We start from the raw sequence: 54,177 nt of genomic DNA, 5'->3' as shown, positions 1-54,177 counted from the left end.
GGGTCGCGGTGATGTATGCCGGGCGCGTCGCCGAGATCGGCCCGGTGCGGGCGGTGGTGAAGGCGCCGAAGCACCCCTATTCGGCCGGGCTGATGGCCTCCATCCCGCCGCTCGATCGCAAGGTGGCGCATCTCTCGGGCATCGAGGGCGCCATGCCGCGGCTCTCGGCCATCCCGCCGGGCTGCGCCTTCAACCCGCGCTGCCCGCATGTCTTCGACCGCTGCCGTCATGAGCGCCCGGAGCTGATCGAGACCGGCAGCACGCGCGCCGCCTGCTGGCTCTACGATCCCGCCTCGGAGAAGCAGGCGCCGGAGCTGCTGCGGCATGGCTGAGGGCAGGGAGGCGCCGCGCCCCGCGGCAACGGTCATGCTCGCGGTCGAGGACCTGGCGCGGCATTTCGACGTCTCCCGGCCGCTGCTGCAGCGGCTGCTGGCCGGGGAGGGGCGGCGCAGCCTGAAGGCGGTCGACGGCGTCTCCTTCGAGATCCCGCGCGGCACCACCCTCTCCCTCGTCGGCGAGAGCGGCTGCGGCAAGTCCACCGTCGCCCGGCTGGTGGTCGGCCTCTACCCGCCCTCGCGCGGCGGCATCCGCTTCGACGGCCTGCCGCTCGAGCAGGCGCGCGCCGATGCGGCGCAGCGGCGCCGGATGCAGATGATCTTCCAGGACCCCTATGCCTCGCTCAACCCGCGCTGGCGGGTGCTCGACATCATCGCCGAGCCGATCCGCGCCTTCGGCCTGGTCTCCGGGGCGGCGGCGCAGCGGGCGCGGGTGGCGGAGCTGCTGACCCAGGTCGGCCTCTCGCCGCTGGATGGCGAGAAATTCCCGCACGAGTTCAGCGGCGGCCAGCGCCAGCGCATCTCCATCGCCCGCGCCCTGTCCTCGCATCCCGAATTCCTGGTCTGCGACGAGCCGACCAGCGCCCTCGACGTCTCGGTTCAGGCGCAGATCCTGAACCTGATGAAGGACCTGCAGGCGCGGCTCGGCCTGACCTATCTCTTCATCAGCCACAACCTCGCCGTGGTGCGGCAGGTCTCCGACCAGATCGGCGTGATGTATCTCGGCCGGCTGGTCGAACTGGCGGAGGCCGAGACGCTCTTCACCGCGCCGCGCCACCCCTATACCCGCGCCCTGATGGAGGCGATCCCGGACCTGGAGATGACCGGGCGCCAGCGCATCCCGGTCGGCGGCGAGGTGCCAAGCCCGATCGACCCGCCCCCCGGCTGCCCCTTCCATCCCCGCTGCCCGCTGGTCGCGGATCGTTGCCGGCGGGAGATGCCGCTGCTGCTGCCGCCGCGCAGCCAGGTGGGCACGGTGGTGGCCTGCCATGCCGTCGAGGAGGGGCGGGACCCGCCCCCGGCCCCCGCCGGCGGCGATCAGCGGATCGGCACGACCGCCACGGCATTGTAGGGCGAGCCGTCGACCAGCTTGGTCGACCAGGCCATGTAGACGACGACGTTGCGCTCCTCGTCGAGGAAGCGGTGCACCCGCGTCTCCTTGAAGAAGAGGCTGGTCGAGCTTTCGTAGACCCGCTCGCCCTTCTCGCTCCGGCGCGCCGCCTCGCTCAGCACCACCGGGCCGGTCGGGGTGCAGGAGAGGGCGAAGCGCGCCGGGTCCTCGGCCAGGCCGACCATGCCCTTGACGCCGCCGGTCCGGGCCTGGGCGATGTAGCAGGAGATGCCGGCGACCTTCGGGTCGTCGAAGCGCTCGATGACGATCTGGTGGCTGCGGGTGAGGCCGAGATTGGTCAGCGCCGTGTTCACATGGCCGATCTCCTTGGTCTCCTGCGCCCGCGCCGCCATGGCGCTGCCGAGCAGCAGGGTGGCGGCCAGGGTGAGGCGAGGGGCGAGGCGCGCGGCGCGCGCGGCCGAATGGCGGCGAGTGGTCATCGAGATCCTCCAGGGTCGGTGCAGCGCGCGGCGCCCCGGCCGCGTGCCCGGCAACGGGAAAAGCGCCAGCGCCCGCTCCGTTCAAGCAGGTGGGCGGGAAATCTCCCGAAGGGCACGCTTCGTGCCTATTCCGCCAGCACCGCCCCGTCGCGCCGCGGATCGGCGCCGCCCTCGAGCGTGACGCCCGCCGCGCCGCGCCGGATGCGGATGGCGTGCAGGCCGCTCGTCATCGAGCGGATCGCAATGGGGAAGCCACGCGCCTGCAGCGCCGGGGCGAGCTCGGCCGCCGCCGTCTCCGCTTCAAGTTCGAGCGTCGCATTGGCGGCGCCGATGCGCGGCAGGGCCACCGCCTCCTGCGGCGCCATGTCCCAGTCCAGCATCGCGACCAAGGCCTGCACCACATGGCCGATGATCCGCGTCCCGCCCGCCGAGCCGAGCACCGCGACCGGCTCGCCCGCCCGGTCGAAGACGATGGTCGGCGACATGGAGGAGCGCGGCCGCTTCCCCGGCCCGACACGGTTGGCGACCGGCCGCCCGTCCTGCTCCGGCAGGAAGGAGAAATCCGTCAGCTCGTTGTTGAGCAGCATGCCGCGCGCCATGCGGCGGGCGCCGAAGACATCCTCGATCGTCGTCGTCATCGCCACGGCATTGCCCGCCGCGTCGAGGATGGAGAGATGGCTGGTGCCGTGCTCCGGCTGCGGCGGCTGGCTGGCGAGCGGCGCGCCGCCGCCCCAGGGCGGGTTGCCCGGCTTCGGCAGGCCGGCGCGGTCGCGGTCGAGGAGCTGCGCCCGTAGCAGCAGATAGGCCGGGTCGAGCAGCCCGCGCAGCGGCACCGGCACCTGGTCGGCATCGGCGAGGTAGAGGTTGCGGTCGGCGAAGGCGATGCGGCCGGCCTCGCCGAGCAGATGCGCCGCATCCAGCGCGCGAATCGGCGAATCGGCGCGCCCCGGCGCCAACGAGGCCATGTCCTGATGCGCCAGGATGGTCATCGCCTGCAGCACCGTGACGCCGCCCGAGGAGGGCGGCGGAAAGCCGCAGATGGTCCAGATGCGATAGGGGCCGCAGACCGGGCTGCGCTCCCGCGGCGCATAGCCCTCAAGATCGGCGACCGTCATCAGCCCGGGATTGGGCTCGGCCTGCACCGCGGCGGCGATGTCCTCCGCGATCGGGCCGCGATGCAGGGCATCCGCCCCTGCATCGGCCACCGCCCGCAGGGTCGCGGCCAGGTCCGGGTTGCGCAGCGCCGCGCCCTCGGCGAGCGGCCGGCCCTCCGGCAGGAAGACCGCGCGCGCCGCCGGATCGCGCTCCAGACGCCCGGCCTCGGCGGCGATCAGGCCAGCGAGGCGCGGCGAGACCGGCACCCCGGCCTCGGCCGCCGCGATGGCCGGGGCGAAGAGCTGCGGCCAGGGCAGGCGTCCGAGGGCGCGATGCGCCGCCTCCAGCATGCGCATGGCGCCGGGCACGCCGACGGCGCGGCCGCCCAGCGCCGCCTCGTGGAAGCCCATCGGCCGGCCGTCGCGGAGGAAGAGGTCGGGGCCCGCCGCGGCGGGCGCGGTCTCCCGCCCGTCCCAGGCGGAGAGGTGGCGCCGGCCGGCATCCCAGTGCAGCAGCAGCGCGCCGCCGCCGAGACCCGAGGCCTGCGGCTCGGCCACCGCCAGCATGGCCTGGGCGGCGATGGCGGCGTCGAGCGCCGTGCCGCCGGCGCGCAGCATCGCCATCCCGGCCTCGGCGGCCAGCGGATGCGCCGCCGCCACCATCTGCCGCTGCGCCCGGGCAGGCGCAGCGGCGAGCAGGGCGAGGAGCGCGAGCAGGACCAGGCGGATCATCGCGCTTCCCTCGGCGGCCGGGCGGATGGGCGGATCCTGCTGTAGAGCATCCCGCGCCGGGCCTGGCCAGATGGCGGCGGGGCCTCAGGCCATCAGCCCTCGGCGCGGCGCCGCGTCTCGCCCGCGCCGGCCGTCACCCGCGCCCCGCCGCGGTGCCGGAAGGCGAGGGCCTCGGCCACATGCGCCCGCTGCACCGTCGCGCTGCCGGCGAGATCGGCGATGGTGCGGGCCACCCGCAGCGTGCGGGTGAAGCCGCGCGCCGAGAGCCGCAGCCGCTCCGCCGCCTGCTCGGCGAGCAGGCGGGCCGGGGCCTCGGCCTGCAGGCCGTGCTCCAGCGCGCTGCCCTCCGCGGCGGCGTTGCAGCGCGGCCCCTCGGCGCCGTAGCGGGCGCGCTGGCGCTCCCGCGCCGCGGCGATCCGCGCCGCCACCACGGAGGTCGTCTCGCCGGGCGAGGCGCGGGAGAGCTCGGCCGGCGGCACCGGCACCACCTCGATCGCCAGGTCCATCCGGTCGAGCAGCGGGCCGGAGAGGCGCTGCTGGTAGTCCTCGCCGCAGCGCGGGGCGCGGCCGCATTCGCGCGGCGCATCGCCGAGATAGCCGCAGCGGCAGGGATTCATCGCCGCGATGCATTGGAAGCGCGCCGGATAGGTGACGTGATGGTTGGCGCGGCTGATCGTGGCGCGCCCCGTCTCCATCGGCTGGCGCAGGGCTTCCAGCGCCGGACGGGGGAATTCCGGCCATTCGTCGAGGAACAGCACGCCGTGATGCGCCAGGCTGATCTCGCCCGGCCGCGCCCGGTTGCCGCCGCCGATGAGCGCCGCCTGGCTGGCGCTGTGATGCGGCTCGCGGAAGGGCGGGCGGGTGACCAGCCTTCCCTCCCGCAGCATCCCGGCGATGGAGTGGACGAGGCTGACCTCCAGCGCCTCGGCCGGGCTGAGATCCGGGAGCAACCCTGGCAGCCGCGCCGCCAGCATCGACTTGCCGGCGCCGGGTGGGCCGATCATCAGCAGGTTGTGCCCGCCCGCGGCGGCGATCTCGAGCGCCCGCTTGGCGCTTTCCTGCCCCTTCACCTCGGAGAGGCAGGGCCCCTGCCAGGGCGTGGCATCGGCGCGCGGCGGCTCGGGCGGGGTCAGCACCTGGGCGCCGCGGAAATGGTTCATCAGCGCCAGCAGGTCGGGCGCCGCCAGCACCTCGATCCGCCCGGCCCAGGCCGCCTCGCCGCCCTGCGGCGCCGGGCAGATCAGGCCGAGCTCGCGGGCGGAGGCGCCGAGCGCCGCCGGCAGCACGCCGGCCACCGGGTTGATGCCGCCATCCAGCGCCAGCTCGCCGAGGGCGGCATAGCCCGCCAGCTCCTCGCGCGGCAGCACGTCCATGGCGGCGAGGACGGCCAGCGCGATGGGCAGGTCGAGATGGCTGCCCTCCTTGGCGATATCGGCCGGCGCCAGGTTCACCAGCACCCGCTTCGGCGGCAGGGAGAGGCCGAGCCCGGCCAGGGCGGCGCGCACCCGCTCCCGGCTCTCGGCCACCGCCTTGTCGGCCAGGCCCACCACCAGGAAGGCCGGCAGCCCGGTGGCGATCTGCACCTGCACCTCGACCGGCATGGCCTCGATGCCGGCGAAGGCGAAACTGGCGACGCGCGCAATCGTCATGACAGCGGAACATGACGATGAACGCGATCAATGGCAAGCGATCAAGCAACCCTGACGCGAAGCGCGCCGGGCCAGCTCCTTAGCGTGCCACCGCCTCCGCCTGGCGCAGCAGCCGCAGGAAGTTGCCCGACCAGAGCAGGCCGAGCTCGCGCCGGCCATAGCCGCGCCGGAGCAGCGCCGCGCTCAGCCCCGGGCTCTCGGCGGCGTTCTGCCAGCCCTCGACGCCGCCGCCGCCATCGAAGTCGGAGGACAGGCCGACATGCTCGATGCCGATCCGCGTCACCGCATGGTCGACATGATCGGCCATCGCCTCGACGCCGGCCGGGTTCTTCACCCCCTCCGGTACCCGCTGCAGGAAGGCGGGGACGGCGGTGATCTGGGCCAGGCCGCCGACCCGCCGCAGCATGTCGAGCTGTTCGTCGTCGATGCCGCGCGGATGGTCGCAGAGCGCCCGGCAGGCGGTGTGGGTGGCGACGATCGGGGTCGCCGAGAGCTCCGCCGCCTGCATCATGCCGCGCTTCGAGACATGGCTGACATCGACCAGCATGCCGGCCGCGTTCAGCGCCGAGACGGCCTCGCGCCCGAGCGGCGAGAGGCCGCCATGCTCCTCCGGCGCGTCGCCGAGCGGCTGGCGCGGCCGGGCGCTGTCGGCGAGATCGTTGTGACCGTCATGGGTTAGCGTCAGGTAGCAGGCGCCGAGCGCCTTCCAGCGCCGGATGGCGCCGAGGTCATGGCCCATCGCATAGCCGTTCTCGACCGCCGAGAGCACCGCCTGCGCCCCGGCGGCGAAGCAGGCTTCCAGCTCGGCGGCGGTCGCGCAGAAGCGCCGCGCCGCGCCATCGGCCCGGTCGCGGATGTGCCGCAGCATCGCCTCCGCCCGCTCCGCCGCCGCGGCGTGGCCCGCCGCGTCGCGCTTGCCCTGCGGCACATAGGCGATGAAGACGACCGCGTTCAGCCCGCCGCGCGCCATCTTCGGGAAATCGACGCGCATCGTGCCCTCGGCCAGCGGATCGGGCGGCTCCGGCCAGCGGATGTCGACATGGGTGTCGAGGCAGAGCGTGGCGGCATGGATCGCCGCGGCCTCCTCGCTCACCGCTCGCTCCAGCCTGTAAGGAAACGTTGCAGCAGGCTGCCGAGCAGATCGACGTTGTAGCCGCCCTCCTGGATGATGGCGGAGGGCAGGCCGAGCCCGCCGATCGCCGCGCCGGCCCGGGCGAAGCCGTCGGCGGTGACCGAGAGGGCGTTCAGCGGCTCGTGCTCGCTGGCATCGAAGCCGAGCGAGACGACCAGCGCCTCGGCGCCGAAGTCGCGCGCCGCCTGCACGCCGCGCGCCACCGCCTCCAGCCAGGGCCCGTCGCCGCCGCCGATGGCCAGCGGCATGTTGAGGTTGCGCCCCTCGCCAGGGCCGGCGCCCCGCTCGCCGGCATGGCCGACATACCAGGGATAGTAGCGCGAGGGGTCGCCATGCACCGAGACGGTGAGCACCTCGCCGCGCTCCCAGAAGATGCCCTGGGTGCCGTTGCCATGATGGCTGTCGATGTCGAGGGTGGCGACGCGGCGGGCGCCGGCCTTCAGCAGCGCCTCGACCGCGAGGGCGGCGTTGTTGACGTAGCAATGCCCGCCGGCGCGCGCGGCATAGGCATGGTGGCCGGGCGGTCGGCAGAGCGCATAGGCGCTGCGCCCCGCGGCCGCCTCGGCGGCGGCGGCGAGGGCGACGCCTGCGGCCGAGAGGCAGGCCTCCCAGGTGCCGGGGCCGATCGGGCAGGCGGTGTCGGCGGTGTACCAGCCGGCATCGCCGATCACATGGCCGCCGGCCCGGGCGCCGTTGGCGAGCATCTCGGGCGAGGGATGCGCATTCGCCACCACCTCCGGCCCGGCCTCCGGCAGCCCGGCCCAGGCGGCGGCGGCGGTCGCCAGGAACTCGATATAGTCCGGCGTGTGGACGGCGGCGAGCGCGGCCGGCTCGGGCGGGGCGGCGATCTCGGGCGCGATGCCGAGCGCCTGCAGCCCGGCGAGCAGCGAGGCCGCGCGCTCGGGCACCTCAAAATTCGGGCGGACCGTGCCGCGCATGAGGAAGAAGCGCGGCGTGTGCCGGGCCTGGTCGGGATGATGGAAGGCGCGCATGGCGGGGAGGCTAGCAGCGCGCGCAGGCATGTCCATGCGCCGACCGGCCTCCCGCATGGCTGGACAGCCGCCGGGCTCTGGAGTGGAGTCCCGCCTGCCAACACGGAGCCGGCATGATCCTGCCACCCGATCCCGGCGCCCGCTGCGCGCCCCCGGCCTCGGCCGGACCGCGCGCGCCGCGCCGCCATCCCGTCCTCGTCCCGCTCGCCCTGCTGCCGCTGATCGGCTGCAGCATCGCGCCGCCCGCCGCCGAGCCCGATCCGATCGCCGCGGTGCAGCGCCGCGACGGCGAGATCCTGTTGCCGGACCCGGCGCATCTCGCCGGCTGCGTCTCGCAGCAGGTGCCTCTGACCGAGGTGGTGCTGCGGCGCGACGGCGCCATGGTGCAGCCGGTGCCCGGCGCCGCGGCTCCCGCCGGCCCGCCGGACTACGCGCTCGTGATCGAGCAGCGGCCGCGGGCGCCGATGGCCTGGCACCTGCTGCTCGCCCGGACCGGGCCGGTGCCCGAGGCGGCGGCGCAGGGCCTCGACCAGGCGCTCGGCGACTGCATCACCCGGCTGGGGAAGGTCGGATGACCGGGCCCGTCGCGCACAACCTGCCGCTCTCGGGCGAGAGGCTCTGGGACAGCCTGATGCAGATGGCGAGGATCGGCGCCACGCCGAAGGGCGGCAACAACCGCCAGACCCTGACCGATGCCGATGCCGAGGGCCGCGCCCTGCTGCAATGCTGGGGCGAGGCCTGCGGGCTGACGCTCACCGTCGACCGGCTCGGCAACATGGTCTTCCGGCGCGAGGGGCGCGATCCCTCGCGCCCGCCGGTCGCCATCGGCAGCCATCTCGACACCCAGCCGACGGGCGGCAAGTTCGACGGCGTGCTCGGCGTCCTGGCCGGACTCGAGCTGATGCGGGCGCTGCACGAGGCGGGCGCGGAGACCGAGGCGCCGCTGCTGCTCGTCAACTGGACCAATGAGGAGGGCGCCCGCTTCTCCCCGCCGATGCTGGGCAGCGGCGCCGCCATGGGCCTCTTCACCGAGGCGGAGGTGCTGGCGAAGCGCGCGCAGGACGGCGCCGTCTTCGGCGAGGAGCTGCGCCGCATCGGCTGGCAGGGTAGCGCCGATCCCGCCGCGCTGCAGCAGGTCGGCGCCTATCTTGAGCTGCATATCGAGCAGGGCCGGCTGCTCGAGGATGCGGGCCTCGATGTCGGCATCGTCACCCATGCGCTGGCGCAGCACTGGTTCGAGGTGGTGGTCGAGGGGGAGGATGCGCATGGTGGCTCGCCCATGGCCGGGCGGCGGGACGCGATGATGGCGGCGGCGCCGCTGATCGCCGCGGTGGAGGAGATCGCGCTCGCCACGGTTTCGCCCGCCGGCGAGCCCGGCCGCGGCACGGTCGGCGTGGTCGAGGTGCATCCCTCCTCGCGCAACGTCGCGCCGGGCCGCGTCTTCTTCAGCGTCGATTTCCGCCACAGCGACCCCGAGGCGCTGGCCCGGATGGGCGAGGCGCTGACAGCGCGCGCGGCGGAGATCGCCCTGGCGCGCAAGGTCACGGCCACCGTCACGCCCTTCTGGTACTCGCCGCACACGCCCTTCGACCCGGCGCTGGTGGCGCGGGCGCGCGAGGCCGCCATCGCCCGCGGCCTCGCCTGGCAGGAGATGCCGACCGCGATCGGCCACGACGCGGTCTACATGGCGCGCAAGGTGCCGACGGTGATGGTCTTCTGCCCCTGCCATGGCGGGCTCAGCCACAACGAGGCGGAGAGCATCACGCCGGATTGGGCGACGGCCGGCATGCAGGTGCTGGCGGATGCGGCGCTGGCCACAGCGGGCCTCGTCCGCCGCTGACCCCGGCGCCGGCCATGCAGCGCCGGCCGGGAGCGTGATCGAGACAGAAGGCGTGCCCCCCCCCGCCGGCAGGCGGAGCGGGCCATCGCGGCGCGCCCAGCCAGGGACAGACAGGATGCGCATCGCCATCGGCGGTTTCCAGCATGAGAGCCATTCCTTCGCGCCGCTGCCGACCGGCTGGGGCGAGTTCCTGCGGCCGGGCGGCTTTCCCGGCCTGCAGCGCCCGGCGACCCTGATCGAGACGCTGCGCCCGACCTCGGTGCCCTGCGCCGGCGCCATGGAGGCGCTGGAGGCGTCCGGGGCCGAGCTGGTGCCGCTCACCTGGTGCTTCGCCAACCCGGCCGGGCCGGTCAGCGCCGAGGCCTTCGAGCGCATCGCGGCGCTGCTGCTCGCCGCGCTCTCCGATGCGCTGGAGGCAGGGCCGCTGGATGGCGTCTATCTCGAGCTGCACGGCGCCATGGTGGCGGTCGGCTACGACGATGCCGAGGGCGAGCTGCTGCGGCGCCTGCGCGCCGTGGTCGGGCCGGAGCTGCCGGTGACGGTGAGCCTCGACCCGCATGCCAACATGACGCGGGAGATGGTGGCGCTCGCCGATACGCTGGTGCCCTACCGCACCTACCCGCATGTGGACATGAAGCCGGCCGGGGCGCAGGCGGCGCGGCTGCTGCTCGAGCGCATCCGCCGCGGCCGGCCCTGGGCGCGGGCCTTCGCCGAGATCGACTACCTGATCCCGCTCACCGCGCAATGCACCCTGGTACCGCCGATGGCGACCGCCTTCGCTGAGCGGGAGCGGCTGGCGGCGCGGCCCGGCATCGCCGAGCTCGCCTTCTGCTTCGGCTTTCCCTATGCCGATTTCCCCGGCTGCGGCGCGGCCATCGCGGCTTATGCCGACAGCGCCGAGGCGGCCGAGGCCGCGGTCGCCGGCCTGCGCGACTGGTTCGCCGCGCATGAGCCGGATTTCGCCGGCGGCGTGGCGACGGCCGAGGCTGGCGTCGCAGAGGCGATCCGCCTCTCGCGCGGCGCGACGCGGCCCGTGGTCCTCGCCGACACGCAGGACAATCCCGGCGGCGGCGGCCATGGCGACACCACCGGCCTGCTGGCCGAGCTGATCCGCCAGGGGGCCGAGGGCGCCGTGCTCGGGCTGATCAACGATGCCGAGAGCGCCGCCGCCTGCCATGCGGCGGGGCTGGGCGCCACCCTGCCGCTCTCGCTCGGCGGCCGGAGCGACGGCGCGCCGCTCGCGGTGACGGCGGTAGTGGAGGCGCTGACCGACGGGCGCTTCACCGCGACCGGGCCGATGTCGCGCGGCAATCCGGCCGATCTCGGCCCGACGGCTCTGATCCGCGTCGCGCCGGGGGTGCGGGTGATCGTGGTGACGCGGAAGACGCAGGCGCTCGACCAAGCGCTCTTCACCCATATCGGCATCGAGCCGGCGGCGCAGAAGATCGTCGCGCTGAAGTCGAGCGTGCATTTCCGGGCGCATTTCCAGCCGATCGCCGAGCAGGTGATCGTGGTGGCGGCGCCCGGCCCGGTGGTGGCCGATCCCGCCGTGCTGCCCTTCACCCGGCTGCGTCCCGGTCTGCGGCTGCGGCCGGGCGCCAATCGCTGAGGCTGCCTGACCCCTGAAGCGCCTGTCAGAACCGTCGCTGCCCGCTGCCCTGCCGCGGCTTCGCCGCGGCAGGCGGTGACGGTTCTTGGACAGGGGGGGCCTTCAGGGCCCCCGCAATGCCGCGACGCGGCTTCGTGGGGAGGTGTAGAGCGTGATCGCTTGAGGCGGACTCACCGAACAGCGTGACTCACGCGATCAAGCAACGGCCTGGACCATGATCCGCGACCCTGTGTGAGCGGATCATGGTCTAGCCGGCGCGCCGCTGCACCGCCTCGGCCTGGCCGATCAGCGTATCGCCCTCGGGGCCGGTGAGGCGGCCGTCGAGTTCGCGCACCGTGCCGCGCCGCGCATCGCACCACTCCTCCCGCTCGGTCTTGCGGGTGCGGTTGTCGAAGCGTGGCGGCGCCATGCCGCGGAGGAAGGCGTCGCGGGCCGTGGTGCCGCCCTGCGACTGCTTCCAGGCGATCGCCGCCACCTCGATCCGCGCCGCGCGGTCCTGCGCCGTCTGGGAGAGCGGGACGCTGCAGAGATGCGCCGCGCGGACCAGCATGCCGATGCCCGAGGCGCGCGCCGTGAAGGCCTCGGCATCCGGCTCGGGTGCCGCCGGCAGGCCGAACCCGGCGCAGGCGGCGAGCAGCGGCAGGGCGGCGGCGGGCAGCCAGCGGCGGCGGCGGCGGCCGGGCTGCGGATCGGGGTGCCGATGCATCATGCCGCCGTCGCCGCCTTCGCCATGAGGGCCCGCACCGCCTCCGGTCGCGGCAGCGGCGCCACCGCGCCATAGCCGGTCGTGGCCAGCGCCGCGCAGGCATTGGCATAGCGCGCCGCGGCGAGGGCGTCGTCGCCGGCCAGCAGCCGGGCCAGCAAGGCGCCGGCGAAGGCGTCCCCGGCGCCGGTCGCATCCACCGCCGCCACCCGGTGCGGCGGGATGCGGATGCGCTCCGCCCCCGGGCGCGCGAGCAGGACCCCCTCCTTGCCCAGCTTCAGCAGCACCAACGGGCAGCCGAGGCCGAGATAGAAATCGGCGATCGCCTCCGGCTCGGTCAGCCCGGTCAGCGCCGTGGCGTCGTCGAGCGAGGGCAGGGCGATGTCGGCCTGGGCGATGGCGGCGTGGATCACCGCCGCGGCGCGCGCCGCGGGCCAGAGCGAGGCGCGCAGGTTGGTGTCGTAGGAGAGCTTCACCCCGGCCGATTTGGCGACGGCGATGGCGTGGAAGACGGCGTCGCAGGCGCTGGTTGAGATCGCCTGGCTGATGCCGGAGACGTGCAGGATGCGGGCCTGGCGGATCGCCGCCTCCGGCACGTCGCGCGGGGCGTAGCGGCTGGCGGCGCTGTTGCTGCGGTAGAAGGTGAAGGCGTGGCCGCGCGCATCGTGCGTCACGACATAGAGGCCGGTCGGCGCCTCCGGATCGCGGCGGACGGTCGCGGCATCCACGCCCTCGGCCGCCCAGAGCCGCTCGAAGCTCTCGCCCGGCCGGTCCTGGCCGATGGCCGTGACATAGCCGACGCTGGCCCCCTGCCGGGCGGCGCAGATCGCGGCATTGCTGGTGTCGCCGCCATGCCCCTCGAGATAGAGCACCCGGCCGTCCGGCCCGGGCGGCTGGGCGTTGAGTTCCAGCATGGGCTCGCCCATGCAGAGCAGGTCCGGCATGGCGGTCAGGCCTGCATCAGGCCGAGCGCCTCGCGCGCCGCCCGCTGGATCGCCGCCTTGTCTCCGGCGGCGATGCGCGCCTCGTCCACCAGCTTGCCGCCGATGCCGACGAAGGCGGCGCCGGCCGCGAGATAGTCCGGCGCGTTCCGGGCATCGACGCCGCCGGTCGGGCAGAACACCGCCTGCGGGAAGACCGCGCGCAGCGCCTTCACGTGCCCCGGCCCGCCGGCCGAGCTCGCCGGGAAGATCTTCACCACATCGGCGCCGGCGGCGAGCGCGGCGCGGATCTCTGTCGGCGTCATCGCGCCGGGCATGGCGCAGGCGCCGCCGGCGCGGGCGATGGCGATCACCGCCGGATCGGTCCAGGGGGTGACGAGGAAGCGCGCCCCGGCCTGCAGGCAGGCCTCGGCCGCCCGGGCATCCGGCACGGTGCCGGCGCCGACCAGCAGGCCGGGTTCGGCCGCCATCTCGCGGATCAGCGGCAGGGCGTCGGGGATGGTCAGGGTGATCTCGAGGATCGACATCCCCGCCTCGCGCAGCCAGGCGCAGGCGGTCGCGGCGAGCTGCGCCGTCGAGGTGCGGATCACGGGCACCACGCGGGCCCGGCGCAGGTCGGGGATCAGCGGATGGGTCATGGCGTGCCTCCCTGCCGTCCATCCTGCGGCCAAGCGCGGTGCGGAGCCAGGGGGGGCCGCCGGCACCGCCCGCGACGGGCGGCTCAGCCCGCCGGGCCGCCGAGCCAGGCCGTCGCCTGGCGCTCGAGCTGGCGCGCCTCGGCGCCGGCCGCCTCGGCCGCCCCGGCGGCGGCGGCCAGCTCGGAGCGGTAGCGGCCGACCGACTGGTCGAGCCCATCGATGCTGCCGGCGACGTCCCGCAGCGCGGCGCGCCAGGCGGCGATCTCGGCATCCTGCGTCTGCAGCGCCGCCTCGAGCGAGCGCAGGGCGAGTCGCAGGCGGTCCTCCGCCCGGGCCGGGAAGGCCAGGATGCAGGCCTCGGTCATGCGGGCCTCGGTCATGCGGCGGCTCCTTCCGGGACTGTCTCAAAAACCATGACGAATGTCATAACGATCTTGGGCCGATGCCGAAGCCACAAGCCCGTCAGCCGGCCCTGCCGGCCGATCAAGCGGATGCGCGCGCCGGCCGCCGCGGCGACAGCGCATCGCAGTCCGGTCGGGACGGAGACGCGCTGTAGCTTCTTGATTTCGGAGCAGATTCACGCCTCCGGGCCTCCCGGCCCTCCGACGATCTGCTCTATCGCCCCGGGGAGGGGCGGCGTAGAAGCCGGGCGGAAGCGGGGCATCGATGGGCGTCTGGTTCGAGATCGGGATCATCCTGCTGCTGGTCGTGCTGAACGGCGCCTTCGCGCTGAGCGAGCTGGCGATCGTCTCGGCCCGCCGGGTGCGGCTGATCGCGATGCAGCGCCGTGGCAGCCCGGGCGCCGCGGCGGCCCTCGCCTTGGCCGAGGACCCGCAGCGCTTCCTGCCGACGGTGCAGATCGGCATCAGCCTGGTCGGCATCCTCGCCGGCGTCTTCGGCGGCGCGCAGCTCGCCGGGCCGCTCGGCGAGGCGCTGCGGGAAATCCCGGGCATCGCCCCCTTCGCCAACGAGGCCGGCTTCGCCCTGGTGGTGGTCGCCATCGCCTATGCCAACCTGATCCTCGGCGAGCTGGTGCCGAAGCAGCTCGCGCTCCGCGACCCGGAGCGCTACGCCGTCGCCGTGGCGCGGCCGATGGCCTTCCTCGCCCGCGTCACCGGGCCGATCGTCTGGGTGCTCTCGCGGTCCTCCGCGCTGGTCCTCCGCCTGTTCGGCGCGCACCGGCCGCAGGAGCAGTCGGTGACCGAGGAGGAGGTCAAGGCCGTCGTCGCCGAGGGCGCCGAGGCGGGCGCCCTTGAGCATGAGGAGCGCCACATGATCGAGCGGGTGCTGCGGCTGGCCGACAAGCCGGTGCGGGCGCTGATGACCCCGCGCAACGACGTCGCCTGGATCGACCGCCACGCCTCGCCCGAGGATATCCGCGCGGCGCTGCGGACGCAGGACGTGAACCGCTTCGTCGTCGCCGACCGGCGGATCGACAACGTGGTCGGCGTGGTGGCGGCGAAGGACCTGCTGGACCAGACGCTGGACGGCGCGCCGCTCTCCATCGCCCGGGCGCAGCGCCAGGCCCTGGTGCTGCCCGACAGCCTGCCGGCGATCGACGCGCTGGAGCGCATGCGGCACGACCCGGTCGGCATCGCGCTGGTGCTCGACGAATACGGCAGCTTCGAGGGGGTGGTGACCACCGCCGACCTGCTGGAGGCGATCGTCGGCGAGCTCGGCCCGCAGGAGGAGCCGGTGCAGCCGGGCGAGACGGTGACGCGCGCCGATGGCAGCCTGCTGCTCGACGGCATGATGCCGAGCGACGAGCTCCGGGCGCAGCTCGACCTGCCGGAGCTGCCCTATCACGGCACCTATCACACGGTGGCGGGGCTGATGCTGGCGCTGCTGCGGCGGGTGCCGCGGGAGGGCGACCGGATCGTCTGGGCGGGCTGGCGCTTCGAGATCCTCGACATGGATGGCCGCCGGGTGGACAAGGTCCTGGCCAGCCGCGACGAGGCGGCGCCCGTCGCCTGAGCCGCGGCCGATCCCGAAGTCGTTGTTTGATCGCGCGATCCACGCCTTCGGTGAGTCCGCCTCAGGATCGCGCTCTACCGCTGCCCGCTGCGGGCGATGGGCGCGACGAACTGCGCCTCGGTGTCCCAGGGGAAGAGGATCCAGGTGTCCTGGCTCACCTCGGTGATGAAGGTGTCGACCAGCGGCCGGCCCTTCGGCTTGGCATAGACCGTGGCGAAATGCGCCTTGGGCAGCAGCGCCCGCACCACCCGCGCCGTGGTGCCGGTATCGACCAGGTCGTCCACGATCAGCCAGCCCTCGCCGGCCTCGGCGATGGCCGCGGCCGGCGGCTTCACCACCGCCGGCTGGCCGCGCTGCTCCTCGTTGTAGGTGACGACCGAGACCGTCTCGATCAGCCGCGCCTCCAGCTCGCGGGCGACGATCGCCGCCGGGATCAGCCCGCCGCGGGTGATGGCGACGATGCCGCGGAAGGGGCCGCGCTCGATCAGCCGCCAGGCCAGCGCCTTGCTGTCGCGGTGCAGCTGGTCCCAGCTCACCGTGTAGTAGCGCTCGGCCATCCTAGAACATCCTGCCGCCGTCGGGGACCTTGAGGTCGGGGCGGATGAGCACCACCGCGCCGTTCTCGTCCGGCAGGCCGAGCACCAGCACCTCGCTGAGGAAGGACCCGATCCGGCGCGGCGGCAGGTTCACCACGCCGAGCACCTGCCGGCCGATGAGCCGGTCGCAGGCATAGTGCACGGTGATCTGGGCCGAGGACTGCTTCACGCCGAGCGGCGCGCCGAAATCCACCCAGAGCTGGTAGGCGGGCTTGCGCGCCTCGGGGAAGGGCCGGGCATCGACGATGGTGCCGACCCGGATCTCGACCTGCTCGAAGGCGTCAATGCCGATCGTGTCCGCCATGATGGCGGCATAGACCTTCGGCCCCGTCCAGGGAAGGGCCTCGGCGCCAGAGGTCGGGTTGCCGGCGGCGCGGGTGCGTGCGAGAGGATTGCGCCCGGCAGGGCGGCCGTCGCGGCCTCCCGGCGCCGGGACCCAGTGCACCGGGGTCCCCGGGCGCAGCGAATGGACGATCCGATGAAGCGCGATTTCCACGCCCCCGGCCGCAGCGCCGTCTACGGCACCGCCGGCATGGCCGCGACCTCCATGCCGATCGCGACCTTCACCGCGCTCGAGGTGCTGCGGGGCGGCGGCAACGCGCTCGACGCCGCCATCGCCGCCGCCGCCGTGCTGGCGGTGGTGGAGCCGCAGAGCACCGGCATCGGCGGCGACTGCTTCTGCCTCTATGCCCCGGCCGGCAGCGGCAAGGTCGTCGCCATCAACGGCAGCGGCCGGGCGCCGGCCGCCGCGACGCCCGAGGCGCTGCGGGCGGCGGGCACCGACCGGCTGGTCAACACCTCGCCGCATGTGGTGACCATCCCCGGCGCCGTCTCGGCCTGGGAGCTGCTGAACCGCACCCATGGCCGCAAGCCGCTCGGCGAGCTGCTGCAGCCGGCGATCCGCTGCGCCGAGGAGGGCTGGCCGGTGCATGCCCGCGTCGCGCTCGACTGGCGCGACGCCGCCGGCAAGCTGCGCGGCAACCCGGCCTCGGCCCGGCATTTCCTGGTCGATGGCGAGGCGCCCGGCATCGGCCACCGCTTCCGGCAGCCGGCGCTCGGCCGGACGCTCCGCGCCATCGCGGCGAAGGGCGCGCGCGCCTTCTACGAGGGCGAGATCGCGGCCGACATGGTGGCGAGCCTGCGGGCCCTCGGCGGGTTGCACACCGAGGAGGATTTCCACCGCGGCCTGACCGGCGCCGAATTCGTCGAGCCGATCAAGGCCTCCTGGCGCGGCCTGGAGGTCTATCAGTGCCCGCCGAACGGCAGCGGCCTGCACGTGCTGCAGATCCTCGGCATCCTCGGCGGGATGGAGACGCCGGAGCAGGGGCCGCTCAGCGCCGAGCGCTACCACCGGCATATCGAGGCGGCGCGCCTCGTCTACCGCGACCGCGACGCCTTCCTCGCCGATCCGGCGCAGGTCGATGTGCCGGTGGCGCGGCTGACCGACCCGGCCTACCTGGCGCGGCTGCGCGGCCTGATCCGCGACGACCGGGCGATGCCGGAGATGCCGCCGGCCGGCGAGTCCGACTGGGCCCGGCACAAGGACACGGTCTATCTCTGCGTGGTGGACGGGGAGGGCAATGCCTGCTCCTTCATCAACAGCCTGTTCCAGAGCTTCGGCTCCGGCATCCTGGCCGAGGGCTCGGGGGTGATGCTGCACAATCGCGGCTTCGGCTTCCGGCTGCAGGAGGGGCACCCAAACTGCATCGCCCCCAACAAGCGGCCGATGCACACCATCATCCCCGGCATGGTGATGAAGAATGGCGAGGCGATCATGCCCTATGGCGTGATGGGCGGGCATTTCCAGCCCATGGGCCAGACCCTCTTCCTCGCCAACCATTTCGAGTTCGGCCTCGACGTGCAGGAGGCGCTGGACTGCCCGCGCCTCTTCCCCGCCCCCGGCGCCGGCCCGGTCGAGGTGGAGCGTGGCGTGCCGGGCGCGGTGATCGACCGGCTCGCGCGGCTCGGCCATCCGGTGCAACTGGTGGAGAAGCCGCATGGCGGCGGCCAGGCGATCCTGATCGACCGCAAGGCGGGGGTGCTGATCGGCGGCAGCGATCCGCGCAAGGATGGCTGCGCCCTCGGCTTCTGAGGCCGCCATGCCGCTGCGGGCGATCCGGGCCGACATCACCAGCCTCGCGGTGGATGCCATCGTCAACGCCGCCAATGCCGGGCTGCGCGGCGGCGGCGGGGTGGATGGCGCGATCCATCGCGCCGCCGGGCCCGAGCTGCTCGCCGCCTGCCGCGCCCTCGGCGGCTGCCCGACCGGCGAGGCGCGCCTCACCCCTGCCTTCCGCCTGCCGGCCCGCTGGGTGATCCATGCGGTCGGACCGGTCTGGCAGGGCGGTGGGGCGGGAGAGCCGGCGCTGCTCGCCGGCTGCTACCGCGCGGCCCTCGCCCTGCTGCGCGAGGCGGGCGGGCGGTCCATCGCCTTCCCGGCCATCTCGACCGGCGTCTACCGCTTCCCGCCCGACCGCGCCGCCGGCATCGCCGTCGCCACGGTGCGGGAGGAGCTCGCCCGCCACGGCGAGGCGGATGTCACCTTCGCCTGCTTCGACGCGGCGACCCTCTCCCTCTACGACAAGGAACTCGCGGCATGACCGAGGCCTGCGATCTCAGCGCCATCGCGGCGCGCCGCCTGATCGGGCGCAAGGCGCTCTCCCCGGTCGAGCTGCTGGAGAGCTGCCTGGCGCGGATCGAGGCGGTGAACCCGGCGGTGAACGCCATGGTGGCGATGGACGTCCCGGTGGCGCGGACAGCGGCGCGGGAGGCCGAGGAGGCGGTGATGCGGGGCGAGGATCTCGGCCTGCTGCACGGGCTGCCGGTCGGGATCAAGGACCTGGAGGAAACGGCCGGGCTGCGCACCACCTATGGCAGCCCGATCTTCGCCGATCAGGTGCCGGCGCGGGATTGCGGCATGGTGGCCAATCTGCGTCGCGCCGGGGCCGTCGTCATCGGCAAGACCAACACGCCGGAATTCGGCGCCGGCGCCAATACCCGCAACGCGGTGCATGGCGCGACCGGCAATCCCTTCGACCCCCGGCTCTCGGCCGCCGGCTCCTCCGGCGGCTCGGCCGTGGCGCTGGCGACCGGCATGGCGCCGCTCTGCTCCGGCTCCGACATGGGCGGCTCGCTGCGCAACCCGGCGGCCTTCTGCGGCATCCTCGGCTTCCGCCCGAGCGCCGGGCTGGTGCCTGCCGAGAAGCGGCCGCATGGCTGGTCCAATCTCGGCGTGCTCGGCCCGATGGCGCGCAACGTGCCGGATGCGGCGCTGATGCTCGCCGCCATGGCCTCGGACGATGCGAGCGACCCGCTCGCCTACACGCTGCATGCCCGGCCGGTGCGCGGCGAGCCGGCGCTGTTCCATCCGGTGCGGCAGATCGACCTCGCCTCGCTCCGTCTCGCCTGGTCGGAGGATTTCGGCGAGGCGCCGGTCGAGGGCGTGGTGCGCGAGGCCTTCCGGCGCGTCGTCCCCGCCGCCGCGGGGCTGTTCCGCGAGGCTGTCGCGGCGCATCCGGATTGCCGCGGCGCCGACGAGGCCTTCCAGGTGCTGCGGGCCGGCGTCTTCCTCGGCGCGCATCTCGAGAAGGTGCGGACCCGGCCGGCGGATGTCGGGCCGAATGTCCGCGTCAATGTCGAGGAAGGGCTGGGCTACAGCCTCGAGGACCATGCCCGCGCCGCCTCGGCGCAGACGCGGATCTATCGCGGCTTCCAGGACTTCTTCGCCCGGCACGACGTGCTGATCACCCCGGCCATCACCGTCAGCCCGCGCGACTGGCGCGAACTCTACCCGGCCGAGATCGACGGCCAGCCGACGCGCAGCTACGTGCACTGGCTGGCGCTCGCCTATTACGTGACGCTGACCGGGCATCCGGCGGTCTGCCTGCCGGTCGGGCGCGACGCCAAGGGCCTGCCCTTCGGGCTGCAGATCGTCGGGCCGCGCGGCGGCGATGCCTTCGTGCTCGGCGTCGCCGCGGCGCTGGAGGAGGCCTTCGCCACCGATCCGGCGCTGGCCCGGCCGGTGCCGGACCTGGCGGCGCTGCGCGCGGCGCCGCCGATCAGCACCCGGGACGGGTTCCTCGGCTTCGACTGAGGCGCCTCACCAGCCCCGGTAATAGCCGGGGCTACCGTAATAGCCTGGACTTCCGTAATAGCCGGGACTTCCGTAATGGCCGCGCGGCGCGCCGCCGTAATAGCCGGTGCGGTAGCCGCCCGGCCCGCGATAGGAGCGCGGGCGCGGGTTGTCCGAGGCGGCGCCGGCGATCAGCGCCGCAGCGGTGCCGACGCCGGCACCGAGCAGCAGCGTGTTCCCCCAATTGGTCGAGCCGTCGGGGTTCTGGCAGGCGCCCAGCAGCAGGGCGATGGACAGGGCCGTGGCCCCCAGCAGGCGGGTCGGCATGGGCAGGGTCTCCTCTCGGGAGGATCCTGAACGCGCCGGGGGGCAGGGCCTGGGCGAGGATGCGGCGGGACCGGGGCAGGCGCGGCGGAAGGATGGCATGCCCAGGCGGTGGTCCGGCCGCCATCCGGACACCTCGGACGGGCCCCGTCGCGCCGCGGTCAGCCGCGGCCGCCGGAGAAGGCGTTGAAGGTCTGCAGGGTGTAGGTGTCCTTCACGCCGGGGATGGTCTGCAGCGTCTCGACCACGAAGAGGCCGATATCCTGATCCGCCTCGAGGTAGAATTTCCCCATCAGGTCATACTGGCCCGAGATGGAATGCATTTCCGACAGCGCCTCGACCGTATCGGCCATCTCGCGCGCCACGCGATAGGCCTGGCCCATGTCGCATTTGATCATCACGAATATCGCGCGCATGCGCCGTGCTCCCGTACCGGGTTCAGGGCTGGCGAGCCTGCACCGGGACGCGCCGGCGGGGAAGCGCCCCGCTGCCCCTCGTCTATTGCACGTCTGATCGGCAGATTTACCGCTGTTTCGCGGTTCGCTTGCGTGCAATTCGCCCGGCAGCAGATGCGGCAGAGCCGGAACCGGCCGCCGCATCATGGTTTCCGGGTTCCGCATGATGTTCGATCACCCCGCCACCGAGGCGCCGGCCGCCGTTGCGACCGATCCCGCCATCCGCCTGACCGGGCTGCGCCGCCGCTTCCCCGGCGCGCCGGCGCCGGCCCTCGACGGCGTTTCGCTGGAAGTGGCGGCGGGCGAGGTCTTCGGCATCGTCGGCCGGTCAGGGGCCGGCAAGTCCACCCTGATCCGCTGCGTGAACCTGCTCGAGCGTCCCGATGCCGGCCGGGTCGAGGTGCTCGGCCGCGACCTGACCGCCGTGGACGAGGCTGGGCTGCGCGCCGCCCGGCGCGGCATCGGCATGGTCTTCCAGCATTTCAACCTGCTCGCCTCGCGCAGCGTCGCCGGCAACATCGCCTTCCCGCTTGAGGTCGCGGGCCTGCCGCGGGCGGAGCGGGAAGCGCGGGTGGCCGAGTTGCTGCCGCTGGTCGGGCTGCAGGCGAAGCGTGACGCCTATCCGGCGCAGCTCTCGGGCGGCCAGAAGCAGCGCGTCGGCATCGCCCGCGCCCTGGCCTCGCGTCCCGCCATCCTGCTCTGCGATGAGGCGACCTCGGCGCTCGACCCCGAGACGACGGCCGAGATCCTCGGCCTGCTGCGCGAGCTGCGGGCACGGCTGCGGCTGACCGTGCTGCTCATCACCCACGAGATGGCGGTGGTGAAGGCGCTCTGCGACCGCGTGGCGGTGCTGGAGGCGGGGCGTGTGATCGAGCAGGGCCGCGTCTTCGAGGTCTTCACCCGGCCGCAGGCCCCGACCACGCGGCGCTTCGTCGCCGAGGTGATCGGCAATGCGGTGCCGCCCGGGACGCTGGCCGCGCTGCCGCCGCCCGGGCCCGGGGAGGTGCGCCGGCTGCTGCGCGTGCTCTTCGCCGGGCCGCACAGCACGCGGGCGGTGATCAGCGAGGCCTCGCGCCGCTTCGGCCTCGACCTCAACATCCTGGCGGGCCGGATCGACGCCATCGGCGCCGAGCCCTTCGGCATCATGGCGCTCGCCGCCTATGGCGCGCCGGCGGCGGTGACGGCGGCGACCGGCTGGATGCAGGGCCTCGGCCTCACGGTCGAGCCGCTGCCCGAGGGGGAGGGCTGAGCCATGCTGCCCTGGTTGTCGCCCATGCTGCAGGACCTGCTGGTCGAGGCCGCCTGGCAGACCCTGTTCATGGTCGGGGCCGCGGCCGGGATCGCCGTGCTGCTCGGCCTGCCGCTGGCGCTGCTGCTGCAGGCGACGGCGCCGGGCGGCCTCGCTCCCAGCCCGGCGGTGAACCGGCCGCTCGGCCTCGTCGTGAACGCGGTGCGCTCGGTGCCCTTCATCATCCTGATGGTGGCGATCGTGCCCTTCACCCGGCTGGTCGCCGGCACCTCCATCGGCACCGGCGCGGCGGTGGTGCCGCTGGCCCTGGCCGCCACCGCCTTCATCGTCCGCTTGTTCGAGAATGCGCTGCGCGAGGTGGATCGCGGCGTCGTCGAGGCGGCGCGCGCCATGGGCGCGACGCGGCTGCAGATCATCGCCAAGGTGCTGGTGCCGGAGGCGCTGCCGGGGCTGCTCGCCGCCGTCACCGTCACCCTGGTCTCGCTGGTCGGCTATTCCGCCATGGCCGGCGCGGTCGGCGGCGGCGGGCTCGGCGATCTCGGCATCCGCTTCGGCTACCAGCGCTTCATGCCCGAGGTGATGGCGACCGTCGTGCTGATCCTCATCCTCTTCGTCCAGGGCCTGCAATCCCTGGGCGACTGGCTGGTGCGGCGCCTCTCGCGCCGCTGACATTCCGGGAGACACCCGCATGATCCGATTGACCCGTCGCGCCGGCCTTGCCACGGCCCTCGTCATTCCCTTCGCCGGCGCCAGGGCCCAGGCCCCCATCGGCACCGCCGCCCGGCCGCTGCGGGTCGGGGTGACGAGCGGCGTGCATGCCCAGGTGCTGGAGAAGGTGCAGGAGGTGCTGGCCCGGGACGGGCTGGTGCTGAAGATCACCGAGTTCGGCGACTTCATCCAGCCGAACGCGGCGCTGGCGGCCGGCGAGCTCGACGCCAACACCTATCAGCACCTGCCCTTCCTCGAGGCGCAGAAGCAGCAGCGGGGCTACGACTTCGTGCCGGTCGGCCGCACCGTGCTGACCCTGCTCGCGGTCTTCTCGAAGAAGCACACGTCGCTCGACGCGCTGCCGCAGGGCGCCCGCATCGCCATCCCGAACGACCCGACCAATGGCGGCCGGGCGCTGCTGCTGCTGGCCAAGGGCGGCGTCATCGGGCTGCGGCCTGGCCTCGACTACCGCGCCAGCATCGCCGACATCACCAGCAATCCGAAGCGCATCCGCATCCTGGAGCTGGAGGCGGCGCAGATCGCCCGCAGCCTCGAGGATGTCGATGCCGGCGCCATCACCGGCAATTACGCCGTGCCCGCCGGGCTGAACCCGCTGAAGGACGGGCTGGTGGCCGAGGGGGTGGACAGCGTCTACTCGGTGCTGGTCGTCGTCCACCGCGCCAATGCCGAGGCGCCCTGGGCCAAGGCGCTGGCCGCCGGCTATGCCCGGCCGGAGGTGAAGGCCTTCGTCGAGGGCAGCTTCGGCGGCGCCATCATCCCCACCGCCTGAAGGCCGGGCGGCCCGGGCCGGGCTGCATGAATTGCAGGCAGTTCATGCGCGCCCGGTTCGGACCCGGCGAGTCGTTCCCTGGTATGTCCCCTGGCACGTCGCTTGCTGCATGGCGACGCATGAGCATCGCCCACACCCCTTCGGCGGATCGCGGCGGCCCGGCGCAGCCGCTGCTGCTGGTCCAGGACCTGAAGAAGCATTTCCCCATCCGCGGCGGCCTGTTCGGCGCCACCGTCGCCACGGTGCGCGCCGTCGACGGCGTCTCCTTCAGCGTGCTGAAGGGGGAGACGCTCGGCATCGTCGGCGAGAGCGGCTGCGGCAAGTCGACCACCGCGCGGCTGGTCATGCGGCTGATGGACCCGGATTCCGGCAGCCTGATCTTCGACGGCGAGGGAGTCGGGCAGAACGCCCAGACCGGCGGCCTGCCGCTGAAGGAATACCGCCGGCAGGTGCAGATGGTCTTCCAGGACAGCTACGCCTCCCTCAACCCCCGCCTGCCGATCGAGGACAGCATCGCCTTCGCCCCCAAGGTGCATGGCGTGCGCGATGCCGAGGCGCGCGGCCGGGCGCGGGAGCTGCTGGCTGCCGTCGGCCTCGCCCCGGCCAGCTTCGCCCGGCGCTACCCGCACGAGCTTTCGGGCGGCCAGCGGCAGCGGGTGAACATCGCCCGGGCGCTGGCCCTGCAGCCGCGGCTGGTGCTGCTGGACGAGCCGGTCTCCGCCCTCGACAAGTCGGTGGAGGCGCAGGTGCTGAACCTGCTGGTGGACCTGAAGGAGAAATTCGGCCTCACCTACATCTTCATCAGCCACGACCTGAACGTGGTGCAGTACATCTCCGACCGGGTGATGGTGATGTATCTCGGCGAGGTGGCCGAGATGGGGCCGGTGGACGCGATCTACGACCGGCCGGCGCATCCCTACACCCAGGCCCTGCTGGCCAGCCGGCCGGCCATGGACCCAGGCAAGCGGCGGGAGGAGCCGCCGCTGACCGGCGACCCGCCCAACCCGATCAACCCGCCCTCCGGCTGCCGCTTCCGCACCCGCTGCCCGCATGCCGAGCCAATCTGCGCCGAGCGCAAGCCGGCGGCGGCGGAGCTGGGCGGCGGCCATCTCGCCGCCTGCCACATGGCGCTGCCGGGCAGCGGTCACAGCCAGGCGGGGAGGCTCGCGGCATGAGCGAGGTGCTCGATCGTCCGATGACGGAGAAGGCCGCGACCGTGCCGCTGGTGCGCATGCGCGACGTGAATGTCCGCTTCGCCACCCGCGACCGCACCGTGCATGCGGTGAACGGCGTCGATCTCGACCTCGCCGCCGGCGAGGTGCTCTGCATCCTCGGCGAGTCCGGCTCGGGCAAGTCGGTGACGATGCGGGCGCTGATGCGGCTGCTGCCGAAATTCGCCCGGGTCACCGGCAGCATCGAGGTGGCCGGCCGCGACGTGGTGGCGATGGGCGAGGGCGCGCTGCAGGATTTCCGCGGCGGCGACGTCGCGATGATCTTCCAGGAGCCGATGACCGCGCTCGACCCGGTCTTCACCATCGGCCGGCAGATCGCCGAGACGGTGCAGCGGCATGAGGGGCTCTCGCGCGCGGCCGCCGATGCGCGGGCGCTCGAGCTGCTGGAGCTGGTGCAGATCCCCTCGGCCAAGCGCCGCCTCGCCGCCTATCCGCACGAGCTCTCCGGCGGGCTGCGGCAGCGGGCGATGATCGCCGTCGCGCTCGCCTGCCGGCCGAAGCTGCTGCTGGCCGACGAGCCGACCACGGCGCTCGACGCCACGGTGCAGATCCAGGTGCTGCTGCTGCTGCGCCGGTTGCAGGAGCAGATGGGCATGGGGGTGATCTTCGTCACCCACGATCTCGGCGTTGCCGGCGAGATCGCCGACCGCGTCGCCGTCATGTATGCCGGCAAGGTGGTGGAGGAGGGGCCGGTCCAGGCCTTGATGCGCGGGCCGCTGCACCCCTATCCGCGCGGGCTGCTCGGCGCCACGGTGCAGCCCGGCATGCGCGGCAAGCGCCTGACCACCATCCCCGGCGCGCCGCCGAGCCTCGACCTGGCGCCGACCACCTGTCCCTTCGCCCCGCGCTGCCCGGAGGTCGAGCCGGCCTGCACGGTCGAGGTCGGGCCGCGGCCCCGCCGGCCGGTGCCGGGCCGCATGGCGCGCTGCGTGCACGTCGCCGGCGGCGCATAGGGCGGGGGCCCTCCTCCCGCTGTCCTTCTTGCCAGTGCCAGCCCGCCTCGTTCCGCGATAGGCTGGCGGCAGCGACAGGGAGGAAGGGATGATGGAGACTGGCGCGCGCGCCCGGCGCAACACGATCGGCGATGCGCTGCGGCGGGCGGCGGGGCGGTTCCGCGACCGGCCGGCGCTGCGCTTCGCCGAGCGGGACTGGAGCTTCGCCCGGCTCGACCTCGCGGCCGACCGCATCGCCCGCATGCTGCTCGACAGCGGGCTCGCGCCCGGCCAGCGCGTCGTCGCCTTCGGCCGCAATTCGGATGCCTATCTGCTGCTCTGGCTCGGCTGCGCCCGGGCCGGGCTGGTGCATGTGCCGGCCAATTACGCGCTGACGACGACGGAGCTCGACTACATCCTCCGCCAGTGCGGCGCCTCCGCCCTCTTCGTCCAACCGGCCCTGCAGGCGGTGGCCGAGGCGGCCGGGACCGGCCTGCCCGGGCTGCTGCGCGGCACGCTCGATACCGGGGATGGCCGGCACGACATCCTCTCCGCCGCCGGCGACCCGCGCTGGGGGCAGCCGGGCGATCCGGAGGTGGGGGAGGGGGTGCGCGACGAGGATCTCGTCCAGCTGCAATACACCTCCGGCACCACCGGTCAGCCCAAGGGCGCGATGATGACGCACCGCGCCATCCTCGCCGAATACGGCAGCGTCACCGTCGAACTGGAGATGCGCCGCGACGACCGGGCGCTGGCCGCCCTGCCGCTCTACCACACGGCGCAGATGCACTGCTTCACCATGCCGCAGCTGCTGAACGGCGCCTTCACCCTGCTGATCGAGGCGCCGAACCCGGCCGAGGTGCTGGCGCTGATCGAGCGGGAGCGCATCACCAGCTTCTTCGCGCCGCCGACGGTCTGGATCACCCTGCTGCAGCACCCGGATTTCGGCCGCCGTGACCTCTCGGCGCTGCGCAACATCTATTACGGCGCCTCGATCATGCCGGTCCCCGTGCTGCAGGAGCTGCGCCAGCGCCTGCCCGGGGCGCGGCCCTTCAACTGCTATGGCCAGAGCGAGATCGCCCCGCTCGCCACCGTGCTGCGGCCGGAAGAGCACGACGCCCGCCCCGGCTCGGTCGGCCGCGCCGTGCTGAATGTCGAGACCCGCGTCGTCGATCCGGAGATGCGGGACGTGGCGCCCGGCGAGCGCGGCGAGGTGGTGCACCGCTCGCCGCAGCTCTGCCTCGGCTACTGGAACATGCCGGAGGAGACGGCGCGGGCCTTCGAGGGCGGCTGGTTCCACAGCGGCGACGTCGCTACCATCGATGCCGAGGGCTATCTGGCGATCGTCGACCGCACCAAGGACCTGATCAACACCGGCGGCGTGCTGGTGGCGAGCCGGGAGGTCGAGGAGGCGCTCTTCACCCATCCGGCGGTGGCCGAGGTCGCCGTCATCGCGGTGCCCGACCCGAAATGGATCGAGGCGGTGGCGGCCGTCGTGGTGCTGCGGCCGGAGGCGCCGGCGGATGTCGAGGCGGCGCTGCTCGCCCATGCCCGGGCCAACCTCGCCCCCTACAAGGTGCCGAAGCGCATCATCCTGGCCGAGAGCCTGCCGAAGAACACCGCCGGCAAGCTGCTGAAGCGCGAGCTGCGGCAGCTTTATGCCGGCACGGCGAGCGGCGCGCTGGGATGAGGCGGGGCTGGCGGGCCATCCGGTCCCTGGGGTGACGCTGCGCGGGCCGGCGGCTATGGTCCGCCCCATCTTGCAATGGTTGGGCTTGCAATGGTCGGGGCGGGAGCGGACGGCATGACAAAGGCGACGGGCGAGGCACGGCTCGGGGGGCATATCCTGGCCGATGCGCTGGTGGCGCAGGGCGTGACCCATGCCTTCTGCGTCCCGGGCGAGAGCTATCTCGACCTGCTCGACGGGCTCTATGCCCGCCGCAACCGCATCGAGCTGGTGACCTGCCGCTTCGAGGCCGGGGCGGTCCATATGGCCGAGGCCTACGGCAAGCTGACCGGCCGGCCGGGCGTGGCGCTGGTCACCCGTGGCCCCGGCGCCTGCCATGCCGCGATCGGCGTGCATGTCGCCTTCCAGGACAGCACCCCGCTGGTGCTGATCGTCGGCCAGATCCCCTTCGAGGAGACGGACCGCGAATCCTTCCAGGAGGTGGACTACCGCAAGATGTTCGCCCCGCTCGCCAAGTGGGTGACGCAGATCGACGACGCGGCGCGCATCCCCGAGCTGATGGCGCATGCCTTCGACGTCGCCACCTCCGGCCGTCCGGGCCCGGTGGTGGTGGCGATCTCGGAGGAGATGCAACGCAGCATGGCGAGCGTGCCGGACCTGCCGCCCGCCCGCGTCCTGCCGCCGCATCCGGCGCCGGAAGCGGTCGCCGAGATGATGGCGATGCTCGGCAAGGCGCAGCGGCCGCTGGTGGTGCTCGGCGGCGGCGCCGGCTGGTCGGCGCAGGGCAAGGCGGATATCCGCGACTTCCTCCTCGCCAACGACCTGCCGGTCGCGGTCTCCTTCCGCCGGATGGGGCTGTTCGACGGCACCTCGCCCAACTATGTCGGCGATCTCGGGGTCGGCGCCGATGCGACGCTGGTGAAGAAGGCGAAGGAGTGCGACCTCTTCCTCGCCATCGGCACCCGGATCGGCGAGACGGTGAGCCAGGGCTACACCCTCTTCGACATGGCCGGCGGCACGCCGATCGTGCATGTCTATCCCGAGCAGGCCGAGATCGGCCGCGTCTACCGCCCGGCGCTCGGCATCACCTCCGACCTCAACGCCTTCGCCGCGGCGGCCAAGGCGGCGCAGCCGGTGGCGAAGCCCGTCTGGTCCGGCTGGCGGGCGGAGCTGCGGGCGGCGCGCGAGGCGCAGGCCAGGGCGCCGGACTATGCCGGGCCGCTCAACCTCGCCGTGGCGCTGCAGGCGCTCGAGACGGTGCTGCCGCCGGATACGATCTTCACCACGGATGCCGGCAATTTCGCCACCTGGCCGCAGCGCTTCATGCATGTCGGCGCCGGCCAGGACTTCCTCGGCCCGACCAACGGCGCCATGGGCTATTCGGTGCCGGCGGCGATCGGCGCCAAGGTGGTGCATCCCGAGCGGATGGTGATCTCCTTCGTCGGCGATGGCGGCATGCTGATGACGGGGCAGGAGATCGCGACCGCCTTCCACCACGGGGTCGCGCCGATCATCATGGTCTTCAACAACGGCATGTACGGCACGATCCGCATGCACCAGGAGCGGCACTACCCGGCGCGCGTCTCCGGCACCGAGCTGACCAACCCCGACTTCGCCCGCCTGATCGAGAGCTTCGGCGGCCATGGCGAGGTGGTGGAGGCGACCGACCAGCTCGTGCCGGCCTTCCAGCGCGCGGTGGCCAGCGGCAAGCCGGCGCTGATCGAGGTGCGGACCAATCCGGAGCAGGTGACCAACCGCTCGACCATCGCCGAGCTGCGGGCCCAGACCAAGCCCTCGCCGCGGACGTGACGCGTCGGGGCCGTCGCCGGCGCCCCGGTAGCGGCCCCGATATCCCGGGACGGCACTCGGTCACGGCGTCGCCGGCGCCGTGTCGTCCTGCCGGGCGGTGAGCTGCGCCGCCGGCACGGCGCGGCCGCGCAGCAGCGCCTCGCGCTCGGACAGCCCCATCACGTCCCAGCGCGCCGCCGCCTCGCCGGCGGGCGCCGGCAGCCGAGCCTGCACCAGCCGCTGCTGCGCCGGGCTGAGTTCCTCCCAGAAGCGTCCGGCCCAGTCGAGGCGCGGCGCTGCCGCCTTCGGCCGCACCGGCGGATTTGGCCGCGGCGCCATGGCCCGCACCGGCCCCGGCCGCGGATCGGGCGCGCAGCCGGCCAAGGCGGCCAGAACTGCCCAGGGGGCCATCCAGCCCAGGTCTCGCCGCCTCACCGGCCGACCGCATAGCCCTGCATGCCGCGCGGATTGGCGCCGGCGAAGATCTGCCCGTCCGGCTCCAGCCGCGCCCCGGTGAGCCGTCCCTCAGACCACTCGCCGCCCATCTCCACGGCATGGCCGCGGGCCTGGAGGTCGGCCAGCACCTCCGGCGCGTAGCGGCCCTCGATCACCGCCCGGCCCGGCCGGGCCCCGCGCGGCCAGAAGCTGCTGATCCAGTGCTCGGAATGGAAGCTCGGCAGGTCGATCGCCTGCTGGATGGTCAGCCGATGGTCCACCATGCGCATCAGCATGATTGCCTGCCACTGGTCCTGCTGCTCGCCGCCCGGCGTGCCGAAGCTCATCCAGGGCGTGCCGTCGCGCAACACCAGGCTGGGCGAGAGGGTGGTGCGCGGCCGCTTGCCCGGCTGCAGCCCGTTCGGCAGGGACGGGTCCAGCCAGAACATCTGGCAGCGGCTGCCGAGGCAGAAGCCGAGGCCGGGGATGGCGGGCGAGCTCTGCAGCCAGCCGGCCGAGGGCGTCGCGCTCACCATGTTGCCCCAGCGGTCGATGACGTCGATATGGCAGGTATCGCCGCCCGAGGCGCCGAGGCGCGAGACGGTGGGCTCGCCGGTGCCGGCCGCCGCCGCCATCTCCCGCGCCCGCCGCAGCGCGCCGGGATAGTCGGTGCGCGGTGCGATCCCGCCGGGCGAGCCGGGGCGCCAGTCGTTGTTGGCCCCGCGCCCGATCAGCCGCCGCCGCTCGGCGGTGTAGCCGGGGGCGAGCAGCGCCGTCATCGGGACATCGACGAAGTCCGGGTCGCCGTAGAAGGCCTCGCGGTCGGCATAGGCGAGCTTCATCGCCTCGATGACGGTATGGGCGAATTCGGCGCCGACCGGATCCATGCCGGCGATGTCGAACCCCTCCAGCAGCGCCAGGGTCTGCAGCATGGTCGGGCCCTGGCTCCAGGGACCGCATTTGAGGACGGTGTGGCCGCGATAATCATGGGTGACCGGCGCCTCCACCGTGGCGTGCCAGCCGGCCATGTCCTCGCCGGTCAGCAGCGCGGTGTGCCGGCGGCCGGAGGTATCGAGCGCCGCGAAGCTGCGGCCGAAGCGGTCGATCGCCTCGGCGACGAAGCCGCCATACCAGGCGCGCCGCGCCGCCTCGATCTGGGTCTCGCGGTCGGGGCCGGCCGCCTCGGCCTCGCGCACCACCCGGCTGTAGGTCTCGGCCAGCTCGGGGTTGGTGTAGAGCTGTCCCGGCCTGGGGCCGCCATCGCGCAGCCAGAGGGCGGCGCTGGTGGGCCAGGCGCTCTCGAAGAGCGGCCGCACCGTCTCGAGCGTCGCGCAGATGCGCGGCACCACATGCGCGCCGCGGCTGGCATAGCCGATGGCGTAGTCCAGCACGTCGCGGATCGTCCAGGTCCCGTGGTCGCGCAGCATCAGCGCCCAGGCATCGAAGGCGCCGGGAATCGGAGCGCAGAGGAAGCCGGTGCCGGGGATGATGTCGAGGCCGAGCTCGTCCTTCAGCTTGCCCACCGTCATCGCCCGCGGCGCCGGCCCCTGGCCGCAGATCACCTGCTGCGCCTTGAGCTTCGCGCTGTGCAGGATGATCGGGCAGTCGCCGCCCGGCCCATTCAGGTGCGGCTCGACGATCTGCAGGGTGAAGCCGGCGGCGGCGGCGGCGTCGAAGGCGTTGCCGCCGCGCTCCAGCACCGCCATGCCCACCTGCGAGGCGATCCAGTGGGTCGAGGCGACGGCGCCGAAGGTGGCGGCGATTTCCGGGCGGGTGGTGAACATCTGGCGGCCTCATCTGCTGGACTGGGCGGATAGGGGCAGGCAGAGAGGGCGCGGTCAATTCTCGGGCGAGGGCCGGCGTGGAGCAGGGCGTGGCCAGGGGCGTACTTGTGGCGGTGGTCGGGCCCTCGGGGGCGGGGAAGGACACGCTGCTGGCCGGCGCCCGCGCCGCGCTGGCGGGCCATCCGCGCTACCGCTTCGTCCGCCGCTGCATCAGCCGCCCGGCCACCGCCGGGGGCGAGGAGCACGAGGCGCTGGGCCCCGAGGAATTCGCCGCGCGGGCGGCGGCCGGCGGCTTCGCCCTCACCTGGCAGGCGCATGGGCTGCACTACGGCATCCCGGCCGATATCACCGGCGACCTGGCGGCGGGGCGGGTGGTGGTGGCGAATCTCTCCCGCACCGTGCTGGCGACCGCGGCGGCGCGCCTGCCGCTCCGGGTGCTGGAAGTCACCGCACCGGCCGCCGTGCTGGCGCAGCGGCTGGCGGCGCGGGGGCGGGAGGATGCGGCGGATGTCGCGGCCCGGCTGGCGCGGGCGGCGCCCCTGCCGGCCGGGCTCGCGGTGACGCGGGTGGTCAATGACGGCGCGCCGGAGGCCGGCATTGCCGCCATGCTCGCGCTGCTCCGCTCAGCCTGAGAGCGGCAGCCGCTGCGCGATCAGGAAGGGCGCGCCCGGCGCCGCCTGGGTGAAGAGGCTGATGGCCTCGACCCGTCGCGGCTGCGCCGGCGCATCGCCGAGGAACGCCGTCACCGCCGGCAGCACCACGGGTTTCTCCGCCGGGCTCAGGCGCCGCGTCAGGGTGACGTGGAAGCGCCATTCCTCGAAGACATGGGGATAGCCCCAGCGGGCGAGCAGCGCCTCCTGCCGCGGGCCGAGCCCGGCTCGCCGCCGCCGCGCCAGCTCGTCCTCCCCGGGCGGCGCGCGCCAGGGATCGAGCGCCTCGACGCAGGCATCGGCCAGCACCCGCAGGGAGGGGCAGGGGGCGGTCTCGCGCAGCGCCAGGAAGCCGTCGAGGTCCTGCACGGCCAGCGGCGGCAGGTCGAAGGGGGCGAGCCGCGCCGCCAGCGCCCGCGCCGCTTCCAGCGCCTCCTCCCAGCCGCCGCGCAGCCGGAAGGGCGGCTTCAGCGTGGCGTGCAGCCCGTAGCCACGCGCATCGGCGGTGAGGGCGGCGATGTCGAGGCCCGGCAGGGCGGGCTGCGCCAGCGCCGCCCCGGTCTCGGCATCCCGCCCCAGCCAGGCCGAGCCGCGGGCGTGCAGAGGGTCCGCCGGATCGGGCGCCCAGTAGAGGGCGAGGCGCATCACGCCACCCGCTCGCCGGCGCGCCAGACCTGGCGGACGAAGGGCACCTCGCCGGCCACCGCGACCCGCGCCAGGTCGGCCCGCAGCCCGGCCTCGATGCGGCCGCGATCCTCGAGCCGCGCCAGCCGGGCCGGTGCATCGGTGATCATGGCGACGGCCTGCGGCAGGGCGATGCCGGTCTCGGCCGCGGCGCGCCAGGCCGCCTCGACCAGCGCCGCCGGCACGTAGTCGCTGGCCAGCGCATCCACCACCCCGGCACGGATCATCTCCGCCGCCGCGACATTGCCGGAATGGCTGCCGCCGCGGACCACGTTCGGCGCGCCGGCGATCACCGCGACGCCGAGGTCCCGCGCCGCCGCCGCCGCCTCCATCACCACCGGGAATTCGCTGATGCGGATGCCGGCCTCGGCATTCTCCGCCACCACCCCGGCGCCGTCATCGTCATGCGAGGCGAGCGGCAGGGCGCGATGCGCCAGACGGTCCAGCAGCCAGCAGCGCTGCGGCTCGCGCAGCCGCGCCCGCTGCTCCAGCAGCGCCTCGATCCGCCGCGTCACCTCGGCCTCGGACATCTGCATCTGCCGCTGCCGCATGGCGCGGTAGCGCGGGATGTCGCGGTACTGCCCGACGCCCGGGGAGTGGTCCATCAGGCTCGCCATCACCACCCGCGGATGCTCGGCGACGCTCTCCAGCGCCGCCGGCATGTCCGGCGCCGGCAGCTCGCAGCGGAGATGCAGGAAATGCTCGCTCTTCAGCAGCCCGGTCGCGGCCAGGGCGTCGAGGTCCCGCACGCCGTCGCGGAAGGTCTGGCCGCGCCCGGGATCGAAGCCGAGATCGCCGAGGCAGAGCGCGTCCAGCACCGTGGTGACGCCGGCGGCGGCGCACTGCGCGTCGTGCGCCAGCATGGCCGAGCGGCTCGGCCAACGGGCATTGGCGCGCGGCAACACCTGGCGCTCCAGGTTGTCGGTGTGCAGGTCGACCACGCCGGGGATGAGGTGGTCGCCCTCCAGGTCCTCGGCGGCGGCGAGGCCGCTGCGGCCGGCCTGGACATCGGCGATCCGCCCGTCGCGCAGCACCACCGTGCCGGTGACGACCTGCCCAGGCAGGACCAGCCGGGCATTGGTGAGGATGGTCTCCCTCATGCCGCCCGCCGCACCGGCTCGACGGCGAACAGCCGGTCGGCGACCCGGTCGCGGACCTCCGTGTCGTGAAAGATGCCGATGATGGCCGCGCCCTCGCGTTTCGCCTGCTCGATCAGGCCGATCACCACGGCGCGGTTGCCGGAGTCAAGGCTCGCGGTCGGCTCGTCGAGCAGCAGCACCGGGTAGCGCGGGCCGAAGCCGCGAGCGAGGTTCACCCGCTGCTGCTCGCCGCCCGAGAAGGTGGCGGGCGGCAACCCGTGCAGCGCGGCGGGCAGGTTCAGCCGGGCGAGCAGCTCGGCGGCCCGGGCCAGCGCCGCCGCCCGCGCCAGGCCGCGCGCCAGCATCGGCTCGGCGACGATCTCGAGCGTCGGGACGCGCGGGATGACGCGGAGGAACTGGCTGACATAGCCCAGCGTCTCGCGCCGGACCTCTCGCACCAGTCGCGGATCGGCGCTGGCCAGGTCGATCTCGGCGCCCTGGTGGCGCAGCAGGATGCGTCCCTCGCCGGCGCCGTAATTGCCGTAGAGGCAGCGCATCAGCGTGGATTTCCCGGCGCCGGAGGGGCCGGCGAGGGCCACGCATTCGCCGGGCGCGACGCTGAGCTCGACCCCGTGCAGCACCGGGATATGGGTGCCGCCCTGGAGATGCAGGGTGAAGGCCTTGCCGAGGCCCTCGGTGCGGAGCGCCCAGCTCATGCCGCGAGCACCGAGGCGACGAGGAGCTGGGTGTAGGCGTGCTGCGGGTCGTCCAGCACCCGGTCGGTCAGCCCCTCTTCCACCACCCTGCCGTGCCGCATCACCAGGATGCGGTGCGCCAGCAGCCGCGCCGCGGCGATGTCATGCGTCACCAGCAGCACGGCGAGGCCGAGATCGGCGACCAGGGCGCGGATCAGGTCGAGCAGCCGCGCCTGCACCGAGACGTCGAGCCCGCCGGTCGGCTCGTCCATGAAGACGAGGCGGGGATGCGTCACCAGGGTGCGGGCGATCTGCAGCCGCTGCTGCATGCCACCCGAGAAGGTGCGGGGCAGGGCGTCGATCCGCGCCGGGTCGATCTCGACGCGCCGCAGCCAGGCGGTCGCCGCCTCGCGGATCGAGCCGTAATGCCGGGCGCCGGTCGCCATCAGCCGTTCCCCGATATTGCCGCCGGCGGAGACGCCGAGGCGCAGCCCGTCGCGCGGGTTCTGGTGCACGAAGCCCCAATCGGTGCGGTGCAGGCGGCGCAGCGCCGCCTCGCCCATCGCCTCCAGCCGCTGCGCCGTCCCTTCCGGGTCGCGGTAGAGGACGCTGCCGGCATCCGGCGGCAGCAGGCCGGAGAGCACCCGCAGCAGGGTGGTCTTGCCGGAGCCGGATTCGCCGACGATCGCCACGACCTCGCCCGGCCAGATGGCGAGCGAGACGCCGTCGAGCGCCGGCACGGCGCCGTAGCGGAGCGCCAGGTCGCTGGCCTCGAGCAGGGGAGCATTCATCCCGGGCGCGCTCATTCCGCCGCCTCCTGCCGCGCCTGGCGGCTCTGGCAGTAATCCGTGTCGGAGCAGACGAAGATCCGTCCGCCGGCATCGTCCGTCACCACCTCGTCGAGATAGCTCTCGCGGCTGCCGCAGAGCGCGCAGCCGGCCCTGGCGCGCACCGGCTCGAAGGGATGGTCCTCGAAATCGAGGCTGCGGACCTCGGTATAGGGCGGCACGGCGTAGATCCGCTTCTCCCGCCCGGCGCCGAACAATTGCAGGGCCGGATTGCGGTGCATCTTCGGATTGTCGAAGGCGGGGATAGGCGAGGGCGACATCAGGTAGCGGCCGTTAACCATCACGGGGTAGTTGTAGCTGATCGCCACATGGCCGTGCCGGGCAATGTCCTCATAGAGCTTCACATGCATCAGCCCGTAATCGGCGAGCGCATGCATGCGCTTCGTCTCGGCGACGCGCGGCTCGAGGCGAAACAGCGGCTCGGGCATCGGCACCTGGTAGACCAGGATCTGCCCCTCGCGCAGCGGCGTCTCGGGGATGCGGTGGCGGGTCTGGATGATGCTGGCCTCGGCGGTGCGCTCCGTCGTCTCGACGCCGGCGACACGGGCGAAGAAGCGGCGGATGGAGACGGCGTTGGTGGTGTCGTCGGCCCCCTGGTCGATCACCTTCAGCCGGTCGGCGGGGCCGATGACACTCGCCGTCACCTGGATGCCGCCGGTGCCCCAGCCATAGGGCAGCGGCATCTCGCGCGAGCCGAAGGGCACCTGATGACCGGGGATGGCCACCGCCTTCAGCAGGGCGCGGCGGATCATCCGCTTGGTGTCCTCGTCGAGATAGCCGAAATTATAGCCCGTCGTGGCGCTCATTCCGCGGCCTCCCGCAGGGCGGTCGCGCGCAGCTGCCGGATCTTCTCGAGCTCGCTCTGGAAGTCGACGTAATGCGGCAGCTTCAGGTGCTCGACGAAGCCGGTCGCCTCGACATTGTCGCAGTGATAGAGCACGAATTCCTCGCTCTCGGCCGGCGCCGTGGCCTCCTCGCCGAGCTCCCGCGCCCGCAGCGCCCGGTCGACCAGCGCCATGGCCATCGCCTTGCGCTCGGCATGGCCGAAGGTAAGGCCGTAGCCGCGGGTGAATTGCGGCGGCTCGGTCTTCGAGCCGGCGAACTGGTTCACCATCTGGCACTCCGTCAGCGTGACCTCGCCGATCTCGATCGGGAAGCCGAGCTCGGGCGGGGTGATCTCCACCGCCACCTCGCCCATGCGGATCTCGCCGACGAAGGGATGCGCGTTGCCGTAGCCGCGCTGGGTGGAGTAGCCGAGGGCGAGCAGGAAGCCCTCGTCGCCGCGGGCGAGGGATTGCAGCCGCAGCGGCCGCGCGGCGGGGAAGGCGAGCGGCTCGCGTGTCAGGTCCGGCGGCTCCGCCTCGGCGGGCGCCTCCCCCCGAGCCTCGGGCTGCATCAGCCCCTCCTGCGCCAGGATGCCGGTGACGCGCGGCATGCGCTCGGCCTCGGCCGGCGCCTCCGGCGGCGGAGGTGGCGCCTCGCCCTCGGCGGCGAGGGCGAAGTCGAGCAGCCGGTGGGTGTAGTCGAAGGTCGGGCCGAGCACCTGGCCGCCCGGCAGGTCCTTGTAGGTGGCGCTGATCCGCCGCCGGATGCGCATCGCCCCGGTATCGAGCGGCGCGCCGGCGACGAAGCGGGGCAGGGTGGTGCGATAGGCGCGCAGCAGGAAGGCGGCCTCGATCAGGTCGCCGCGCGCCTGCTTGATCGCGAGCGCCGCGAGGCCGCGGTCGTAGCAGGCGCCCTCCGCCATGACCCGGTCGACCGCGAGGCCAAGCTGCTCCTCCACCTGATCGACGCCGAGTTCCGGCACCGCGGGCTCGCCGCGCCGCGCCTCGGCGAGCCAGGCATGCGCCGCCTCGATCGCGCGCTCGCCGCCCTTGACTGCCACATAGGCCATGATGCGTGCCTCCGGGTCCGGGCGCTCAGCCTGGGATGAGGGTGGTGCTGCGCGGCAGGGCCGCGAGGCGGTCGCCGGCGCAGAGGAAGAGATCGACGCCCTGCGGGATGCGGGCATGGTTGGCGGCCCATTCGGCGGCGAAGCCGGGCGGCGAGCCCTCGACCCGCAGCCGGTGCTCGCGCTCGATGCCCGGGCCGCTGAGGCGCCAGCCATCGCCCTCGGCCAGCGAGGCGACCTGCAGGATCAGCGTCGCCGAGCGGTGCGGCTCCTCCTCGCTGCCGGCGGCGAGCCGGGCAAGCGGCGGCGGCGCGCCGGTCGCCAGCAGGAAGGCCGCCTCGCCCGGCATGGCGGCGATCGGGCAGCCGGCATGGAAGCGTAGCCAAGCCTCGGCCGCCGGCCCGGCATCGAGCCAGACGGGAGTCCCGGCATCGGCAAGGGTCAGCAGCAGCGCCGCCGCCGCGCCGCCGAGCGGGGGCGGGGCCTCGGGCGGCGCGGCGACCCGCTGGACGCGGCCCGGCCGCGCCATCGCCTCCAGCGCCGCCCGGAAGCAGCACTGGGCATCGAGCACCGGATCGGCGAAGCCGGCGGCGAGGGGCATGCGCATCGGCCGGGTCATCGCATCGTCGCCATGGTGAAGAACTGCACCCTTGTTGCCGCCGCCCGCGCCGCCTGCCGCGCCGCGCGCGCCGCCTGGGCCTCGGCCAGCGGCTCGATCACCGCCGCGAGCAAGGCGGGGCGCCGGGCCGGGTCCTGCAGCAGGGCGTCCAGCACCGCGGCGAGCTCGGCCTGCCGGCGGTCCCGGCCGGCGACATAGGCATGGCCGGTCGCGCCGTCGGGCAGGGTGACGCTGCAGCGCGTCACGGTCATCTCGCCGAGATTGAAGGGCTGGCCGTCGCCGCCCTGGCGGCCGCGCAGCATGACGAGGCCGGTCTCCGGCGCGCGCAGGCGCCGATGCGCCGGCAGCGGCGGCAGCCCGTCCAGCCGCGCCGCGATCTCGGCCGCGCTGGCCCGCGCCAGCACCCCCATCCAGCGGCGGCGGGCCGGATCCCCGGCCAGCCCCTGCTGCCCGTCCCCGCCGGGACCGGTTCCTGTGGCTTCGCTCATGCGGCCTTCCTAAAGGTCTAGACATCTGGTTGTCTAGCCGGATAACTAGGCCCAGATGTGCCCTGTCGGAGTGCCGGCGTGGTTGAAGTTTCGATGACAGATGCCGCCGCCTCCGGCGCCGAGGCGACCCTGGCCCGCGGCCGCGGCGTCGCGCTGTGGCGGCAGATCGTCGCCAGCCTGGAGCGGGACATCACCGGCGGCAGGCTGGTTCCGGGCAGCCGGCTGCCGACCGAGGCCGAGCTCACCCAGCGCTTCGCGGTGAACCGCCACACGGTGCGGCGCGCCATGGAGGACCTCGAGGCGCGCGGCCTGGTGCGGATCGAGCAGGGCCGTGGCAGCTTCGTCGCCGAGGACGTGCTGGACTACCCGCTCGGTCCCCGCACCCGCTTCTCCGAGACCATCCGGCGGCAGAACCGCGAGCCACAGGGCCGCATCCTCCGCCTCGAGGAGATCGACGCCGATGCGATCGTGGCCGAGGCGCTGCGGATCCGGCGCGGCAAGCCGGTGGTGATGGCCGAGCGGCAGGGCCTCGCCGATGGCCGGCCGGTGGTGGTCGGCCGGCACTATTTCTCCGTGGCCCGCTTCCCCGCCATGGCCGGGCTGCTCGCCGAGGACCCCTCGATCACCCGGGCGCTGGCCCGGCTCGGCGTGCCGGACTACCGCCGGCATTCGACGCGCATCACCGCCCGCATGCCGACCGCGGAGGAGGCGGCGCTGCTGGACCAGGCGCGCAGCCGGCCGGTGCTGGTCTCCGAGGCGCTGAACGTCGATGCGGCGGGCGAGCCGGTCGAGCTGAGCATCGCCTGTTACGCCGCGGGCCGCGTGCAGATCCTGGTGGAAAGCTGAGCATGGACCAGAGACCCTGGCAGATCACCGGCGGCACCGCGCTGCTGGAAGGGGCGTTGCGGCCGGCCGATATCGCCCTGGCGGCGGGCACCGTCGCCGCAACGCCATCGCCCGGCGCGCGCCGGATCGACGCGCGCGGCCTGCTGGTGCTGCCCGGCCTCGTCGACCTGCATGGCGACGCGCATGAGCGCGGGTTGCAGCCGCGCCCGGGCATCGGCTTCCCGGCGGCGATGGCGGTGCGGGACACGGCGGCGCAGCTTCTCGCCTCCGGCATCACCACGGCCTTCCTCGGCGTCACCCTCTCCTGGGAGCCGGGGCTGCGCTCGCTCGAGTCCTGGCGGGCGCTGATGGCGGCGCTGGAGGCGGCGCGGCCGGAGCTGGCCCTCGATCTCCGGGTGCATCTGCGCTTCGAGGCCGACAATCTCGATGCGCTGGACGATGCGCTGTCGGACATCGCCACGGGGCGAGTGCATCTGCTCGGCTTCAACGACCACACGCCGCCCATCCTGGCGCGCATGGACGACCCGAAGCAGGTGGCGAAATATGCCGGCCGCGCCGGGCTCTCGGCCGAGGATTTCCGCGCGCTGATCGGGCGCGTCGCCGCCCGGCGCGACGCGGTGCCGGAGGCGCGGGCGCGCCTCGCCGCCGCGGCGGCGAAGGCCGGGCTGCCGATGCTGAGCCATGACGATGCGACGCTCGCCGACCGCGCGCTCTAGCGCGCGCTTGGCGCCCGGATCTGCGAATTTCCCATGGCCGAGGCGGTGGCCGACGATGCGCGGGCGCATGGCGAGGCGGTGGTGATGGGCGCGCCGAACGTGGTGCGCGGCGGCAGCCATCTCGGCTGGGCGAGCGCGGCGCCGCTCGCCGAGCGCGGCCTCGTCACCGTGCTGGCGAGCGACTACCACTGGCCGGCGCTGCTCGCCGCCCCCTTCGCCATGGTCCGGCGCGGCCGGATGGACCTGCCGGCGGCCTGGGCGTTGGTCTCGGGCAATCCGGCCGCGGCGGCCGGCCTCGCAGATCGCGGCGCGCTGCGGCCGGGGCTGCGCGGCGACGTGGTGCTGGTCGACCCGGCCGGGCCGGAGGCGGTGGCGGTGTTCTGCGCCGGGCGGCTGGCGCATCTGACCGCCGCCGGGGCGGCGCGGCTCGGATAGCGTGGATCGCGGCCGGCTACTCGGCCGCCAGCCGCTCCGCCGCCGCCGGACGCACCCAGACCGCGGTGTCGTGGAATACGGCGCCGCCCTTCGGCGGGCCGGCATCGTCGCTGGTCAGCAGGTTGATGCCCATGCCGCCGGCGAAATCGCCGTTCGGCCAGACGCTCTCGACGATGACGACGCCCTCCTGCTGTCCCTCGGCGAGCTTCGCGGTCACCACCACCTCGCCCTGGGCATTGCCGAGCCGCACCGCGCCGCCCTCGGCGACGCCGAGCGCCTCGGCGTCGCGCGGATGCAGCAGCGCGGTCGGCCGCTGCTCGCGCCGCCGGGCGCCGGGCGTCTCGGTGAAGGTGGTGTTGAGGAATTGCCGCGCCGGCGCCGTCACCAGACGGAAGGGGCGCTCGGCATCGGCGCCGTCGATCGCCTCCATCTGGTCCGGCAGGGCCGGCATGCCCGCATGGTCGGCGCCGATCGCCGCCCAGTCCGGGGCGAAGCGGAACCGCCCGTCGGGATGGCCGAAGCCCCGCTCGTAATGCGCCGCGGCGAAATCGGGCGCGGCATCCACCCAGCGCGCCGCCGCGACCTCCTCCCAGCCCGGCCAGCCGGAGGCGCGCAGCGTCGCATCGGCGATCTCGCGCGCCGTCATGCGGAAGCCCGGATGCTCGGCGCCGAGGCGGGAGGCGAGGCCCTGCAGCACCTCGTGGTTGGACCGGCACTCGCCCGGCGGCTCGACGATCTTCGGGCCGAGCTGGATATGGGTGTGGCCGCCCGACTGGTAGAGGTCGTCATGCTCGACGAACATCGTCGCCGGCAGGACGATGTCGGCGAGCTTCGCGGTGTCAGTCAGGAATTGCTCGTGCACGCAGGTGAAGAGGTCCTCGCGCAGGAAGCCGCGCCGCACCTTGCCGCTGGCCGGCGCCACCACGGCGGGGTTGGTGTTCTGGATCAGCAGCGCCGTCACCGGCGGGCCCTCGCCGAGGTCGCGGCGGTCGCCGGTCAGCACCGCGCCGATGCGGCTCTGGTCGAGCAGGCGGATGCCGGGGTCGCGCGCGTCCAGCCCCTCGATCAGGGTCTTGTCCCAGTGATAGATGGCGCGGTTGCTCCAGAAGGCGCCGCCGCCGAGGTGGCGCCACTTGCCGGTCACGGTCGGCAGGCAGGTGACGGCATGCAGCGCCGCGGCGCCGTTGCGGCTGCGCGAGAAGCCGTAGCCGCAGCGGATATAGGCGCGGTCGGTGGTGTTGTAGAGCCGGGCGAATGCCTCGATCTCGGCAATGGAGAGGCCCGTGACGGCGCTCGCCCAGGCGGGCCCGCGGGCGGCGAGATGCGCCTCCAGCCCGGCCGGCGCGTCGGAGCGGCGGGCGATGTAGTCGCGGTCGGCATGGCCGTCGCGGAAGGCGATGTGCATCACCGCGCAAGCCAGCGCCGCATCCGTCCCCGGCCGCAGCGCCAGGTGCAGGTCGGCCGCGGCGGCGGTGCCGGTGCGGTAGGGGTCGATGACGACGAGCCTGGCGCCACGCTGCTTCCGGGCGCGGCTGACATGCGTCATCACGTTCACCTGGGTCGCCACCGGGTTGCCGCCCCAGATGACGATGAGGTCGGACTCCGCCATCTCGCGCGGATCGGGACCGCCGAAATGCCCGACGCCCGCCTGCCAGCCGCTCTCGCAGAGCGCGGTGCAGATGGTGTTCTTCTGCCCGGAATAGCGCATGACATGGCGCAGCCGGTGGATGCCGTCGCGCTGCACCAGGCCCATGGTGCCAGCGTAGTAATAGGGCCAGACCGTCTCGCTGCCATATCGGGCGGTGCGCTCGGCGAAGGCCTCGGCGGTGCGGTCGAGCGCCTCGGCCCAGCCGATCTCGCGGAACTGGCCGCTGCCCTTCGGGCCGGTGCGCAGCAGCGGGCGCAGCAGGCGGTCCGGGTGGTGCACCCGCTCGGCATAGCGCGAGACCTTGGCGCAGATGACGCCCGCCGTGTAGCTGTTGGCCGCCGCGCCGCGGACCGCGCCGATGCCGCGCCCGACCCCCTCGGCGTCGCGCGTCACCTCGATCTCGAGGGCGCAGGTCGAGGGGCAGTCATGCGGACAGGTGCTGCCCTGGAAATCGCCGCGCGCCGCGCTCTCCGTCATCGTCCACCGCCCCGTGCCGAACCGAGGCGGCCAGGATAGGCGAGGGGCGCCGCGCTCGCTACGGCCCTGCCGGCCCGCTCCAGCGCATCCGCTGCAGGTCGAGGGCGCAGAGGCCGGTGATGCCCCAGGCCTTGGCATAGGCGGCGACGGCGGCGGGATAGGCCGGGTCGCTCGGGATGCCGGCCGGCCAGTGCGGCGGGTTGAAGGTGGAGATGCCGTTCACCGTCGGGATGTGCCGGACGGCGGCGACGATCATCGCCTCCGAATTATGGTTGTAGGGGTCGGTCACCGCCTCGCCGAAGCGGCTCTCCTGCCGGGCGGCGGAGACCCAGAAGGCGCGGCAGCCGGCGGGCGGCGGCGGCACCGCGGCGAGGCGGCCGGCCTCCAGCGTCCGGTCGAGGAAGAGCGGCGCATAGGAATTCGCCTGCTCGAGCAGCAGCAGCGCGACCAGCGCCAGCCGCGGCAGCACCGGCCAGCGGCGGGAGGAGAGGAAGGCGACGGCCAGCAGCACCACCGCGAGGGTGATGAAGATCTGGTAGCGCGCCACCACCCGCGGCACCTTCGCGCCCGGCACCGCGGCATAGACCAGCGACCAGGCGGTGACGCCGCCGACCTGCACCGTCAGCAGCCAGGTTACGAGGCTCGCCAGGCCGAGCGCGCGCCAAAGGGCGAGCCGCCCCGGCGGCAGGGCCGGGCCGCGGGCGAGCCAAGCGAGTGAGGCGAGGTAGAGCAGCAGCAGCAGCGGCGGCAGCCCGGTCATCCGCTCGCTCCAGGCCGGGAAGCCCGGGCGGAGGGCCTCGTTCAGCGCCTGGACGAGCCAGCCCCAGAGCAGGTTGTCCGGCCCGACATTGATGACGTCGATCGGCTCCGGCGCGTTGCGCACCACATCCGCCCAGGGATGCATGCCGGTCTCGGCCGCCTTGGGCAGGTAGAGGGCGAGGAAGGGCAGGTTCACCAGGACCGCGAGGCCGAGCAACCCGGCAAGGGGCAGCGCCTGCGCCTGCACCGCGCGGAAGAGGTCGCGGCGCTGCGCCGGGCCGGCGACGAGCAGCCAGGCCGGCAGCAGCGCCAGGCCGAGGAAGGCGCTGTACCAGGCCATGTAGAAGCCGGTCAGCAGGCAGGCGGCGAAGAACAGGCAGAAGCCCGCGCCCCAGCCGAGCAGGGCGGCGCGCCGCCCGGCGAGCAGCGCCGCGAGGCCGCGCTCGGCGAGCAGGCCGAGCACCGGCACGAAGGAGACGCTGAAGAGCTGGACGTGGCTGCCGCGGATGAAGAGGTTGTTGCTGACGGTGAAGAGTGCCGCACCGAGCAGCGCCCAGCCGAAGCCGAGGCCGAGGCGCCGCGTCAGCGCCAGGCTGGCGGCGAAGCCGATGGCGCGGATGGTGACGTTGACCAGCTCGCCCGAGAGGAAGGGATCGGCGCCGAGGCTGCGGAAGACCGCATGGATCAGGCCGAAGAGCAGATAGCCGTCATTGTAGCCGAGCGTCGCCGGCACCGGGAAGAAATAGGCGGTGCGGTCCCAGGGCGCGAGGCCGCGCAGGACGTTGTACCAGTGCTCGATGATCGAGAGGGCGATCACGCCGTCATGGCGGTCGCCGAGCAACAGGGTGAAGCCGTTGCCGAGCTGGTAGCGGAAGAAGAAGGCGAGGCAGAGCGCGCCGCAAAGCATCGCGGCCAGCAGCCGCGCCATGGCTCGGTCGCCCCTCACGCCCGGCTCCCGTCCCGTCCGGTCCCGGATGCAGGACAACGCCGCGTCGCGGCGGCGCGATGGCGGATATGGGGAGGGAAGATGGCTCCGGCGGTTGGATTCGAACCAACGACCAACGGATTAACAGTCCGCTGCGCTACCGCTGCGCCACGCCGGATCAGCCAAGGGAGCGGCCGTATAGCACTCATGCCGCGCCCTGTAAGCCCCCTGAAGCCGTTTTCATCCTGCCCGACCGGGCAGGATCCGCCTGGAGGTCCGGGGCGGAATTGAACCGCCGTAGCAGGTTTTGCAGACCTGTGCCTGACCACTCGGCCACCGGACCGCCGGGACGGAGAAACCGCTCCGGGCGCGGGCCCTCTTTGGCGCCGCGATCGGCCAAGGTCAAGCAGGGGCGGCAGAAGGACGCTTGGCGAGGCCGCGCCGCGGCCCCTATAAACCCGCGGCCTCATGTAAGGTAACGGCTTCATGGACTTTGCCGACGCGCGCAAACGCATGGTGGATGGGCAGCTGCGGCCGAACAAGGTGACCGATCCGCGCGTGCTCGACGCGATGCGGGAGCTGCCGCGGGAGAGCTTCGTGCCGGCCGATCTGCGCATGCGCGCCTATGCCGACGAGGACGTGCCGCTGCCCGGCGGCCGCGCGCTGATCGAGCCCATGGTGATCGCCCGTCTCGTCCAGCTCGCCGCGGTGCGGCCGGCCGACCGGGCGCTCGTTCTCTGCGCCGGCACCGGCTATGGTGCGGCGGTGCTGGCGCGCTGCGGCGCGCAGGTGACGGCGGTCGAGTCGGATGCGCAGCTCGCCGGCCTCGCGGCCTCGGCGCTTGCCGCCTGCCTGCCGGCGGGGGCGGTGCGCTACGAACCCGGCAAGCCGGTCGAGGGGCATCCGGCGGGCGCACCCTATGACGTCATCCTGATCGAGGGCGAGATCCCCGAGGTGCCGCCGGCGATCGCTGCGCAACTCGCGGAGGGCGGCCGGCTGGTGACCGTGCTCGGCGGCGGCCGTCGCAGCGGCGTCGCCGTGCTCGCCCGCAAGCTCGGCGGCGCGGTGAGCGTGACCCCGGCCTTCGATTGTGCAACCATCGCTCTGGCGGAATTCGCGCCGGCGCCCGGCTTCGTCTTCTGACGGGCTTCGTCACCTGACGCATGCCCCCGCAGGCGCGGGGGCGAGCGGGCCGAGGAAGGAGAGCTGGCCGCGGCCCGGCGGGCGGGCCCGTTGCGGCCGCCAGCGGGCCGCCTTGCAACGGGTTGTTGCAAAGCTTGCCGCACTTGCTCCATCCGTGCATTGCGGTATGGCGGTCGGGCACGGCCCGTCCAGGCGCAGGCTTCGGGGCCCCGCCTGGATGGCCCGTTGGGACGGAAGGACATGGCTACGATGAGAGTGAATCGCCCCGCCCTGGCGCTGGCCACCGCGCTCCTGGCGCCGGCAGGTCTGCCCCTCGGCGTCCCCGGGGCCGCGGCGCAGACGCTGCCGGAGGCGATGGCGCAATCCTACGCCAACAACCCCTCCCTCCTCGCGGCGCGGGCGCAGCTTCGGTCGGTGGACGAGAACGTGCCGCAGGCCCTGGCCGGCTGGCGGCCGAGCGTCAGCGTGGCGGTCACCGGCGGTTATGTCGATGGCCGGGCGCGGTCGCTGGCGGCCTTCCAGGACCCCGACAATCCCTTCGGCACGATCCGGCGCGGCACGACCACGCATGTCGACCGGCAGCTCTTCACCAGCCAGGTCACCGTCACCCAGCCGATCTTCCGCGGCGGCCGCACCGTCGCCAGCACGCGGCGGGCGGAGAACCAGGTGCTCGGCCAGCGCGCCCGGCTGCTCGCGCAGGAGCAGCAGGTGATGTCGGACACGGTGAACGCGTTCGTGGCGGTGATCCGCGACCAGGAATTGCTGCGGCTCAACATCAACAACGAGCAGGTGCTGACCGAGCAGCTGCGCGCGACGAATGAGCGCTTCCGCGTCGGCGAGATCACCCGCACCGACGTCGCCCAGGCGGAGAGCCGCCTCGCCGCCGCCCGTGCCAGCCGCTCCGGCGCGGAGGGGAGCCTGCAGATCAGCCGCGCCAGCTATCAGCGCACCGTCGGCTCGGTCCCGGCGCGGCTGGTGGCGCCGCAGCCGCTGCGTCCGCCGGTGATGAGCGCCCAGGAGGCGGGCGACGCCGCCGCCAACAACAACCCGGCGGTGGTGGCGCTGCTGTTCGACGAGGCGGCGGCGCGGGATGCGGTCTCGGTCCAGGTGTCGAACCTGATGCCGCAGGTCTCGGTGCAGGGCTCCGCCTTCCGCCAGGACAACTCGCTCGGCACGCATACCCGGACGACCGGCGCCCAGGTCGTCGCCCAGCTTACCGTGCCGATCTACCAGGGCGGCTCGGAATACTCGGCCGTCCGGCAGGCCCGGCAGGCGGCGCAGCAGGCGCGCCAGCAGGTCGAGGACCAGCGCCGCAGCGTGACCCAGGCGGCGACCCAGGCCTGGGAGCAACTTGTCAGCTCCCGGGCGCAGGTCGATTCGCAGCGCGCCGCCATCCGCGCCTCGGAAATCGCCCTCGACGGCGTGCAGCGCGAGGCCATCGTCGGCAGCCGCACCACGCTCGAGGTGCTGAATGCCGAGCAGGAGCTGCTGCAGAACCGGACCAACCTCGTCCAGGCCCTGGCGACGGTGGTGGCGCAATCCTACACCCTGGCCGGCACGGTCGGGCGGCTGACCGCGCAGGACCTCGGATTGCAGGTCGACCCCTACGATATGCGCGCGTATTATAACGCCGTGCGCAACCGTTGGTTTGGGCTCGGGGATTACTCGGGCGTAGCGGAGACTCGCTGATGGCGGATGAGCGGGCCGGACCTGCCGCGGCGCCTCCCTCGGGGGGGGCCGGGGAGCCCAGCATGGAGGACATCCTCGCCTCGATCCGGCGGATCCTGAGCGACGATGTGGTTCCGCCCGCGCCAGGCGCCCTTGCCGAGCCCGCCCTTGCCGAGCCTGTCCTGGGCAGCGTCCCGGATGTCGGGGCCGACCCGGCCGACGAGCCGCTCGACCTCACCGAGGACATGCTCGTGGCCCCCGCCGCGCCGTCCCCGGCCGACCCGCCTGCCGGCGCGCGCGCCGCGCCACCGCCAGCACCACCTCCGACGCCACCCGCCATGGCCAGGCCGGCACAGGTCGCCGCGGCTCCCAAGCCCGCGCCCCGGCTGCCGGACCCTGCCGTGCCGGAAGAATCCCCAACCGCGGAGCGGCCTGCATCGGCCCCCGCCGCGGAGCGGCCTGCACCCTCAGCCGCCGCGGAGCGGCCTGCATCCTCGACCGCCGCGCAACGGCCTGGCTCGGTGCCAGCCGCGCTGGCAGCGGGCGCCTCGGACCCGAGCCTCTTGGCGCCGGCCGCTGCCGCCGCGGCCGCCGCCTCGGTTGGCGCCCTGCTGCGGGCCGTGGCCAGCGACCGCTCCAGCCCGGTCAGCCGCGGCGGGCCGAGCATCGAGGATGTGGTGCGGGAGGAGATCCGCCCGTTGCTGAAGGATTGGCTCGACCGGCACCTGCCGCCGATGGTCGAGCGGCTGGTCCGCGCCGAGATCGAGCGGGTGGTGGGCCAAGCGCTGTCCTGAGCGCTGCCGGAGCGAATCCACCGGGCGCCGCGGCTCGTGCCGCGCAGCCAGGGGGCGCGGAGCAAACCGCCCGGCGCCCAGGGGCAGCGATGGGGGCCGTTGATGTGTCAACATCGACGGCCGTTGGTATGCCCCCTTGACGGGGGCCGGGGCGCGGAACACGGATGCGCCCATGCTGGACAAGACCCTGACCCCGGGCAGCTTCGAGACCCGCCTCTACGAGGGCTGGGAGCGCTCGGGCGCCTTCGCCTGCGACCCGACGAGCAGCGCCGCCCCCTTCACCATCATGATCCCGCCGCCCAATGTCACGGGCAGCCTGCATATGGGTCATGCGCTGACCTTCACCATCCAGGACGCGCTGATCCGCTGGCGCCGGATGCAGGGCCGCGACGCGCTCTGGCAGCCGGGGACGGACCATGCCGGCATCGCCACCCAGATGGTGGTGGAGCGGCTGCTGGCCAGCGAGGGCAACCAGGACCGCCGCAGCCTGGGCCGTGAGGGGTTCGTCGAGCGGGTCTGGCAGTGGAAGGCGGAGAGCGGCGGCACCATCACCCGCCAGCTCCGCCGGCTCGGCGCCAGCCTCGACTGGCCGCGCGAGCGCTTCACCATGGATGCGGGCCTCTCGGCCGCGGTGCGGGAGGTCTTCGTCACCCTGCACCGACAGGGGCTGATCTACCGCGACCGCCGCTTGGTGAACTGGGACCCGAAGCTGCAGACCGCGATCTCCGACCTCGAGGTCGAGAGCCGGGAGATGAAGGGGAGTCTCTGGTATCTGCGCTACCCGGTGGAGGGCGCGCCGGGCGAGGTCATCACCGTCGCGACCACCCGGCCGGAGACCATGCTCGGCGACACCGCCGTCGCGGTGCACCCGGAGGATCCGCGCTTCGCCCGTCTCATTGGCCGGCGGGTGATCCTGCCGCTGGTCGGCCGCGCCATCCCGGTGGTCGCCGACAGCTATTCCGACCCGGAGAAGGGCACCGGCGCGGTGAAGATCACGCCGGCGCACGACTTCAACGATTTCGAGGTCGGCCGGCGCCACGACCTGCCGATGCCGAGCGTGCTGGATGCCGAGGCGCGTATCTGCCTCGACGAGATCGCCGGCGATCTGCGCGAGGTCGAGGGCGTGGCCGAGCCGGACTTCGTCCGCTCCCTCGCCGGTCAGGACCGCTTCGCCGCGCGGAAGGCCATCGTCGCCAGGCTCGAAGAGCTTGGGCTCCTGGAAAGGATCGAGCCGCACACCAACCAGGTGCCGCATGGCGACCGCGGCGGCGTGCCGATCGAGCCGCGTCTCACCTGGCAGTGGTATTGCGACGCCGCGACCCTGGCGAAGCCCTGCGTCGCGGCGGTCGAGGATGGCCGCATGCGCTTCGTGCCGAAGCAGTGGGAGAACACCTTCTTCGCCTGGATGCGCGACATCCAGCCCTGGTGCGTCTCCCGCCAGCTCTGGTGGGGGCACCAGATCCCGGCCTGGTACGCGCCGGATGGCAGCATCTTCGTCGAGAGGACCGAGGAGGAGGCGAGGGCCGCGGCACGGGCGAAATTCGGCGCCGAGGTGGCGCTGACCCGCGACCCGGACGTGCTCGACACCTGGTTCTCCTCCGCTCTCTGGCCCTTCAGCACCCTCGGCTGGCCGGAGAAGACCGCGGAGGTCGCGCGCTACTATCCCGGCGACGTGCTGGTCACGGGCTTCGACATCATCTTCTTCTGGGTCGCCCGGATGATGATGATGGGCATGCATTTCATGGGGGATGTGCCCTTCCGCGACATCTACATCCACGGCCTGGTCCGCGACGAGAAGGGCCAGAAGATGTCGAAGTCGAAGGGGAACGTCATGGATCCCCTGGAGCTGATCGACGCCTATGGCGCCGATGCGCTCCGCTTCACCATCTGCGCGCTCACCGGCCCCGGCCGCGACGTGAAGCTCGGCCGCAAGCGGGTCGAGGACTATCGCGGCTTCGTCACCAAGCTGTGGAACGCGGCCCGCTTCCTCGAGATGAACGGCGTGCGGCCGGAGCCCGGCTTCGACACGGCGGCGGCGCGGGGGCCGCTGGCGCGCTGGATCCTCGATGCCGCCAACCGCGCGGTGGCGGAGGCGACGGCGGCGCTCGAGGCCTATCGCTTCGACGAGTATGCCGGCGCCTGCTACCGCTTCGTCTGGAACAGCTTCTGCGACTGGTTCATCGAATTCGCCAAGCCGGTGCTGAACGGCCCGGATGGCGCCGAGAAGGACGAGATCCGCGGCGCGGCGCAGCATGTGCTCGGCACGGTGCTGCGGCTGCTGCATCCGGCCATCCCCTTCGTCACCGAGGAGCTCTGGGACCGCTTCGGCTACGGGCCGGAGTGCAGCCTGATCCGCGCCGCCTGGCCGGTGCCGGTCGCGGTCGAGGGAGCCGAGGCGGCGCGCGAGGAGCTGGACTGGGTGGTGCGGCTGGTCGGCGAGGTGCGCGCCGTGCGCTCCGAGGTGAACGTCCCGCCCTCCGTCACCACGCCGCTGCTGCTGCGCGATGCGGCGCCGGAGAGCCTGGCGCGCATCGAGCGCTGGAGCGAGGCGATCCGCCGCCTCGGTCGCGTGACCGAGGTGACGCCGCTCACCGGCGAGCCGCCCAAGGGTGTGGCGCAGGTGGTGGTGGGTGAGGCGACGGTGATGCTGCCGCTTGCCGGCGTCATCGACTTCGCCGCCGAGCGCGCCCGCCTGGCGAAGGAGCGCGGCAAGGCCGAGGGCGAGGCGCGCAAGGTCGAGGCGAAGCTCGGCAATGCCGATTTCATCGCTCGCGCCCCCGAGGAGGTGGTGGAGGAGAACCGCGAGCGGCTGCAGGCGGCGCGGGCCGAGATGGCGCGGCTCGACGCGGCGCTGGCGCGGATCGCCGGATAGGGCGCACGCCCTCCCGCGATCCGCGCTATCCCGCCGCCGCGCCGCTGAGCTTCACCAGCTCGCGCATCCGCGGCTCCTGCGCCCGGACATAGGTGGCGAACTCCTCCGGCCCCACCCGCCAGGGGGAGGCGCCGTTCTCGGTATAGACCTTCACCAGCGTCGGGTTGGCGAGGGCCTTCAGCGACAGCTCCGCGATGCGCTGCACCTGGGCCGGCGGCAGGCCGGCCGGGGCGATCAGCCCGTTCCAGCTCGACAGATCGAAGCCGGGCAGGAATTCGGCCAGGGTCGGCAGATCGGGCAGCATCGGGCTGCGCTCCAGGCTGGCGACGGCCAGCGCCCGCACCTTGCCGTCGCGCACCGCGCCGATCGGGCCGGCGATGTTGTCGACCAGCACCTGCACCTGCCCGGCCATCAGGTCGATCAGGGCCGGGGCGCCGCCGCGATACTGCACGAAGGGCATCTCGGTGCCGGTGCGCGTCTTGAACAGCTCGGCCGTCAGGTGCGGCGTCGTGCCGGCGCCGCCGGTCGCGTAGTTGTAGCGGCCGGGATTGGCCTTCAGCAGCGCGATCAACTCCGGCACGCTGCGCGCCGGGACCGCGTTGTTGATGATGAGGATGTTGGACTGGCGATAGAGGCCGGAGATGAAGCTGTAGTCCCGCGCCGGGTCGTAGGGCAGGTTGGGGAAGAGCGAGGGCGCGATGGCGAGGTTGGCGACGCCGCCCAGCCCGACCGTATAGCCATCGGCGCGAGATTTCGCGATGGCGTCGCTGCCGACGGTGCCGCCGGCGCCGGTGCGGTTCTCGACCACGAATTGCTGGCCGGTCAGCTCGGTCATCGCCTGGCACCAGGCGCGCGAGAGGATGTCGTTGGCGCCGCCCGGGGCGTAGAGGTTGATGTAGCGCACCACCTGGCTGGGCCAGTCGGTGCCCTGGCCGCGGGCAAGGCGCGGCGCGGCGAGGGCCGGCGCGCCCAAAGCGAGGGCGAGCGCGCGGCGGCGGGTCGTTACGGGCGGCGTCATGGCGTCTCCTCCGGGCGGCTCTGCGGCCGTTCGCGGAGCAGTCTGCGGCGCCAGCGGGCCGGCAGGCCAGTGGAAACGGCTGGCCGGCCGCTGCCCCAGGTCGCTCAGCGGCCGCGCCGCGATCCCTGCGCCGCCGCCGGCGCCTGCTGCCGCTCGTAATAGAAGGTGCCGCAGAGCTCGCCCTCATCGGCGGATTTCGGGATCGCCTGGCTGGAGAAGGCGGCGAAGGCGCGGCCCGTCGCCGGGGCCCGCTCGCCGATCGGCCGCGGCGTCCAGACGGCGATGAGGCGCACCGGCCGGCCGTTGCCGCAGAGCCGGCTGCCGCGCAGCAGCACCGGATTGCCCGGCACCGTCACCTTGTAGAAGGTCGCGCTGACGCGCTGGCCGTCCACCATGAAGTCGGCGGCCTCGCCGGCCGGCTCGAGGGCCAGGGAGGCGCGGCTGCCGAAGGTGATCCGCTCGGGCGTGAAGCTGACCTGGCCGGTGATCGCCCGGGCGGTGGTGCTGTCCGGCTCCCAGCGCTCCGGCTCGGGCGGCGGCTGCGGCAGCGGCGCCGTGTCCGGATTGGTCAGGCTGTCCGGCAGGGCGAGCCTGTCCGGAAGGGTGAGCTGGGCCCCGGCGGGGCCGGCCACGAGCAGCGCGATGCCGAGCGTCGCCACCAGTCTCGCCTGCATGCCTCGATCTCCTGTCTGGATTCTCTCGCCGCCATCCTATCGCGGATCGGGGCCGGATCGGGATGCATTCGTTGCGGCCTCGCGCCGTGGCCGCGGCTTGGTGCCTGGCCGCCACGGGACGCCTTGCGCCCGGCCGGCAGGAAGGGAAGATGGCGGAACGCCTTACCCCAGGGAAACGCCCGATGACCAAGTGGGACAAGTCCAGGCTGCCGAGCCGCCACACCACCGTGGGGCCCGACCGCGCGCCGCATCGCAGCTACTACTACGCCATGGGCCTGACCGAGGCGGAGATCGAGCAGCCCTTCGTCGGCGTCGCCACCTGCTGGAACGAGGCGGCCCCCTGCAACATCGACCTCGCGCGCCAGGCGCAGAGCGTGAAGGTCGGGGTGAAGGAGGCGGGCGGCACGCCGCGCGAATTCACCACCATCACGGTGACGGATGGCATCGCCATGGGGCATCAAGGGATGAAGTCCTCGCTCGCCTCGCGCGAAGCCATCGCCGATACGGTCGAGCTGACCATGCGCGGCCACTGCTACGATGCCATGGTCTGCCTCGCGGGCTGCGACAAGTCGCTGCCGGGGATGATGATGGCGATGCTGCGCCTCAACGTCCCGAGCGTCTTCATGTATGGCGGCTCCATCCTGCCCGGGAAGTACCAGGGGCGCGACGTCACCGTGGTCGACGTGTTCGAGGCGGTCGGCCAGCATGCCGCGGGCAACATGTCGGATGCCGAGCTGCACGCCCTGGAATGCGTCGCCTGCCCCTCCAGCGGCTCCTGCGGCGGCCAGTTCACCGCCAACACCATGGCGACGGTGAGCGAGGCGATCGGCCTGGCCCTGCCGGGCTCCGCCGGCACGCCCGCGCCCTATGAGGAGCGCGACCGCTGGGCGCTCGAATCCGGCAAGGCGGTGATGGACTTGGTGCGGCGCAACCTGCGCCCGCGCGACATCGTCACCCGCAAGGCGCTGGAGAATGCCGCGGTGGTGGTGGGCGCCACCGGCGGCTCGACCAATGCCGGGCTGCACCTGCCCGCCATGGCGCATGAGGCGGGCATCGACTTCACGATGGATGATGTCGTGAACATCATGCGCCGCACGCCCTATATCGGCGACCTGAAGCCGGGCGGGAAATACGTCGCCTACGACGTCTACAAGATCGGCGGCATCCCGGTGATCATCAAGGCGCTGCTCGATGCCGGGCTGCTGCATGGCGACTGCATCACCGTCACCGGGAAGACGCTGGCCGAGAACCATGCGGATGTGGTCTTCCCGACCGACCAGGACGTGATCTATCCGGTGAGCAAGGCGCTGTCGCCGACCGGCGGCGTGGTCGGGCTGAAGGGCAACCTGGCGCCGGACGGCGCGATCGTGAAGATCGCCGGCATGAAGACGCTGCGCTTCGAAGGGCGGGCGCTCTGCTTCGACAGCGAGGAGGCAGCCTTCCAGGCGGTCGACCAGCGCGCCTACAAGGCGGGCGACGTCCTCATCATCCGCTATGAGGGTCCGAAGGGCGGGCCCGGCATGCGGGAGATGCTCTCGACCACCGCCGCGATCTACGGCCAGGGCATGGGCGAGCAGGTGGCGCTCATCACCGATGGGCGCTTCAGCGGCGCGACGCGCGGCTTCTGCATCGGCCATGTCGGGCCGGAGGCGGCGGTGGGCGGGCCCATCGCGCTGCTGCAGGATGGCGACCGCATCGTCATCGATGCCGAGAAGGGCACGATCGACATGCTGGTGGAAGAGGCGGAGATCGCCCGCCGCCGCGCCGCCTGGCAGCCGCGGCGGACGGATTACAATGCCGGTGCCCTCTGGAAATACGCGCAGCTCGTCGGGCCGGCGCATCTCGGCGCCGTGACGCATCCCGGCGCGAAGGCGGAGACGCATGTTTATGCCGATCAATAGGCCGGCGCATCGGGGCGGGCCGGTGACGCGGTTGTAAGCGGCGCCTTTCGGCGGCTGCCCGCGTTTCGCCGCAAGCGCGGTGTCTGATCGCGGGCAGGAGGAGTA

General features: G+C 73.5%; 52 protein-coding genes and 2 tRNA genes (1 of these 54 cut by a window edge). 25 read left to right on the top strand and 29 right to left on the bottom strand.

Features of this window, described 5'->3' with window-relative positions:
• Positions 1-332: the final stretch of an ABC transporter ATP-binding protein gene (locus HJG45_RS11960; RefSeq protein ID WP_171612349.1), read on the top strand. Its footprint begins 691 nt before the window's first position; only the last 332 of its 1,023 coding nucleotides appear in the window; its start codon lies off the left edge, out of view; its stop codon occupies positions 330-332.
• On the top strand, positions 325-1,407 hold the full coding sequence (locus HJG45_RS11955) for an ABC transporter ATP-binding protein (protein WP_171612348.1): 1,083 nt from the start codon (positions 325-327) through the stop codon (positions 1,405-1,407). Before HJG45_RS11960 ends, HJG45_RS11955 begins: the two co-directional genes overlap by 8 nt.
• Here the strand turns inward: HJG45_RS11955 and HJG45_RS11950 are convergent.
• The 5 genes from HJG45_RS11950 to HJG45_RS11930 form a co-directional block, all read right to left on the bottom strand.
• Positions 1,374-1,886 (bottom strand): CreA family protein, encoded by a 513-nt coding sequence (locus tag HJG45_RS11950; RefSeq protein ID WP_171612347.1) that lies wholly within the window; start codon positions 1,884-1,886, stop codon positions 1,374-1,376. The two genes, HJG45_RS11955 and HJG45_RS11950, sit on opposite strands and share 34 nt — an antisense overlap.
• Before the next feature lie 125 nt (positions 1,887-2,011).
• Entirely contained in the window at positions 2,012-3,712 is a 1,701-nt protein-coding gene (gene ggt, locus HJG45_RS11945) for a gamma-glutamyltransferase (protein ID WP_171612346.1), read from the bottom strand.
• Positions 3,713-3,804: 92 nt separating this feature from the next.
• Positions 3,805-5,361, bottom strand: a complete 1,557-nt coding sequence (locus tag HJG45_RS11940) for a YifB family Mg chelatase-like AAA ATPase (protein WP_171612345.1) — start codon at positions 5,359-5,361, stop codon at positions 3,805-3,807.
• 79 nt (positions 5,362-5,440) lie between these two features.
• Positions 5,441-6,454, bottom strand: coding sequence for a membrane dipeptidase (locus tag HJG45_RS11935; protein WP_171612344.1), 1,014 nt, complete (start codon positions 6,452-6,454; stop codon positions 5,441-5,443).
• Complete coding sequence (locus tag HJG45_RS11930; protein ID WP_171612343.1) at positions 6,451-7,485, bottom strand: histone deacetylase family protein; 1,035 nt, start codon at positions 7,483-7,485, stop codon at positions 6,451-6,453. Before HJG45_RS11930 ends, HJG45_RS11935 begins: the two co-directional genes overlap by 4 nt.
• 113 nt (positions 7,486-7,598) lie before the next feature.
• Between HJG45_RS11930 and HJG45_RS11925 the strand changes: the two genes are divergently transcribed.
• From HJG45_RS11925 to HJG45_RS11915, 3 genes are all read left to right on the top strand, one after another.
• Positions 7,599-8,060 carry a hypothetical protein gene (locus tag HJG45_RS11925; RefSeq protein ID WP_171612342.1) on the top strand — a complete coding sequence of 154 codons (462 nt, stop codon included), beginning with the start codon at positions 7,599-7,601 and terminating at the stop codon, positions 8,058-8,060.
• Complete coding sequence (locus HJG45_RS11920; protein ID WP_171612341.1) at positions 8,057-9,325, top strand: Zn-dependent hydrolase; 1,269 nt, start codon at positions 8,057-8,059, stop codon at positions 9,323-9,325. The genes HJG45_RS11925 and HJG45_RS11920 overlap by 4 nt, the downstream gene beginning before the upstream one ends.
• A gap of 115 nt (positions 9,326-9,440) precedes the next feature.
• Complete coding sequence (locus tag HJG45_RS11915) at positions 9,441-10,934, top strand: M81 family metallopeptidase (RefSeq protein ID WP_171612340.1); 1,494 nt, start codon at positions 9,441-9,443, stop codon at positions 10,932-10,934.
• A gap of 247 nt (positions 10,935-11,181) precedes the next feature.
• Here HJG45_RS11915 and HJG45_RS11910 read toward each other — a convergent pair whose 3' ends face one another.
• From HJG45_RS11910 to HJG45_RS11895, 4 genes are all read right to left on the bottom strand, one after another.
• A complete protein-coding gene (locus HJG45_RS11910; protein WP_171612339.1) occupies positions 11,182-11,643 on the bottom strand; it encodes a hypothetical protein in 462 nt (153 codons plus the stop codon).
• Positions 11,640-12,581: a sugar kinase gene (locus tag HJG45_RS11905; RefSeq protein WP_171612338.1), complete on the bottom strand. Its 942-nt coding sequence runs from the start codon at positions 12,579-12,581 to the stop codon at positions 11,640-11,642. Before HJG45_RS11905 ends, HJG45_RS11910 begins: the two co-directional genes overlap by 4 nt.
• 5 nt (positions 12,582-12,586) lie before the next feature.
• Positions 12,587-13,216, bottom strand: a complete 630-nt coding sequence (locus HJG45_RS11900; RefSeq protein ID WP_171612337.1) for a bifunctional 4-hydroxy-2-oxoglutarate aldolase/2-dehydro-3-deoxy-phosphogluconate aldolase — start codon at positions 13,214-13,216, stop codon at positions 12,587-12,589.
• Positions 13,217-13,299: 83 nt separating this feature from the next.
• Positions 13,300-13,596 carry a hypothetical protein gene (locus HJG45_RS11895; RefSeq protein ID WP_171612336.1) on the bottom strand — a complete coding sequence of 99 codons (297 nt, stop codon included), beginning with the start codon at positions 13,594-13,596 and terminating at the stop codon, positions 13,300-13,302.
• Positions 13,597-13,882: 286 nt separating this feature from the next.
• Between HJG45_RS11895 and HJG45_RS11890 the strand changes: the two genes are divergently transcribed.
• A complete protein-coding gene (locus HJG45_RS11890; protein ID WP_171612335.1) occupies positions 13,883-15,190 on the top strand; it encodes a hemolysin family protein in 1,308 nt (435 codons plus the stop codon).
• A 74-nt stretch (positions 15,191-15,264) separates the two neighbouring features.
• Here the strand turns inward: HJG45_RS11890 and gpt are convergent, their stop codons facing one another.
• Together gpt and HJG45_RS11880 are read right to left on the bottom strand one after the other, a co-directional pair.
• Positions 15,265-15,747 (bottom strand): xanthine phosphoribosyltransferase, encoded by a 483-nt coding sequence (gpt, locus tag HJG45_RS11885; RefSeq protein ID WP_171612334.1) that lies wholly within the window; start codon positions 15,745-15,747, stop codon positions 15,265-15,267.
• Between the two features lies 1 nt (position 15,748).
• Positions 15,749-16,090: a tRNA-binding protein gene (locus HJG45_RS11880; RefSeq protein ID WP_171612333.1), complete on the bottom strand. Its 342-nt coding sequence runs from the start codon at positions 16,088-16,090 to the stop codon at positions 15,749-15,751.
• Between the two features lie 162 nt (positions 16,091-16,252).
• Here HJG45_RS11880 and HJG45_RS11875 point away from each other — a divergent pair, with 162 nt between their 5' ends.
• The 3 genes from HJG45_RS11875 to HJG45_RS11865 are packed head-to-tail and all read left to right on the top strand — an operon-like array spanning position 16,253 to position 19,879.
• Positions 16,253-17,878, top strand: coding sequence for a gamma-glutamyltransferase family protein (locus tag HJG45_RS11875; protein ID WP_254452457.1), 1,626 nt, complete (start codon positions 16,253-16,255; stop codon positions 17,876-17,878).
• Between the two features lie 7 nt (positions 17,879-17,885).
• Positions 17,886-18,386 (top strand): O-acetyl-ADP-ribose deacetylase, encoded by a 501-nt coding sequence (locus tag HJG45_RS11870; RefSeq protein ID WP_171612332.1) that lies wholly within the window; start codon positions 17,886-17,888, stop codon positions 18,384-18,386.
• Positions 18,383-19,879: an amidase gene (locus tag HJG45_RS11865; protein ID WP_171612331.1), complete on the top strand. Its 1,497-nt coding sequence runs from the start codon at positions 18,383-18,385 to the stop codon at positions 19,877-19,879. The genes HJG45_RS11870 and HJG45_RS11865 overlap by 4 nt, the downstream gene beginning before the upstream one ends.
• A 6-nt stretch (positions 19,880-19,885) precedes the next feature.
• Here the strand turns inward: HJG45_RS11865 and HJG45_RS11860 are convergent, their stop codons facing one another.
• Positions 19,886-20,185: a hypothetical protein gene (locus HJG45_RS11860; protein WP_171612160.1), complete on the bottom strand. Its 300-nt coding sequence runs from the start codon at positions 20,183-20,185 to the stop codon at positions 19,886-19,888.
• Between the two features lie 158 nt (positions 20,186-20,343).
• A complete protein-coding gene (locus HJG45_RS11855) occupies positions 20,344-20,598 on the bottom strand; it encodes an Lrp/AsnC family transcriptional regulator (protein ID WP_171612330.1) in 255 nt (84 codons plus the stop codon).
• A 202-nt stretch (positions 20,599-20,800) separates the two neighbouring features.
• Between HJG45_RS11855 and HJG45_RS11850 the strand changes: the two genes are divergently transcribed.
• The 7 genes from HJG45_RS11850 to HJG45_RS11820 all read left to right on the top strand — a co-directional run bounded on the left by HJG45_RS11850 (position 20,801) and on the right by HJG45_RS11820 (position 29,044).
• Entirely contained in the window at positions 20,801-21,886 is a 1,086-nt protein-coding gene (locus HJG45_RS11850; RefSeq protein WP_254452456.1) for a methionine ABC transporter ATP-binding protein, read from the top strand.
• A gap of 3 nt (positions 21,887-21,889) precedes the next feature.
• Positions 21,890-22,555, top strand: a complete 666-nt coding sequence (locus HJG45_RS11845; RefSeq protein WP_171612329.1) for a methionine ABC transporter permease — start codon at positions 21,890-21,892, stop codon at positions 22,553-22,555.
• 19 nt (positions 22,556-22,574) lie between these two features.
• The gene (locus tag HJG45_RS11840; RefSeq protein ID WP_171612328.1) at positions 22,575-23,384 is read left to right on the top strand and encodes a MetQ/NlpA family ABC transporter substrate-binding protein; all 810 of its coding nucleotides are present in this window, start codon (positions 22,575-22,577) and stop codon (positions 23,382-23,384) included.
• A gap of 119 nt (positions 23,385-23,503) precedes the next feature.
• On the top strand, positions 23,504-24,559 hold the full coding sequence (locus HJG45_RS11835; RefSeq protein ID WP_171612327.1) for an ABC transporter ATP-binding protein: 1,056 nt from the start codon (positions 23,504-23,506) through the stop codon (positions 24,557-24,559).
• Positions 24,556-25,569: an ABC transporter ATP-binding protein gene (locus HJG45_RS11830; RefSeq protein ID WP_254452455.1), complete on the top strand. Its 1,014-nt coding sequence runs from the start codon at positions 24,556-24,558 to the stop codon at positions 25,567-25,569. Before HJG45_RS11835 ends, HJG45_RS11830 begins: the two co-directional genes overlap by 4 nt.
• A gap of 88 nt (positions 25,570-25,657) precedes the next feature.
• Entirely contained in the window at positions 25,658-27,238 is a 1,581-nt protein-coding gene (locus tag HJG45_RS11825; protein ID WP_254452454.1) for a fatty acyl-CoA synthetase, read from the top strand.
• A gap of 114 nt (positions 27,239-27,352) precedes the next feature.
• Positions 27,353-29,044 (top strand): thiamine pyrophosphate-dependent enzyme, encoded by a 1,692-nt coding sequence (locus tag HJG45_RS11820; RefSeq protein ID WP_254452453.1) that lies wholly within the window; start codon positions 27,353-27,355, stop codon positions 29,042-29,044.
• 60 nt (positions 29,045-29,104) lie between these two features.
• On the opposite strand, the gene HJG45_RS11815 is transcribed toward HJG45_RS11820, so the two are convergent.
• Complete coding sequence (locus HJG45_RS11815) at positions 29,105-29,434, bottom strand: hypothetical protein (protein ID WP_171612325.1); 330 nt, start codon at positions 29,432-29,434, stop codon at positions 29,105-29,107.
• 20 nt (positions 29,435-29,454) lie between these two features.
• On the bottom strand, positions 29,455-31,242 hold the full coding sequence (locus HJG45_RS11810; RefSeq protein WP_171612324.1) for a gamma-glutamyltransferase family protein: 1,788 nt from the start codon (positions 31,240-31,242) through the stop codon (positions 29,455-29,457).
• Positions 31,243-31,331: 89 nt separating this feature from the next.
• Here HJG45_RS11810 and phnN point away from each other — a divergent pair, with 89 nt between their 5' ends.
• Entirely contained in the window at positions 31,332-31,874 is a 543-nt protein-coding gene (gene phnN, locus HJG45_RS11805; protein WP_171612323.1) for a phosphonate metabolism protein/1,5-bisphosphokinase (PRPP-forming) PhnN, read from the top strand.
• Here phnN and HJG45_RS11800 read toward each other — a convergent pair.
• The 8 genes from HJG45_RS11800 to phnG are packed head-to-tail and all read right to left on the bottom strand — an operon-like array spanning position 31,866 to position 38,196.
• A complete protein-coding gene (locus HJG45_RS11800; protein ID WP_171612499.1) occupies positions 31,866-32,537 on the bottom strand; it encodes a DUF1045 domain-containing protein in 672 nt (223 codons plus the stop codon). The two genes, phnN and HJG45_RS11800, sit on opposite strands and share 9 nt — an antisense overlap.
• Entirely contained in the window at positions 32,537-33,676 is a 1,140-nt protein-coding gene (locus tag HJG45_RS11795; protein ID WP_171612322.1) for an alpha-D-ribose 1-methylphosphonate 5-triphosphate diphosphatase, read from the bottom strand. The genes HJG45_RS11800 and HJG45_RS11795 overlap by 1 nt, the downstream gene beginning before the upstream one ends.
• Entirely contained in the window at positions 33,673-34,371 is a 699-nt protein-coding gene (gene phnL, locus HJG45_RS11790; protein WP_171612321.1) for a phosphonate C-P lyase system protein PhnL, read from the bottom strand. Before phnL ends, HJG45_RS11795 begins: the two co-directional genes overlap by 4 nt.
• Positions 34,368-35,141, bottom strand: coding sequence for a phosphonate C-P lyase system protein PhnK (gene phnK / locus HJG45_RS11785; RefSeq protein WP_171612498.1), 774 nt, complete (start codon positions 35,139-35,141; stop codon positions 34,368-34,370). Before phnK ends, phnL begins: the two co-directional genes overlap by 4 nt.
• Before the next feature lie 11 nt (positions 35,142-35,152).
• Positions 35,153-36,004: an alpha-D-ribose 1-methylphosphonate 5-phosphate C-P-lyase PhnJ gene (locus tag HJG45_RS11780; protein WP_171612320.1), complete on the bottom strand. Its 852-nt coding sequence runs from the start codon at positions 36,002-36,004 to the stop codon at positions 35,153-35,155.
• Complete coding sequence (locus tag HJG45_RS11775) at positions 36,001-37,092, bottom strand: carbon-phosphorus lyase complex subunit PhnI (protein ID WP_171612319.1); 1,092 nt, start codon at positions 37,090-37,092, stop codon at positions 36,001-36,003. Before HJG45_RS11775 ends, HJG45_RS11780 begins: the two co-directional genes overlap by 4 nt.
• A 25-nt stretch (positions 37,093-37,117) precedes the next feature.
• Positions 37,118-37,708 carry a phosphonate C-P lyase system protein PhnH gene (phnH, locus tag HJG45_RS11770; RefSeq protein ID WP_171612318.1) on the bottom strand — a complete coding sequence of 197 codons (591 nt, stop codon included), beginning with the start codon at positions 37,706-37,708 and terminating at the stop codon, positions 37,118-37,120.
• Positions 37,705-38,196, bottom strand: coding sequence for a phosphonate C-P lyase system protein PhnG (gene phnG / locus HJG45_RS11765; protein WP_302479741.1), 492 nt, complete (start codon positions 38,194-38,196; stop codon positions 37,705-37,707). Before phnG ends, phnH begins: the two co-directional genes overlap by 4 nt.
• Positions 38,197-38,289: 93 nt before the next feature.
• Here phnG and phnF point away from each other — a divergent pair, with 93 nt between their 5' ends.
• From phnF to HJG45_RS11750, 3 genes are read left to right on the top strand one after another with little or no spacing between them, the layout of a single operon-like run.
• Positions 38,290-39,042 carry a phosphonate metabolism transcriptional regulator PhnF gene (gene phnF, locus HJG45_RS11760; RefSeq protein ID WP_171612317.1) on the top strand — a complete coding sequence of 251 codons (753 nt, stop codon included), beginning with the start codon at positions 38,290-38,292 and terminating at the stop codon, positions 39,040-39,042.
• A 2-nt stretch (positions 39,043-39,044) separates the two neighbouring features.
• Positions 39,045-39,758, top strand: coding sequence for a hypothetical protein (locus HJG45_RS11755; protein WP_171612316.1), 714 nt, complete (start codon positions 39,045-39,047; stop codon positions 39,756-39,758).
• Between the two features lie 33 nt (positions 39,759-39,791).
• Positions 39,792-40,193, top strand: coding sequence for a hypothetical protein (locus HJG45_RS11750; protein WP_171612315.1), 402 nt, complete (start codon positions 39,792-39,794; stop codon positions 40,191-40,193).
• 16 nt (positions 40,194-40,209) lie between these two features.
• Here HJG45_RS11750 and HJG45_RS11745 read toward each other — a convergent pair whose 3' ends face one another.
• From HJG45_RS11745 to HJG45_RS11730, 4 genes are all read right to left on the bottom strand, one after another.
• Positions 40,210-42,318, bottom strand: coding sequence for a molybdopterin-dependent oxidoreductase (locus HJG45_RS11745; protein ID WP_171612314.1), 2,109 nt, complete (start codon positions 42,316-42,318; stop codon positions 40,210-40,212).
• A 58-nt stretch (positions 42,319-42,376) separates the two neighbouring features.
• Positions 42,377-44,023: a hypothetical protein gene (locus HJG45_RS11740; RefSeq protein ID WP_171612313.1), complete on the bottom strand. Its 1,647-nt coding sequence runs from the start codon at positions 44,021-44,023 to the stop codon at positions 42,377-42,379.
• 82 nt (positions 44,024-44,105) lie between these two features.
• Positions 44,106-44,180: transfer RNA gene (locus HJG45_RS11735), tRNA-Asn, on the bottom strand.
• A 91-nt stretch (positions 44,181-44,271) separates the two neighbouring features.
• Positions 44,272-44,345: transfer RNA gene (locus HJG45_RS11730), tRNA-Cys, on the bottom strand.
• 143 nt (positions 44,346-44,488) lie between these two features.
• Between HJG45_RS11730 and HJG45_RS11725 the strand changes: the two genes are divergently transcribed.
• The 4 genes from HJG45_RS11725 (at position 44,489) to HJG45_RS11710 (ending at position 50,479) form a co-directional block, all read left to right on the top strand.
• Entirely contained in the window at positions 44,489-45,145 is a 657-nt protein-coding gene (locus HJG45_RS11725; protein ID WP_171612312.1) for a protein-L-isoaspartate O-methyltransferase, read from the top strand.
• Positions 45,146-45,394: 249 nt separating this feature from the next.
• Positions 45,395-46,834, top strand: a complete 1,440-nt coding sequence (locus HJG45_RS11720; protein ID WP_171612311.1) for a TolC family outer membrane protein — start codon at positions 45,395-45,397, stop codon at positions 46,832-46,834.
• A gap of 542 nt (positions 46,835-47,376) precedes the next feature.
• Positions 47,377-47,607, top strand: coding sequence for a DUF2497 domain-containing protein (locus tag HJG45_RS28730; protein ID WP_171612310.1), 231 nt, complete (start codon positions 47,377-47,379; stop codon positions 47,605-47,607).
• 172 nt (positions 47,608-47,779) lie between these two features.
• Positions 47,780-50,479, top strand: coding sequence for a valine--tRNA ligase (locus HJG45_RS11710; RefSeq protein ID WP_171612309.1), 2,700 nt, complete (start codon positions 47,780-47,782; stop codon positions 50,477-50,479).
• A 25-nt stretch (positions 50,480-50,504) separates the two neighbouring features.
• On the opposite strand, the gene HJG45_RS11705 is transcribed toward HJG45_RS11710, so the two are convergent.
• Both HJG45_RS11705 and HJG45_RS11700 read right to left on the bottom strand, forming a co-directional pair.
• Complete coding sequence (locus HJG45_RS11705) at positions 50,505-51,497, bottom strand: tripartite tricarboxylate transporter substrate binding protein (protein ID WP_171612308.1); 993 nt, start codon at positions 51,495-51,497, stop codon at positions 50,505-50,507.
• Between the two features lie 104 nt (positions 51,498-51,601).
• Complete coding sequence (locus HJG45_RS11700; RefSeq protein WP_171612307.1) at positions 51,602-52,171, bottom strand: hypothetical protein; 570 nt, start codon at positions 52,169-52,171, stop codon at positions 51,602-51,604.
• 182 nt (positions 52,172-52,353) lie between these two features.
• Here HJG45_RS11700 and ilvD point away from each other — a divergent pair, with 182 nt between their 5' ends.
• On the top strand, positions 52,354-54,072 hold the full coding sequence (ilvD, locus tag HJG45_RS11695) for a dihydroxy-acid dehydratase (RefSeq protein WP_171612306.1): 1,719 nt from the start codon (positions 52,354-52,356) through the stop codon (positions 54,070-54,072).
• Positions 54,073-54,177 lie beyond the last annotated feature (105 nt).

The organism is Roseicella sp. DB1501 (genome assembly GCF_013112485.1).
Taxonomy (GTDB): Bacteria; Pseudomonadota; Alphaproteobacteria; order Acetobacterales; family Acetobacteraceae; genus Paracraurococcus.
The sequence above is the reverse complement of the archived record's forward strand: the minus strand, read 5'-3'. Positions and strand labels throughout refer to the sequence as shown.

What these genes read in the sequence shown, in the direction of transcription:
- HJG45_RS11955 (WP_171612348.1), top strand. Translation starts at nt 325, where the DNA reads ATGGCTGAGGGCAGGGAGGCGCCGCGCCCCGCGGCAACGGTCATGCTC.
- HJG45_RS11950 (WP_171612347.1), bottom strand. Translation starts at nt 1,886, where the DNA reads ATGACCACTCGCCGCCATTCGGCCGCGCGCGCCGCGCGCCTCGCCCCT.
- ggt (WP_171612346.1), bottom strand. Translation starts at nt 3,712, where the DNA reads ATGATCCGCCTGGTCCTGCTCGCGCTCCTCGCCCTGCTCGCCGCTGCG.
- HJG45_RS11940 (WP_171612345.1), bottom strand. Translation starts at nt 5,361, where the DNA reads ATGACGATTGCGCGCGTCGCCAGTTTCGCCTTCGCCGGCATCGAGGCC.
- HJG45_RS11930 (WP_171612343.1), bottom strand. Translation starts at nt 7,485, where the DNA reads ATGCGCGCCTTCCATCATCCCGACCAGGCCCGGCACACGCCGCGCTTC.
- HJG45_RS11925 (WP_171612342.1), top strand. Translation starts at nt 7,599, where the DNA reads ATGATCCTGCCACCCGATCCCGGCGCCCGCTGCGCGCCCCCGGCCTCG.
- HJG45_RS11920 (WP_171612341.1), top strand. Translation starts at nt 8,057, where the DNA reads ATGACCGGGCCCGTCGCGCACAACCTGCCGCTCTCGGGCGAGAGGCTC.
- HJG45_RS11915 (WP_171612340.1), top strand. Translation starts at nt 9,441, where the DNA reads ATGCGCATCGCCATCGGCGGTTTCCAGCATGAGAGCCATTCCTTCGCG.
- HJG45_RS11910 (WP_171612339.1), bottom strand. Translation starts at nt 11,643, where the DNA reads ATGATGCATCGGCACCCCGATCCGCAGCCCGGCCGCCGCCGCCGCCGC.
- HJG45_RS11905 (WP_171612338.1), bottom strand. Translation starts at nt 12,581, where the DNA reads ATGCCGGACCTGCTCTGCATGGGCGAGCCCATGCTGGAACTCAACGCC.
- HJG45_RS11900 (WP_171612337.1), bottom strand. Translation starts at nt 13,216, where the DNA reads ATGACCCATCCGCTGATCCCCGACCTGCGCCGGGCCCGCGTGGTGCCC.
- HJG45_RS11895 (WP_171612336.1), bottom strand. Translation starts at nt 13,596, where the DNA reads ATGACCGAGGCCCGCATGACCGAGGCCTGCATCCTGGCCTTCCCGGCC.
- HJG45_RS11890 (WP_171612335.1), top strand. Translation starts at nt 13,883, where the DNA reads ATGGGCGTCTGGTTCGAGATCGGGATCATCCTGCTGCTGGTCGTGCTG.
- gpt (WP_171612334.1), bottom strand. Translation starts at nt 15,747, where the DNA reads ATGGCCGAGCGCTACTACACGGTGAGCTGGGACCAGCTGCACCGCGAC.
- HJG45_RS11880 (WP_171612333.1), bottom strand. Translation starts at nt 16,090, where the DNA reads ATGGCGGACACGATCGGCATTGACGCCTTCGAGCAGGTCGAGATCCGG.
- HJG45_RS11875 (WP_254452457.1), top strand. Translation starts at nt 16,253, where the DNA reads ATGGACGATCCGATGAAGCGCGATTTCCACGCCCCCGGCCGCAGCGCC.
- HJG45_RS11870 (WP_171612332.1), top strand. Translation starts at nt 17,886, where the DNA reads ATGCCGCTGCGGGCGATCCGGGCCGACATCACCAGCCTCGCGGTGGAT.
- HJG45_RS11865 (WP_171612331.1), top strand. Translation starts at nt 18,383, where the DNA reads ATGACCGAGGCCTGCGATCTCAGCGCCATCGCGGCGCGCCGCCTGATC.
- HJG45_RS11860 (WP_171612160.1), bottom strand. Translation starts at nt 20,185, where the DNA reads ATGCCGACCCGCCTGCTGGGGGCCACGGCCCTGTCCATCGCCCTGCTG.
- HJG45_RS11855 (WP_171612330.1), bottom strand. Translation starts at nt 20,598, where the DNA reads ATGCGCGCGATATTCGTGATGATCAAATGCGACATGGGCCAGGCCTAT.
- HJG45_RS11850 (WP_254452456.1), top strand. Translation starts at nt 20,801, where the DNA reads ATGATGTTCGATCACCCCGCCACCGAGGCGCCGGCCGCCGTTGCGACC.
- HJG45_RS11845 (WP_171612329.1), top strand. Translation starts at nt 21,890, where the DNA reads ATGCTGCCCTGGTTGTCGCCCATGCTGCAGGACCTGCTGGTCGAGGCC.
- HJG45_RS11840 (WP_171612328.1), top strand. Translation starts at nt 22,575, where the DNA reads ATGATCCGATTGACCCGTCGCGCCGGCCTTGCCACGGCCCTCGTCATT.
- HJG45_RS11835 (WP_171612327.1), top strand. Translation starts at nt 23,504, where the DNA reads ATGAGCATCGCCCACACCCCTTCGGCGGATCGCGGCGGCCCGGCGCAG.
- HJG45_RS11830 (WP_254452455.1), top strand. Translation starts at nt 24,556, where the DNA reads ATGAGCGAGGTGCTCGATCGTCCGATGACGGAGAAGGCCGCGACCGTG.
- HJG45_RS11825 (WP_254452454.1), top strand. Translation starts at nt 25,658, where the DNA reads ATGATGGAGACTGGCGCGCGCGCCCGGCGCAACACGATCGGCGATGCG.
- HJG45_RS11820 (WP_254452453.1), top strand. Translation starts at nt 27,353, where the DNA reads ATGACAAAGGCGACGGGCGAGGCACGGCTCGGGGGGCATATCCTGGCC.
- HJG45_RS11815 (WP_171612325.1), bottom strand. Translation starts at nt 29,434, where the DNA reads ATGGCCCCCTGGGCAGTTCTGGCCGCCTTGGCCGGCTGCGCGCCCGAT.
- HJG45_RS11810 (WP_171612324.1), bottom strand. Translation starts at nt 31,242, where the DNA reads ATGTTCACCACCCGCCCGGAAATCGCCGCCACCTTCGGCGCCGTCGCC.
- HJG45_RS11800 (WP_171612499.1), bottom strand. Translation starts at nt 32,537, where the DNA reads ATGCGCCTCGCCCTCTACTGGGCGCCCGATCCGGCGGACCCTCTGCAC.
- HJG45_RS11795 (WP_171612322.1), bottom strand. Translation starts at nt 33,676, where the DNA reads ATGAGGGAGACCATCCTCACCAATGCCCGGCTGGTCCTGCCTGGGCAG.
- phnL (WP_171612321.1), bottom strand. Translation starts at nt 34,371, where the DNA reads ATGAGCTGGGCGCTCCGCACCGAGGGCCTCGGCAAGGCCTTCACCCTG.
- phnK (WP_171612498.1), bottom strand. Translation starts at nt 35,141, where the DNA reads ATGAATGCTCCCCTGCTCGAGGCCAGCGACCTGGCGCTCCGCTACGGC.
- HJG45_RS11780 (WP_171612320.1), bottom strand. Translation starts at nt 36,004, where the DNA reads ATGAGCGCCACGACGGGCTATAATTTCGGCTATCTCGACGAGGACACC.
- HJG45_RS11775 (WP_171612319.1), bottom strand. Translation starts at nt 37,092, where the DNA reads ATGGCCTATGTGGCAGTCAAGGGCGGCGAGCGCGCGATCGAGGCGGCG.
- phnH (WP_171612318.1), bottom strand. Translation starts at nt 37,708, where the DNA reads ATGACCCGGCCGATGCGCATGCCCCTCGCCGCCGGCTTCGCCGATCCG.
- phnG (WP_302479741.1), bottom strand. Translation starts at nt 38,196, where the DNA reads ATGAGCGAAGCCACAGGAACCGGTCCCGGCGGGGACGGGCAGCAGGGG.
- phnF (WP_171612317.1), top strand. Translation starts at nt 38,290, where the DNA reads ATGACAGATGCCGCCGCCTCCGGCGCCGAGGCGACCCTGGCCCGCGGC.
- HJG45_RS11755 (WP_171612316.1), top strand. Translation starts at nt 39,045, where the DNA reads ATGGACCAGAGACCCTGGCAGATCACCGGCGGCACCGCGCTGCTGGAA.
- HJG45_RS11750 (WP_171612315.1), top strand. Translation starts at nt 39,792, where the DNA reads ATGGCCGAGGCGGTGGCCGACGATGCGCGGGCGCATGGCGAGGCGGTG.
- HJG45_RS11745 (WP_171612314.1), bottom strand. Translation starts at nt 42,318, where the DNA reads ATGACGGAGAGCGCGGCGCGCGGCGATTTCCAGGGCAGCACCTGTCCG.
- HJG45_RS11725 (WP_171612312.1), top strand. Translation starts at nt 44,489, where the DNA reads ATGGACTTTGCCGACGCGCGCAAACGCATGGTGGATGGGCAGCTGCGG.
- HJG45_RS11720 (WP_171612311.1), top strand. Translation starts at nt 45,395, where the DNA reads ATGAGAGTGAATCGCCCCGCCCTGGCGCTGGCCACCGCGCTCCTGGCG.
- HJG45_RS11710 (WP_171612309.1), top strand. Translation starts at nt 47,780, where the DNA reads ATGCTGGACAAGACCCTGACCCCGGGCAGCTTCGAGACCCGCCTCTAC.
- HJG45_RS11705 (WP_171612308.1), bottom strand. Translation starts at nt 51,497, where the DNA reads ATGACGCCGCCCGTAACGACCCGCCGCCGCGCGCTCGCCCTCGCTTTG.
- HJG45_RS11700 (WP_171612307.1), bottom strand. Translation starts at nt 52,171, where the DNA reads ATGCAGGCGAGACTGGTGGCGACGCTCGGCATCGCGCTGCTCGTGGCC.
- ilvD (WP_171612306.1), top strand. Translation starts at nt 52,354, where the DNA reads ATGACCAAGTGGGACAAGTCCAGGCTGCCGAGCCGCCACACCACCGTG.